The following is a 57,671-nucleotide window of genomic DNA, read 5'->3' on the forward strand; positions in this document are numbered from 1 at the left end:
TAAAGTATTTCATGTTTTTTTATTTTATTCTTCTTTTTTCATTACAACATAAACTGGATAGCTTCTTGAAGAATTAGCTTCTCTGTATTTATAAAAAATCGTATCATTACTTTGTCGGATCATTGTCATCTTAGCTTTGTCATTCGCGAAAACTGGAGGTATAGCGTTTAGATACTGAAACAACTTTAACCAACCTTTGACAATTGCTCCACCACCTCCCATATTAGACATATCCTTAGCCTCAATTATCTTATGTACTCCTTTTATATCATTTCCACTTGAAGCAAGTCCACCTCCTGATCCTAGTATAATATATCCTCCTAGTTTATTAATTTGTTTATATAGTTTCTTACCTTCTCTTTTAAAATGATTGTAACCTGACTTTTCTTTATTTTTTTCCCAATCAGAAGCTAATTTATCCAACGAAAAATCGTTATTTTCTCTTTCATTATTTTTCCCTTTCGGTTTATCTTGTTCCAAACCATCCAACCCCATATGCATCGCATGATTCAGCCCACTAACAATCAATCCTTGTCGCATGCCTTGCCAAAAATCACCACCGGCAATGGTAGAAGAAATACCTCCAGATAACCCACCGCCCGCAATCATGGCTGCTTGGGATGAAGTGCTAAGTTACCAATAAAGATAGCTTAGACTTGCATACAGAAGAGTTATTAAACGAAATTACTAGAAGAAAAAGAACTAGTTTCCAAATCCTACTACTGTTTTAAAATAGTAGTTTAACGAGAAAAGCAGTAGGGAATTCTCTCTACTGCTTTTTATATCATATTAATTTTTAATCGTAACTCATACTAATGATATTCCTCATATGATTAGGCACTTTTGTATATATGGCTTTTGTTTTATTTGTTACTTCTAATTCAACCATTTCATCTTCAATACGAACAACCAATTTCATTTGAGGTAACTCTTTTTTTAATTTTTCAATTCTTTCCTTGGTATTATACGCATCGAAATTTTGTAAAAACAAAAAGAGTTCACTCTTTTCATCCATCAATTCAGTAGTACATTCCACGGTAAAAATTTGCCCTTCATACATGTTGTGTATCGACAAAAATTTTTGAAAAGTTTTATATTCTTTATTTTTATAGGCCAACTGTATATCAATATCCAATTGCTCCTCTAAATTTATCTTTTGATTTCCTCTGACGATTGAGTCTAAAGGTTTCAGAGTAAAAACAACCGTATTAAAAATAGTATTTCCCTTTTCAAGGTATCTAAAATCAACCTCGTCTATATATTCCAATTTATTTGAATCTATAAAATCTAGAGCAATAGGATATACCTTAAAGTCTTCCTTACAACTGATCAAAGTAAATAATACTAGGATCAATATAATAGATTTATCAAAATGTATTAATACTTTCATATTCCCGTATGTTTAATTTACATTCTTTAGTAGTATTTTGCCATGATGGCAATGACCGTTGATATTGAATTGCTCTTAATTCGGTTTGGCCACCAGAAAATCCCTGTATATTTCTAAATCCGTTATTATGTAATGACTTATACTGAAGATTATCTAGATAATGCTTATATTCATGTCCTATAGAATTAATCATATTAAATTTGTTGTTCAATAAAGGACTAAATTTACCCGCAACTAAATAAAATCTTCCTATAGATTCTAATTGTCTTCCTAAGAAACCAGTGCTTTTCAATCTTACACTCATAAGTGCTTGCCCCAGATCAACACGTTCGGCGGCCGCATAACTAGAAAAATATCCGCCTTTTTATTCAAAACTTCCTCCCTCATAATATGATGATAGGGCATAATCTTTTGAGTAATACTGGACAATACTTTCTGCAGCAGACATATTATTGGTAAAATCATATTCTGAAAGATTAAAGATAGAACCGTTTGATTCAATGTAAATACCATCACTACTTTCGTCTATCAAAGTTGCTTTATTATTTTCAATTTTCCACAAATCATCAACCATATGCATCGCATGATTCAGCCCACTAACAATCAATCCTTGTCGCATGCCTTGCCAAAAATCACCACCAGCGATGGTGGAAGAAATACCTCCGGATAATCCTCCGCCAGCAATCATGGCTGCTTGGGATGAAATGCTAAGTTACCAATAAAGATAGCTTAGACTTGCATACAGAAGAGTTATTAAACGAAATTATTAGAAGAAAAAGAACTAGTCTCCAAATCCTACTGCTGTTTTAAAATAGCATTTTAATGAGAAAAGCAGTAGGGAATTCTCTCTACTGCTTTTGTTTTTATAGGTTAACCCTTTATTCTTTTTCAATTTCTAAAAAGGTTTTGCCATAATAGGGCTCTTCCATGAACTCTTTCATCTTCTCAGAAATTTTAAGCGGTACAATATTACTTTCTATCTTTTTTGTATACAATTGATATCCTTTATCTTCTAAATATTCTCGTGCATAGTATTTTTTATCTTCTCTTATTTGTTCCATTCTTTCATATGTTACTTGATAATTTAGTTGAAAATAATTGAACATATCTTCTGTCTTTTGATAATATAAAGTACAATCACCACAATACCTTTTTACAAAAACAATAGGAACTCGCATTCTTCTATAACTATTTGACTTCAAAACCAAAATATCAATATTCATAGTGTTTTTGTCATTAAGAAGGGCTTTATAACTAAAAAAAGTTTGATTTGTATCCATACAATCCGTAGTTTCTAGTGCGATTCGTATTCCCTTCTTTAAGTTTCTATCATACCAAACTTCATTAAGAGAAAAATGATTATTTAAATTGTAAAAACTATTAAATCCTAAATATCGATCTATTGAGGTATCTAAAGGTAGATAATAATCTGTATCACTATGGTTAAAAAACTCAACTGTAACCAAACTATTATTCTCAATAGAGTCTTTTAATATAGTGAGCGTAATATCTTCTCTCACTACATGTTGACTATAAGAAAAAACAGAGGTAAAGAACAACATCATAACATATAATATTCTTCTTTTAAAATTAGGATCTCGCATTGTTATATTCTGTTTAAAAGTGCCAATTATTATTTGTAATTTCATTTAAATGATTTAAATATACTGGATTAGATTTTATATAACTATTACCCCAACTCATTTCTAACTCGTATGCCTTGACTTCTGACATATGGAGAGAAGCTGCGGCTCCATATTTCTTATACCACATTGTTCTTAATCCTGATACAACATCAATGACGTGACTTAATTCATGTATCATGGTTAAAGTTAAACCTCTATAGCTGTTAAATACAGTGGAGCGAAGTCTTACTTTTCCATCTACAAGTGAATAGTTTCCTTCACTATCATAGCTTACCCTTACTTTACCAAGAGATTGTTGCCCCCCTTCACTTTCAATCGTATTATCCACAATAAAATCTGGTTTTTGAGCCGCATCGTAATATTCTGGAATTACATGTGCAGCAAAATCATTTATTTTACTGTGGTCTCTATATAAATCTTCTGCAGCATCATTTGGTTCATAGCCTTTAGCTCTCAATCGCTTATCTACTCTCGCCTTATCTATTTCATTTTCAACCATATGCATCGCATGATTCAGCCCACTAACAATCAACCCTTGTCGCATGCCTTGCCAAAAATCACCACCGGCAATGGTAGAAGAAATACCTCCAGATAATCCTCCACCTGCAATCATGGCTGCTTTGGTTTGGCTTGAATTTAGCAGATTCCAATTCCCTTTTTCTGGCCCTAATTTTCCTACGCCACTGCTAACGAGAGAACTTACAACTCCTGAAGAGAAACCAGAAATAAACTTACCGCCTTCGATCTCGCTCAACGCTCCACCTACTATTCCATGCGCACCTGCTTGTGCAATAAAAGTAGCTCCTTTTAGTGTATTACTCACCGCTAAAGCTGCCGTACCAATTCCAAAAGAAATGGCAGCAGATATACCTCCCATTACACCCGCTTTACCAGCTCCATAAAAGAAAGGAATATTTTTGGAAGAATTGGCAATACCATTGATAACAATCGATACAACCACAGCAGAAACTAAAGATACAATAATTTCTCCACTAGGATCGGTATAAAGCAACGGGTTATTTAGCACATAACCATAGCGATTGTAGTTTTGAGTGTTATAATTGTCTTGCACATAATTATCAGGAGACATAAATCGCCTTAATAAAGGATCGTAAATCCTTCCATTCATGTGAATCAATCCCACCGTATACAAATGCTCATGCCCTGTATATCCACGATCAATGAGAAGCCCTGGCGTCCATCCCATTGCGTTAATCGTTTGATTAACCCCCTTGATTTTAGCTGCACCCAAATTTCCCCAAGCATCAAAATAGCGCTGTTCTATCACATTGCCATCACTATCTGTAATAGCAACAATAGATTGTTGATTGTCTCGATGTAAATAATAATTTTTACTACTTTGTCTCACATTGCCTTTGTAGTCTTCGATCTTCATGTAGTTTGCACTATAGGGATCTCCTGTGACATACGTAATAATCTTCGTTTTATTATCTTCTACTACAATTTCCATTGTCTTATCCGAAGAATAATACTTCTTGATCGGCTGTTTATCTTTTGTTTCTGTACTGCCAAAATAGGCAACATATCTATTTTTAAGAATGGAAAAGTCATAACTCACTCTTCCTTTTCCTTCTAAAAAGATTTCATTAGGCGATTTAAAGGCATTGTAGTTTATCGTTGCAAAACCTCGCGTTGTCACTTTTTGTGCTCCGCTTGCATTCATATCAATATTTTGCAAACGATAATCGGTGTCGTTGTAATTGTATTTTCCTACTTGCGAATTGGAAGTTGTTCTTCCTCGTTTGTCATAGGTATATTCATTGACAATAACATTATTGAGTTTTTCAGTTAACAAGCGATCTAAATTATCATAACTAAAATACTCCGACTTAGCAAAACTCTTGTTGTTGCGCTGTAACAAAGTTCCTCTAAGTATGTCGTAGGTATAGTCAATATCAACGATAGCCACATTGTTCTTACTGTGTTTAATATTCTCTAAATAGTGACTGTGCTCATTAAAACTATGAATGGACTGATAGCCATTTCCGTAATTAATTTGTTTCGTCCCTCCGAAATTTGTCAGACTGTTAATTTGCCAAATTAGTTTGTTATTTTCATCTAATTGTTTGTGTAAAATACCATTTTGATACGCATTCTTAACGGTAGTTTCACTGCGTATACCCGAACTTTTTACCGTTGTTTTTGACGTTGTACTTTCAACGCGATCAAAAGCATCATATACAAAAGTGGTACCGTAAGTAAAAGCAGGTGTTTCTTCAATTCTCTCTTTGATACGGTATTGTGCATCATAAACGGTTGAATAGGTGAAATTTTGCCCATTGTAATTTCCTTTAATAGCCAACGGCAATTTACTGCGCTCATCATACGTATAGGCGATATCAATACGCGTATTTTCAGCTGTACTATTGGTTTTTTCCGTTAATACCTGTCCAAACTTATTGTAGGTATATGTCGTTTTACCTCCTTTGGGATTTGTGGTTTGAATTAATCTACCAATATTATCGTACTTGTATAGGTAAGTTCCTGCAGAAGGATCAACTAATTTTGTTTTATTTCCCCACCCATCGATGCTTATGGTTGTTTTGATTCCGTCGTAATCAGCCTCTTTTAAACTTCCATTGGCAAAATATTTATAGAGAATAGTACCACCTTGATCTTGTGATTTAACAACCAATCCTTGTTCATCGATCCATTTCGCCGTCTTTTTGTGTCCATCTTCTACTGTTACTTTATTTTTCTCATAACAAGTACGCGTAACTTTTCCATTAAAATCCACAAATTCAACAGGTCGATGTAACAAATCATACGTGGTATAATTCCATTTCGGCGTTCCTCCTTCTAAAAAAGGTTGACTCTGCTGGATGATATTTCCAAAGACATCATACACTTGACGGGTTACCACCCAATAACTCATACTACCAAGTATTAACCCCTTATCGGGTGTTGTTCCGATTTCTTTGGATGGGTATTTGACTACTGGACCCACTGGACCAACAGGATCGAATTTATCTATCAATTTATCAATAGCTTTTGTCTTGGTTTGAATGGCTCTATCTAATAAATCATAAGAAGTAATCGTTTGACTTCCATCATCTCCTGTTACGATTACATCATAGCGAGCTCCTTCAACTTTACTCTTTACTTTTTTGGTCTTAACACTTTTACCGAGGTGATTTTTGATCGTATGTGCATTGCCCCAACTATCATATTTAAACGTTGTCGTTTGCCCAAAAGTATTGGTCTGAGACAATACTTTTCCATAACCATCAACAGTTGCAGTAGAAATTAATCCATCAGGAGCGGTTGTTTTTACAATAAAACGATTGGATGCATCGTATGCATAGGTTGTAACTAACTCTTCTGTTTGCTCATCAGTGACTACTCCTCCTGGATTAAAAGGTCCAACCGGTTTTACTTCTCCTGGATTAAAAGGACCAACTGGCTTTTCTCCTCCTATACTAGTAGAAGGGTCTTTAACAAAGATGTCATTATAATCAAGACTACTTCCTGTATAGTACGTTAACTTTTCTTCTTTAATTCCACCAAAAGGAAAATACGCATAACTTGTCGTTATTGGTTTGGTGCTATTTCCATATTTTTTTTTCGTTTCAACAGCCCCATTCTTGTTGTAGGTATATTCTTCTCTAGTAGAAAACGTATGTCCTTCTCGTTTTGAAATGACTTGTGATTTTCCTATTTGACCATAAAAATAATGTCCATTATGTGTAAATGCAGGGAGATACGTGAATTTTTCTTCTTTCGTATTACTATTTCCAAAATAAACGTATGAAATGCGCTCTAAAAGCCAATCTGCATCATAACCGAAATTTTTTATTATCTCGTGTCCTGTTACTTTATCATAACTTTGTTCACTTGTTTGTAGTATTTGGTAACTCTTATTTGGTTTATCTTTTTTATCATACAAATACAGGGTATAACGAAGCGTTTTAGTTTCATCAAAACTACCAAATCTTTCCATTTCTATTACATTGTCCCTTTCAAAGTTATAGGTATACGTATTCCAAAGAATTTCTTTATTCCCATCTTTCGGAACATATTTGTTTACATATCCACTAACACCTTTTGAAGAAGTATCTCCTTCTCTTGAATAACCTCCAGAACTAGAAGAACTACCTCTACTATTGTTTCTAGATCTATTTACTATACTTTCGTAAACTTCACTCGTCTTCGTTTTTTGAAAACCTAAAAAACCTTTGCCTTCAAGATGTTGAATTGCATTATAGTATTTGTATTCTTTAGTAAGAATTTTATCATCAAATAAGGTATGCATCTTACGTACCAAATAATGAGTTCCATTTGTTTTGTGTACATAATATGGATAAGTTACATTGTAATTTGTGTAATTATAACTATTTCTATTTTCGGGTGTAAAAGAATCTCCTCTGTCATAAAAACTACGCGTTGTATAATCTTCTGACATCGGACTATATTCGATTTCTTGTACTACCCCTGAACCATTGTCTACACTCTTTAGCTGGCCTTCAACAAAGTCATCTAATTCTATAGTAAAAGTACGCTCCTGTTGAGTTAATGGATCGTGAATGACTACACTGCTTTTATACACATTAAACACATTGTAATCTGTCTTACTAAAAATAAAGGACAAAGGGGATATAACATGATTATCTAAATTCACCCTCGTATCAAGTGATTTCAAATTAAATCCTCCATTTGCTTCTGTTTTACTTATAAAAAAACTCAAATCTCCATTATTGTATAACGAAACTCCACCTCCTCTAGAGTTATAATACTTACGTTCATTATCAATAACCGCATCCATAAGATGCTCTGTATACTTTATTTCGGCAAATTTTTGAAATGACACTAGATCTGTTTTTCCATCACCATTAATATCCATCGCCATAATATTAGACGTACCATATTCAGTGTATTTATATCTATCTTTTTTTCCAGACCATGCTTTATCCCAATTATTGTATTTCTTAATAACGTGATGTTGAGAGGGGACAATGTAAGCTAATTTTTGAGCGGTAAAATCCTTTTGTTCAACTTTAAAATCTTTTCCTGTTGAAGTATATACCCACCACAACTGTCTCTCTGACTTCATTTTTCTTATTACGTCAGCTGTCCTTGAATCTTCTATAGAATACAAATTAACAGGTGTCATAAAATCTGTCAGTCCATCCCCATTAAAATCCCCAAAGATCAAAGGTGTCTTTTCTTTGTAATCCTTTAATTGACTGGTCTGAAAATCCAATTCATTTAATTTAAGTCCCTGAGAATCAAATTTCAAAATAGTTAATTTACCTGTTTTATCTACCGTCAGAAATTCTGGAATACCATCTCCATCAAATTCAATGGGATACACATGAACATCTTTTTGAAATAGATCCGATTTGTAATTCCCATTGACTTCGTTAAGGTTTATCTTCTGTCCATTGCTAAAAGCATGAATATTTTTACCTAATTCATAAAAAAAATATCTAGGTGGTACTCCAACTCCAGCGGGTTGAAGAACCAATAAATCGGCTAAGCCATCATTATTTACGTCAGCTATATAGACATACCTATCATTTACACCTTTATTATTCAGCATGTATTTAAATGAAGATTCTTTCCTAATAATTGAAGGTAAATCCACTTTAATGCTTTTAATCAACCTATCATTTGCCGATTGAGTTAAATCAAAAAAATCTATCGTTAAAAAATCTATCGTTTTGCTTGCTATAAAATCTGTCGCTACTGTTATTAAAATATCATTTGGAGACATCATTTCCCCTGTTTGTCCTCCTTGTTTCTTCATTAATATTTTCCCTGCAAATAAATCTCGACTTCTCTTATAGGATGTAAGATCAGTTAATTCTGGACTCCACAGTACGAAATTCTTTTCTGGATGATGTGCATATTTCTTATAAGTATCATCTTCGTCATCAGGTAATACTATTTCATAAATTGGTTGAGGATTTCCATTACCTTTAAAATCACCTATCACAACAGCTCCAAACTCTTCAACATTGCTATACATTTGAATATTTCTTTCTCTTTTCTCAATAATAGCTGATGATGCTTCCTTATCAGTATAACTAAATTTTAATGTAGGAAGCTTTTGCTGTTCCCCATTGTAAACTTCTACTTCTCTTAAACGTTCTAAGGTATTTTCCTGAATGTAATCATACCCCAACACATAGGTTCTGTATGCTTTTGTTGCATTGTCAGGTGCAGTAACTACAATTTGACTTAATACCTTTTTATGGTTCTTCATTTTACCATTGAAATATTGTACTTTATTCACTTTGCGATTCTTATACGTAAAGTTGACAAAATACTTCGGTCCACTTTGCAAGGTACCACCATAGCCAATGCTTTTGAGATAAGTAACTTCATCGATCAAATCGTAGGTATAGTGTACTTGATTATCAAAAGAATCAATCATTACACTAATTAAGTGAATATCTTTCTGTACCTCTTTATATTTGGCAATTTTCCCATTGGGATATTGAATGATGAAACTATATTCCCCTGCCGTTTGTTTTTCGATTTTTATTTTTGAGAATAGTAAAGTGGTAAAGTTTATACCATCTGTAGATAACAATCGCCCTCCATCTAAATAGTAAGGATCCGTTCCATCATGTTGCGAACCAATCGTTATTCCATCAATCTCTTTACTTTTTCCCCCAATAACAATGGACGATAATCCACTGATATTCCATCCATAACCCGCAATACCATTATCTCCTTGGCTGCTGTAGGACAAGGATAAATTGGGATGAAAACCATTTACTCCAGGAACTACATCAATGGGAATAGTATAATTCAAGCCTCCTAGAGCAGATACATTTGCTTCGCCTTTTATAGAAGGAAGGGTATCATTAGCTATATTGGGAGGGGCAACAATACCACCAGTAGATGTCTCTTTATAACCTGTGGTATCAAATACAAGTTGTATTTCTTGTTCTTGCGCATGTATTGATAAAGTCGTCAAGCACAAAAAACCACTGAGCAACAATGCTTTTACTTGTTTAATCATCGCTTATTTTTTTATGAGGTTGATATTAATAAAATCTGAAGTATACAGCGTAAATTTTAAAATATAAATTCCCACTGGATAACCGCTGATATTAAATGTTGTGCTGCTTTCTCCTGGTAAAAGGTCTTTACTTCGAATTAGACCACCATTAGGGTTGAACACTTCTACCTTGTAGATTTTCCCATGAATCTCTTCTTCAAATACCACATTAAATATTCCGTCAGTCGGATTTGGATACACCTTAATAAAATCTTTCATCTCTTCTAAGGTTAATTCTCTTGTTGGTTCTTCATCCGAATCTGCCTCAAACTGATCCATAGCAAAAGATCTACTACTTAAAGGAGCATCACAGTTTTTTAAACCGATATAATTTCCCGACAAATCATATGCTAAACACAATTTCCCGATACAGTAAGTAATACTGTTCTGATATATAGTTAATTAGATGCTTTAATAAGTACAAAATAAGTACATTACAAATGATCTGAAAAATTTATCTACTTTGTAAAATGCTTTAAATACTAGTGAAATTTAAAATTATCTACCTTCTCTATTATTATATTTAGAATGTACTAATTCAATAGGAGAGTTTTTATAGAAATTTTGTAAATCCTGCCATAAACGATCCATCTGTTTATTCTCTATAATTTTTGTCTTTAGATTTGGATTTAAAGGTTTAGCATTTTTCCTAATATCCTTAATGTAAGTATAAAGAACATCTGTTTGAATAACCTTTGAATTATCTATTAATGAAGGAAAATGGTCAATAGTTGCTAACGACAAATCATTTCCATTTAACTCTAGGGGTGTAAAGTTTTCAATTAATAGAGTGTCCCTATTTTTATTGATAGGAGTATAAACAGTGTATAACTTATTATTTAATAGTATTGTCAATACTGAATCATGGACGACAATACTTTGTACCTCTTTATATGTTGTAAACTGTATTCCTTTATTATCGTTTTCAAAATAATATATTTTTAGCGTCTCAACATGTGGGAGTAATATGTCATTTACAAAATTTCTCTCACTTGTACGATATAACATCTTAAACAGTGAAGGTCTAAAAAATCGTAAATCACCTTTTCTATTCTGAGTTTCCAAACGGTTTAATAAAAGGTGTGTAAAGTAGGTTTTAGAGTATTCTTTCTTGATCATATCATAATTACTTATCAATCACTTAAACAGATAGTTTTTCAATTCTTAATTGAAAATATTCATACGCCTTAAAAAATGCATTGATTTGTCTAACATATCTATTAAGATTTTTGTAATTATAAACCATTTGACCTTTTTCTTTGCTAAAGGTTGTTAAATCATTACTATGTGCAATTTGGTTTCTTAAAGTTGCAATCTTATTTATATCAACAATTCTTTTATCAATTACTTTTTTATCTGATGCGAATCGCATTAATTCTAATAAATAAAACGTTTGAAAAGGTTTAAACTCTTTTCTTTTATTAATTACTTTTTCCAGTTCAGTTTGATCATTTGGAGCAATAATATCTAAGCGTTTTTGCCAATGCTCTTTACTATTTTTGTCTTTATCTGTTTCACTTTTAAATCGAACCCAGTTAATAAAATCATCATTAGTGAAGTTATTTTCAACTAATAATGTTCTAAGATGTACCTCAAACTTAAATAAGGCTCTATAAAGTTCTACTTGAATAAATTCAGAATTATAATCGATAATATGAACAACTCCTTTAATTAGGTCGTTCTCTACTATAAAATGGATTTCATTGTGATCTAAAAAACTAAACTTAGTTAGTGTTTCCTCATCAAAAATTCTTTCATAGGGTTTAATACATAATTTAGGCGACAGATCTTGTAACTCAAATTTACTGCCTAGTAGTTTATAAACTTGTTTACGATTTCTTGAAGGTAAAAATGTAATTCCATTTTGTGTACAAAAATCGATTAATTTAGTCTCTTGAGCTTCTTCATAAAAGAGCAAATCATATATTCCAATATCGGCAATCGTTGCATATTTTAATTTATTAATCATAACCAATAATTTTTACTTTCTTATTCCTATTTATTACTGTATCTCCTTTTTAATTACAATTGTATCTATTTTCTTATCATTACATTTATTTATAAAATCTTCAAGATTAGCTCTTATTTGTCCTTTAGTTAAAAAACTATTTAGATTATAAGCATAAGCGTAGATATACTTTGATGTATTAGTGATACCATTGTATTCATCACAATTATTACTGTATATCTTTTCAAACGCTAAGTCCTCTTCAGTTTTTGTATTTTTAAACCAATTGTTCTTACCAACACAAAATATTATCTTAGATTCAGACTGTTCTACATCACCATATTGATCAATATCTAATTTATCTTTATTTGAAGTATCATAAAACCCAGTATCAGCTATAATAATTATTGAAAAACTAACATTAGTTTCTTGATTAACTCCAAAGTGGAACTCATAATTATACATTGGTAACCAGTCCCAAGCCCATTTATTTAATCGAGCTCGAGTCTTGTCAGTTGCAATATTACTAAACTGGGTATGTCCTTCACTATACTGATGCCCCTCTAAAATAGAGTCAATATATTTCATGATATCTTTTATTCTATCGATATATATAAAGAGGTTACGGAACGATTTTCTACTGTCTATTAAAAAGTTATTTAATTCTTTTTGGTTCATATACAAGGCTTTATATTAATGTAAAAGATGATAATGGGTAATCTTTTACTTTATAGTTTGGATAATTAATATCACTGAAATACTTTAAACGATATACTTTATGTATTTCAAAGTATTCTATAATATCATTTAAGATTCGAAGTGTAGCTTGATTATATTCATCAGTAATGTACTCTAATGTATACTTTTGATCTAAACATGTTTTTAGAAGTGTCTTCCATTGTAATTGCGTTATTGTAAATTTACGATCATAACCTTCAGGAAGTAAATCTTCTGTAAAACTACTTATCTCTATAGGTACTTTTTTATCTTCAGAAACTCCACCTAATGCTATAAAAATTACATCTTTCTTATTACCTACATTGCAATACTCATTCTGATGGGCGATTAACTCTCGTTTCCACTGATTTATATCCTGTCCTTTTCCATCAGCCTTCTTAGCTTCTATAATAATATTGTAATGGGGAGTTTCTATAAAAACATCTGGTTCTACAAAGTTTCTATTAGCAGTATATTTAGAATTCCATGAGGGCCAGAAGATAAAATCTTCAATAGGTTCATCTATAGAGATAAGATTGTATCCAACTGCTTGGTTTAAGATTGTCCATATTATAGTGTCTGGTAGATACAAGAGTGTGCCTACCACAGAAGACGTTAAGGAATCCTCAGAACCTTCAAATAAAGAACTCCACTGTATCTCTGTTCCTTTAAAATTACGTCCTGCTTTCTTATTCTTTATTGCTTGTAGCATATAATACTATTTACCAAGATTGTGCTTCAGCTATTTCTGAACGCTTTAATTCTACACACTGTACTAATTTCTCAAGTGATTCTGTTAATATAGCATGATTATTTTTAGAGTCATATTCAATTACTTTAAGACTCATAGTTTCAGCTAATACTATTTGAACTTGTTTGTGTATAGATTTTTGAGGCATTATAATATAATGCTTAGTACCAAAAGGATACTTAAAAGTATAATCTTCTAGTATTAGTCTGATATCTGGATCATTTACTCCACAACCAATAAAAATAAACGTATGTGTTAAGAATAAAGCTTCAAGCATACTATAAAAGTTTTTATACTTTGTTCTAGCTTTAGAGTAATCTTTCCTAGTAAAGATTAAATTATCTGGTGAATCAACTGAGCCATGAATTTTAATAATAACCCTCTCATTATCTCTTATTGAAGCAATTATATTTTCATCATAAAAGTTTTTTACAGATATTGTTCCATTTGAAGCAGTATTTGCATATGTGTCATAAATTTTATCAAAATTTGGTGTAATTACAATCTTTGAATCTAAATTAAAAATATATTTATGGATCTCTGCATTATTAAAAGAAGGTGTTAAGAATTCACTTTTAACTAAATCATTAAATTCCTCATCCCCCATATCTCTTTTAATTAATTCGCAAGCAGTTAGAAAATCATAGTTTTTTATCTGCTTTTTTATTTCTAAGCTATGTGGTAGTCCATTATTCGCTTTCTCTAAAAACTCTTTCCAGTCACATGGTCTAACTCCTTGATTGTTAGTTGAATTCTTTGATACTCCAGCTCCAATAACAATTACACATCTTCTTTTAGCTATTATATCTATTAGTTTATCAGGCCACTTAATCATAATAAGGTAATATTCTCTTCTAATTTAACTACAATACTTGATATTATATCTTCATACTCCCTAACTTTGTTGAAATGAGCTCCAACAACACCATGCTCAGATTTTAGTATAAAAATTGGAGTATTACTGCTTTGTGATAATGGTACTAAACTATTAAGGTTAGGTATCTCACCTAGTTTAATGTGTTCTATTTTTGAGTTATCTGCTACTAAATGCTTTTCAATAACTGTTGGGATTTTCTTAATGATTTTTTCATATGCATTTACAGGTCTTTTTACACCATCATTTGTCTTAGCAGTATACTGTTGTGCGATGTAACCAATAAATTCTAAATTCCATTTTACTTCATTATTATTCAAAATAAATAGTTCATCTTCTTTATCACAATAATCACTTAATCCTCTTTGTAGTTGTCCTTTCCAGTCGCTCATAGATTTAGAAATATTTTCAATTGCACGTAAACTAAATATATCTGAAGACATTGGTACAATAAATAAATCTGAAGCAACAAGTACAGCCCTATTTAAAGCTCCAAGAGATGGTCCAACATCAAAAAAGATATAATCATACTGATCTTCAAGTTTTAACAATAGATCTTTAAATACAAATGTCGTCTGTAATCCCCTAGCATCTCCAGACTTTCCATCTAACCAATCTTTACTAAGAAAATCCTCTGCTAAAGACAACTTTGTGTCTCCTGGAACAACATCTACACCAAAAGTATTACTCTTTTCTATTGGAAAATTGCCTTGTATATATCCTTTACCTTTTTGGACTGGTTGTATTACTTTTACGAGTGTATTTTCTCTTTTATAAATATCTTCAAGCTGCTCTAAAGTGAACATATAACTAGTAGCATTACACTGAGGGTCAGCATCAATAACTAGAACTTTTTTTCCTTTTTTTAATGCTAGATATGAAGCTATATTACATAGTAGTGTAGTTTTTCCAACTCCACCTTTATTATTAAAAATTACAATTGATTTCATAGAATTACTCAAATTTTACTTTAGGCAGACTATTTACGATATCTACAGTCTGCACAGATACATTAATAATACTTAACAAAAGATCCAATATATAACGAGGATTACTTACTTCATCAGCCCAGTCGTTAGGGTCATTAGTGATACCACTATCTTTATGTGTAGATATTTGATATCTATCCATAATCCACTCGATAGCAGATTTACCGTTTACTACATACTCATATGCTTGATCAGGAATATTACTAATGATAATATGACTATTATAAATGATACTTCCTTTTTCTCCTTTTTTAGGGAACTTCATCTTAGTTACTTTAAAGTTATCACTTTCTTCTCCCGTTATTATTACATTTTGGTATGGAGCTATACTCTCATAATTTAGATGTAGTTCTGCTAAGTCACGTCCAGCTTTACTAAAAGCCCAGAAGTCTTTTACACTTTCTACAAGAGGGAGCTTAGGTAACATCTTCTTTAAGTCATTGGCAAAAGTCTCTCTATATTCATTTGAATGTAAGAATCCATATACATAATAGAAGATATCTTCTCGTGTAACGGTCTTTCCATATTGTTTTTTAGCTCTCTCAAAGATAAAATCACTTATAGCATCTCTACGTACATAATTACTTTCTGTAGGATCATCAAATAGACCTTTTTGCGTTGTTTTAGGAACTTCATAATAATATAATGGAAATATTTGACCATTCATTATTGTTTGAATATCTATTCTCTTATCAGTTATTAATAGTGAAAAATCCTTACTTGATCCCATTCCAGTAAGCATGATTATCTTATTTTCTTTTTTACCTTTAATAATAAGATTATCAAATATCCCAGGACGCTCTATAAAATATTTATCTGTATATAAATTTGAAATACAATAAGGTCTATATAAAGCTTCTTCTTTTGCAGATTTATTATAATTTAATTTTATACCTTTTTTGAAATAATTTTTTAGATTAACTGTCCATTTTAATTCCTTCTCTGTTACTTTCGATTCTATATTATTAGAGTGTTTTAATTCTCTATTGTATATATCTATAGTAGATATCATGTTTTTTTCTAATATTGTTGAGTTAAAATTATATACCCAAGCATCTCTATTCGTAGCAATACCGACTCCATATTGTATGAAAAAGGAATGTGATTTAAGGTTTAGTTTCTTATCAGGTTCAATTGAAATAAAATTATCAAAACCATCATTACGATGATTGATCCAGTCTCCATGTTCATTAGGAGTAATCTCTACTAAATCATTGTTTGAATTTAGGAATGATTTTGCTTCACTTACTATATTTAGTTTCTGTTCACGAGTTAAATAATCTCCGATGTCACGATAGTATATTTTTGCTTTGTCATTAATATATTTAGGATTCTTTACTAATAGAGTAATAGAAATAGGAGTTCGGCTTCCTCCTCCAAATATTTTACCTCCTTCTTTTCTGCTTAATTCACCATTTGTTCTTTGGTTACCACGTAAATTAAAAACATATATTTTAGAAAATTCTTTTTCTAAAGATTTACGGAAACCATCTGTAGAGTTTCCTTCTAACCATGCTCCATTAGAAACAAAGGCAATAATACCTCCTTCATCTTGTTTTAGACGATCTGAACTCCAACGAAAAGCTTTGATATAAGCATCATATAATGATTTATTTAACCCAGCATTTGATAAAGTAGCATAGGTATTAGCTATCTTATTATCTAATGTTGGATACTTTTGATTTTGTGCGTTATCATTAGCAGATTTTTGTCCAATAGAATAAGGTGGATTACCTATAATAACTTTGATAGGAGCTTTTTTCTGCTCCTGTACACGTTTAGAATTTTGAGGAAAGATATCATCTAACATAGTCGTTTGTGCTCCTTCTTCTCCTAATTGAAAAGTATCTGTTAGACAGATTCCGTCAAAAGCCACATATTCTGTAGGTTTATTTAAAGTGTATTCTAATGTTTCTGCAGCAGCTATTAAAGTATTGTCTGTTAAATTATTATCACTTATAGAAACTACTTTAGTCTCTTTTTTCTCTTTTACTAAATCATGATAAACATTCTCTATATTAACAGAGGCAATATAGTAGGCTAATAATACTATTTCGTTAGCATGGATCTCTTTTTTATATTTGCGTTTTAAATCCTCAGGATTGATTAAACCACTCTGTAATAAACGAGTAATAAATGTACCTGTACCTGTAAAAGGATCTAAGATATGTACGTTATTATCTGATAATGTACGTCCAAATTCCGCTTGTAGCACATCATTTACAGAGTGAATAATAAAATCCACTACTTCTGTAGGTGTATATACTATCCCTAAACGCTCTACCATTTTAGGAAACGCAGTTTTAAAGAATTTGTCGTATAATTCGATAATTATTTTTTGTTTTCCTTCAGCATTATCAATACCAGATGCACGCATCTTTACAGAATCAAAGAACTTCTGCAGGGTCGCTTCATCTTCTGCTATATTTTCTCCTTCTAACAAATCCAGCATTTTCTGCATAGATTTACTCATTGGGTTATTCTCCACGAAAGAATACTCTTCGAATAAAGCTTCGAATACAGGTTTAGTAATCAAGTGTTGCGAAAGCATTTCTACAGCTTCTTCTTTTTGAATAGAAGGATTGATATTTTTTTGAAGCCCTTTTAAAAATTTATCAAATTCCTTTGCATGCTTCGCTGAGTTATCGATTAGCTGTTCTATTCTTTCCATTTGACGTACTGCAATATCAGCAATAGATTTAGCCCACTGTTCCCAGTATAATCGATCACCAACTTTTAATACCATACGTGCAAATACAGCACTTTGTAACTCTTCAAATTCTATGCGAAGTTGGTTATTTAAAACTTCTGCATTACTACTGTCATAGGCACCTCTTTCGATAGGATTCCCCTCACTATCAAATTCAAAAGGAGTACCCCCTACTAATACTTGAGAAGGTTTCTTCTTGTTCAAGTTTATCTTATTAATCTCAGCTTCGAAGCGGTCATCATGAGCACGTAAGGCATTTAAAACAGTCCATACCACTTTAAAACGTTCGTTGTCATCTAATGCTTTTTCTGCCGAAACAGTTGAAGGTACAACAACAGGTATGATGATATAACCGTATTGTTTACCAGGGGCTCTACGCATAACACGTCCTACAGACTGTACCACATCTACTTGGCTATTACGAGCAGATAAGAACATTACAGCATCTAATGAAGGTACATCTACTCCCTCACTTAAACAGCGTACATTAGTTAGTACACGACATTCGCCTTCTTCTGGTTCTGCTTTTAACCAACCTAATAATTCAGCACGTTGAGTAGCGTCCATTGTTCCGTCTATATGTTGACTCGTTAATGATACTGTTTTCTCTCTGTCCCCCATAGGCAATGCCTCAATATAAGTACCAGAAACTGCATTAAAAGTCTGTGTAATAGTTTCAGAATTAGCAATAGTAGAGCAGAAAGCAAGTGCTCTCTTCATAGGTAAAGGATCATGTTTAGCGATAATCCCTTCATCTCCTAAAACTTGTTTTGATAAAGCATTGATACAACCTATAAGTTTAGGCATATCATCTACTCTAATTTCGCTCTCTCCATTGGTAATCATATTTTGGATAACAGGAGGTACATCATTCTCACTTAACGTAAGAATAAGTACTTTATAATCTGTCAGTAATTCTCGTGATACAGCTTCGCCAAATCCTATTCGATACATTTCTTGTCCATAGATATTCTCGTCATCCATAGAACATAATAGTGCTTCAGCTTGAGCTGCTTTTGTCTTTGTCTCTGCATCATATAAACGAGGGGTCGCTGTCATATAAAGACGTTTCTTAGCCTTTATGAAATCATTATCATGAACTTTTGTGAAAGCAGATTCATCTTCACCTGATAATTGCACACCTGTAGTTCTATGAGCTTCATCACAAATGATTAAGTCAAATTCAGCAAATTCAGGGAAGCGTTTACCTACAGCAGTTTGTGCTTGTGAGATTACTTCGATTGACTGATAGGTTGAGAAAACAACAGTCATACCATTGTTTTTTCTGTGTTTAAGCTTCTCGAATTGACTTATTATATTAGCAACATTTGTAGAGGCAGGCATTGCTAAGTCAATAACTGAGGTTAAATCTGTATCGTTATCTTTTTTCTTACTTTTTGTAATTTCAGGATCAGAACAGATGCATATAGCATTTATTGGTTCTTGAGCATCTGCACTCCATTCATTTAATGTTTGACCCAATAGAGCAATAGAAGGGACTAAGAATAATACTAAACCTTTATTGTTTGTTTCTTTTTCTGCTATAAAAAGAGAAGTAAGTGTCTTACCTGTACCACAAGCCATGATAAGTTTTCCTCTATTATGTGTTTGGAAATGTTCATGAGTATTATTAATCGCATCTATCTGATGACCTCTTGGTTGCTTCTTTTCATTACGAGCTAATTCACCAGTTATGTTTTGTTCTAATTTTCCCCAGTCTACAGGTGCTTCATATAAATCAGCTATAGTAATACGAGAAACAGGAGGTTGCTGATTCTTTAGAGCTTCTGTTGCATTTCCTGTCCAATTGTTAGAAGTAGAAATCCATAGACACTGAGAGAAATTAGTTGTTTTTAAATCTTCTCCTTTAAAAGAGCGACTCGATGTCGCTAAGAATGTATCTACAGCCTTTTTATCTATTGTAGTTTTTTCATCATAAAACTTACATTGAATAGCCCAATAATCACCATCAAATGTTAATGCTACTAAATCAATACCAGTGTCCACACCTCCTAAATCATTCTTTCCAGGAAACTCATTCCACATCCATACCTTTTTGAATAGATTAGCATATTTAGGGTCAGTCATTAAATATGCTTGCATTAATCGTTCGAAACGATCTCCTTTGTCTCTTTCAGAGAAAGCTATATTACGGTACTTATTTAATATTATATCTAAGGTCATTGATGCACTCATGTCTACTTTTTTTAATAAGAGGTAAAAATACCAAAAGTTAAAATAAGAAACTAAAAGAAATTAGGTAACTACTGTATTTATTTAGGGAAAGATAATACAATACATTAAAAGCCTTTTTAATATCAAATACTAAAACTATCTACCTCTTTTATATTTTCCTAATCTTATTAATTACACCAACTTTTACCAAATAAAGCCAATACATCGTTTACTTTATCTAAACGGAGTGTTTTCTTTCTTGTTCTAAGTCACGTACAAAACGCAGTCCTACACAAGCATTTAGTGTTAAATCCTCTTGTGTAAGCTTTAGTTCTTTTCGCTTTCGCTTTACAAATAGTTGTATTGAATTCATATCTATACTTTATCGGGTATAATTATAATCCAATGAGTTGTTTTTATACCCGATAAGGATGAATTATCTTTAGAAAAGAAAAAAGGTCAAAGTCATTACTTGTACTTCTACATGGTAATGACTTTGACCTTTTAAATTCATATTTTCTTTTGGTTAAAAGAAAATATGAATTTCTGTATAGTCTAAACCGCCATCAATACCAAGATAACCGCATTTACACTGAACAAAATGATGCCTATGTGTAGAAGTTATTACTTCTTGACACTTAGGACACATACGTTTATTTTTAGCTAAACCTTTCTCCAGGTATATTCTCTCTACTTCCTTAAATTTAGCCTGTTCTTCATCACTAACTTTACAATCTTCTCTTAGAGACTGCATAAACTGAATAAGAGGATCCATCTCTATTTCATCCCTTAATATGTGTTTTTGAACACAGGCTTTTATTACATCATCTAAATCTTTATCAGGATACCTACTTATATCCATTTCTAAGTTCTTTAATATACATCCAAGCTCAGAAGTAAAGATACCCAACTTATTCCATTCCTTTACTATATCACCGTATTCCTCATATAGTTCCATTTCTACTTTCTCTAGATATTTATTACTGTAATTTAATGCTAAAAATGAAGATAACTCTATTCTACAAGCTTGAGGACTTAGTCCCTTTAGTATATCTTCTACCTCTAGGTAAATGTCTTCTATATTAGGTTCAAAGAAAGGGTTGTTCTCTAAGAACCAGTTTTTAATGTATATTTTAGATTCTTCCATAATGTATTTTTATTTTCTAAGTTATTTAATTCTTTTAGTTATTGATGGATAATATCTACATTTGCATTAGAAAATATTACAAACAAGCGTGAGCTGTCGTTTTGGTAACGGAAAACTAGGAATCTTCTTAATACACCAAAAAGCGACAGACTTACGCCCGTGCCTTATACTGGCGTGGGCTGAGTCGTCGTGGTGTAAGGTATCCTAGTGCCTCCGTTTCCGATTGATTTTAGTTTCACGCCTTTTTTAATTTATAAGGTTATGAGCATACATCCTCTGATTAAAGTTCTAAATAGTGTATTGTTTAATAAAGTAGATGTTAAGTTTAAAGACAACAAGACTCTACAGTTATCGTCTAGTTTTATTGATAGTATTAAATTACTTAAGAGCCATAAGGTCTCTGATTATTGGGTGGAACAAATTGAAAAAACAATTCATGGTTTAGATAAACTTGAAAGAACATCTATTCTTCAAAGTACTCTTAATGAAGATTTATTTAAAGTAGTATTAGTCAAGACTACCTTTGAGATTTATCCTAAATATATTGATGTTAATAGCTTTGATCTAGCGAAAGATGGTTATAAGTTCGTCTTTGATAATTTACCTTGCGAGGTAATTACCTACTTAGTTTATGAATTAATTTATAAGTGTACCTATGACCAGGTATCTCTAATTGAGGACTCTTTATCAAAAGAAAAATATACAACTCTCTGTAATCTTGTCTCTCAAACTTATAGTCTTTAATTGATCCTTTTAGACATGACGGAATTATAACTTTTCACCATGAATTCATATTCATCTCTACTAAGTACTTCATATAATCTTTCAAACATGTCTTCTTGTTCCATTCCATTTAACTTAAGAAGATATATTAAGTTTTTAATCAGAAAGTCATAGTGATACTCTAAAGGATGTGTTATAGTATCATCCTCTGGATCTACCTTGAAAATAATATCACGTCGAGTTCCTTCTACTTTCTTATCAAGGGTCTTTATAAAACCAATAATTGTATTAGTTCGCTCTTTCATCATATTTGTTAATTCCTTTTTTTGCTCATTTAGAGAGGTAGTTAAAAGTTCACGATAATTTATTGGTTTAGTTTTAGCTTCTAAATTAAAATCTTTGACAAATTCATTTTCCACGAACGTATTGACTATTGTACTTACAACATGTAAAATTGGCTTACCTGTCTCCTTTGAAATTCGTTCTAAATGTTTGTATGTTTCACTGTATATTTTTACAGTTTTTCTTGAATAGTTACTCATAATGTATTGATTTGTAGTTGATTGATTTGTTTTGACTACTATTTTCTTTTCTAAAGAATCAGTTTAAAAGGTTCCAAGTTATTGATTTTTAATTAATTACACCCCGAATGGGCAAGTCTGGGTCGAACTTTTGTACGACGCCGTCTTGCTCTATTTCATAGAAGTGTTTTTTAAAGGAAAACACTTTTTTCTGATGAAAAGAAAAAATATCAAGTAGCTGTTAGTTTAGTGTAAGAAATAAGAATTGGTTTTATCTTTTATTTCTTCTGGAGAGTCATTTATAATTGGACTTGTATATCAAAATTTTCGATTATTTTATTTGACTTTTTAATACCTATTTTGTTTAAAAAATAGATCAAACATATTTTTCTGTTTCGCTACAGTTTATCATCTGCTCTAAAACATGTTTTTTACTTACCTAACTACCTTTTGGTTATAAGTTGTTGTTTTATAATGTTTTATATGCAAGGGTAAGTTGTTTTTGATCTTACCATCTTACCTAAAAAGCAGTAAATAGGTAAGTAGAAAATTATCTTACCTACCTAAGTAAGTTATTGTAAATCATATTAATATAAGGTTTTAGGTAAGTAGGTAAGGTAATTTGAGGTATTGAGCAATTATTCCTTAAACCCCCATGGAGAGTCTGTAAATTTTGCTTTAGCCAAATATCCATATACTTGTCTTTTTGCATGTTTAATTCGATTAAATCCATGTTTTTTCAAAGAGGTTCCTATTCTTTGATTGTTTAATTTATGCCCCATAACAGAAAGCTCAGTCATAATCTCTGTTGCTGTTCTAAAATCTTCTAAATCTTTACTTGGTTCATAAAAACGAAGGACAAATTCACTTTCTACAGTCTGAACTGTAAAACGCTCATTTCTTTTTTCATTAGCAATTACTTCCTCAACTGTTAAATCAGATTTGAACGTAGGTTGATGTTTATAAATATGATAGGCTTGCGACCAAAAATTATCCATATTAAATTCTTGACTATAAGAAAAGTTTACTCTACCAAGTACATCGAAGACAATCCAACGTACGCTTCCTGTTTCATCATTTAAAAACTCAAGTTTGTTTGTACTACCTACAAAACTGCAAATACGATAAAGTAAAGAGGATTTTTCAGCATAAGGTAAACGTTCGTTTACTGTTGTCTGTGATATAATCGATTTAATAGAATTGATATCGTATCTGCCCAGGATATCCAATTCTTCAATGTTAATGATAAAAGCTTTACATAGCTTAATTCGATCATCTTTGCTGACACCTATATTTTCGTAGTAGTAACGTTTTAGTGGTCTAGGACAAAGATTTTCTAGATAGGTTGATTTACCCGCATTTTGTTCTCCATTCCCTAAAATCAAACAATGTTTGTTAATTTGTTCTGGGTGGATGACTGTTTTAACTGCTCGTATAGCCCATTTTAATAAATGATGAGCAAAAAGATTATTATCGTCTGTATTAACATAAGAAGCATATTGCTTTATGTAGTCTTTTCCATCCCAAGTAGGGAGTTCTTCGAAATATTCTATTATGGGGTTGTATCGCTCTATAAAATGACTCTTTAAATACGTTTTTAAAGCTTGTGAACTTACGTTTAATTTTTCTCTATGTAAGTGTATCAGTAAAGATGATTCGTTAAACTCAAGAGTCTTATGTGATTTTGAACTGAATATTTCAAACTCTAAAGAGATTTCATTGAATTTGATAGTGAAATACTTGCTTAGTTCTTCGTGAATTTTATCATACACAGAGTCCTTGCGTGATGATATATCATATACGCTTATTTCTTCCATTAAATAAATAGTTGATTAATAAGAGTATAATACATATATTTGCATCATACTCTTGCGAGTGAGACAATATTAATCTGAAGCGTTCAAATTGCAACTTTGAACGCTTTATTTTTTTCTATTCTTGAAAGAATAATCAAGAGCTTGTTGCTCTAACTGCGATATAGATTGGCTTTTGTTTTGTCGTAACCAAGTATTTATTTCTTCACGATCAAAGTATAATATCTTCCCATTAGGTTTGTAAAAAGGAATTATGTTATTGTAAACAAGTTTATATATACTGGATGTTGACATGCCAATATAATCAGAAAGTTCTTGTACATTAAGCATTTCTTTTTGTTGAATGAGATTAAGCCCAATAGCATCTTTGAGTTCTCTTTGCTGATGAATTATTTGTTTTTTAAACGTATCAAATTCTTCAATTGTTTGAAGTAATATTCGTTGTAATTGAATAATGTTTTCTTTTTTTACATTTTTGTTTTCAATAGCTTTCATATGCTTTCCTTTATTTAATTATGGTGCAAATGAAAGTCAAAACCACCATGACAATCAAAGGATAACCATGACTAGTCACGGTAATAGCTTAAAAAGTCACGGTTTTATGATACAAACATTTCTTCAAATAATTCTTTGTGAAGAGGAAAGGGTTGTGAGACACCATTTTTTACTGTACCATAAAGAAATGATTTACCATCTTTTCGTTTAAAGTAGGTTATGAACTTAATAAGTGTAATAGAAAGCGGACACTGTTTCATAAAGTGCTTTTCAAATACTTTATGAAAGTAATAAAGAGAAGGGCCGTGTAAGTTTATTTGTAAATCCTTCTTAAGAAGGTTTCTTTTAAAATTATCAAAGGATAAATCTTTTATAATACCTTCTTCACGGAAACTTGAATACATTTTTTTTAAATCATCTTCCTGAAGATATTGAAAAAAATTATCATTTGAGTTTTGATCTTTAGGTGTGTTTACATCATCTACTGTGTTTATTTTAGAATGTTTGTTTTTCTGTTCTTTGATAAAATCAATGGTAGCTTGAATTTTCTCCTGATATTCTTTTACTTTTTGTTCAAAGCGAAGCTCTTCTTGTTCTTGGGCGATTTGCTCTTCTATTTTTTTCTTTTCTTCAGAATTTTCTGTCAAAGAGGGAGTTTTGAATAATGTTCTATCTTGAGTGTAGATTACATAAAATAAGATATTGCTAGCTAATAGAATAGCGTATAATATAATATTCAATTCTTTGAAAAAAATTCCAGTTGTCCAAATACTTTGAAAAGAAAAATAAGCGAAGAATAGAGTAGTTATACCAATCAGAAGCTTTAATCGGTCTAATTTGTTATCCCAAAGAATTACTTCTCCTAGTAAAAAGGGATATATCTTTTTAAAATAATAGTACCCGAAGTTTAGTACTAACATGATAAATAATACTGTTGCAGTTGTAATTAAAAATACTGTCATAATCTTAAATATTTACTGATGGGAAAAAATTTGCGGCTGCTTTCATTCTCTCGTCTACTATCTTAGCGTATATAGCAGTTGTACGGATTTCACGATGTCCTAGACGTTTTGATACTGTATAAATATCTGCACCATTTTCAAGTAGAATCACAGCATGAGTATGTCTTGCACTATGGAAAGTAATATGCTTTGAAATACCAGCTTTATTACACCATAGTACAATAGCGTTGTTATAAACTGCTGAGTATTTTAAACCTATAAATACACGGTTCATATTACCTTTACGCTCTCCCAATAGATCTCGAGCTTGTTTAGAGATATAAAGATATTCAACTCCATCTGTTTTTTCTTGTCTAAAATTTATGCGATATGAATCGTCTTCATCTCGAACTTCAGACCATGTCATAGTATTGATATCTGACCAACGTAATCCTGTAAAACAAGAAAATAGAAAAGCACGTTTTAATACTTCATATTTACATTCAGTATTGGCTAGGTCTTGTACTTCATTAAAAGTGAGGTATTCTCTTTGACTCTCTGCCTGTTCAAATGATTTAGCTTTAGGGGCATAATTTATAGCTAAATAACCTTCATCAAAGGCAGCACGTAAACAAGCTTTAAACTTATTGAAGTAGGAATATTTTGAGTTTAACGATAAAGGTAGATCGCTCTTAGTTCGGGCTTCTTTGTCAAAATAAGTGCGTATGCGTTTTACAAACTTTTCATCAATATCATCAAAGATAATATTAGGGGAGATACAACGTTTTAAATGAACCATTGTTGCAGTCCAATTGCCATAGTTCTTTGGACTGTTAATTTTCTCTTCTGTTTTCTCATGAAAGTAGTCTAAAAAGCGTCTTTTTCCCTTTGTAGTATTTTTAAGATCAAACTTACCTTGATAGTATTCTGCTTCTCTAATAGCTAGAAGTTTTTTAGCTAATAAAAGAGTTTCTTTATTCTCTTTTTTTTCATTAGCATTCTTTGGCTCACCATATAAGTATAATTTTAAATTCTCGTATTCTCTAATATGTTTACGTTTACCTTCTGGCGTAATTTCCGATCCTTTGTAATATTCAATAGCTAAATTAACTGAACCATCTTTTAATTTACGTTCTATAAGTGATATTTTCATAATTGGTACATTTGTACAGATTGATATTAAAAATTAGTACTGAATTAGTACATCATCTGATACAAAAGTAAACAAAAAGAAAAGACTATCAAGTATAAAAACCTGATAGTCAAATAAAAGAAAGTATATCTTACTAAGGGAAAGGTAATTTATTTGCCTTTAGTAAAAAGTCCTCTAGGTAATTGTTCTACAATAGGTATATCAGAGGGACAACTCTGATTGAGTAAATGCTCAATAGATTCGGCCTGCCCTGTCGTTGATGGTGCTCTGGAAACTTGACCAAAACTTTGTTGATGACCTACTAGCAATAACAAGAAGAACATCATAAAAAAATTTAACTTTTTCATCTCTACATATAGTTAATTTTATACCAATATTTATGCAAATATTATATAATATTACATTCAAATAAAAGAAACAAAATACAATACAAAAAACACAACTAACAATTTATGTCAAAACAATACACATAACACAAAAAATAACACTCACAAAAGAAGGAAGAAAAATTTTAATAAAAAACAACAAACGAAAGACAAAAGACATCAACCATAACGAAACAATAATTAACAATTAATTAACAATGTTGTTTTTATGAACAGATACTCCTATTTTTTGCTTCAAAAGGCATTCGTTTTAGTTTACTGAAAACACGTTTAGAACGCTCCACAATCCTCTTTTGAAAATGAACTTCTCTTTGTAAAAATATATCCATTGCATGGTATAAATTTGGATTGTACCTTTGTGTAAATTTTTTAAAGATGCGTATAGATATTATTTCCGTAATTCCCGAATTAATCGAAAGTCCTTTCCAAGCTTCAATCTTAAAGCGAGCGATTAGCAAAGGATTAGTTGAAGTGCACTTTCACAATTTACGCGATTACAGTACCAACAAGCACAAAAATGTCGATGACTACCAATTTGGAGGTGGTGCTGGTATGGTCATGAGTATTGAACCTATCGATCGATGCATCAGCGCATTGAAGGAAGAACGCGAATACGATGAGATCATCTATATGTCACCCGATGGAGAAACGCTCAATCAGACGATGGCGAACTCTATGTCGCTCTTAAAAAATATCATTATTTTGTGTGGTCATTATAAAGGGGTGGATCAACGTGTACGCGATCACTTTATTACCAAAGAAATTTCTATTGGCGATTACGTATTGTCAGGGGGAGAATTGGGAGCTGCGATCTTATGTGATGCGCTTATTCGCCTGATTCCTGGTGTATTAAATGATGAGACTTCTGCCTTAACGGATAGTTTTCAAGATAATTTGCTTGCTCCTCCTATTTACACAAGACCTTCTGAATACAAAGGTTGGAAAGTTCCCGATGTCTTGTTGAGTGGTAACTTTGCCGCTATTGACAAATGGAGAGAAGATATGGCGTATGAACACACCAAGAACAGAAGACCCGATCTTTTAGAAGAGAAAAACAAATAAGGCTAAGTTTCTCGTTGTTAAGCTCTTCTATTTAAATAGACAAACAAGAATGCCTTTTACGGAATAGCATCGACTAAAGAACGTTCTTCCAATTATTTAGCTTAAAAAATTAGGTTTATTTTATTGAAAATACATATATTTGCACTCGCTTTAAACTAACCTCTGGCGAGGTCCGTGTATGTTGGTTTAAATTAATTAATTATTTTTTTCAGAAATGGCAGATTTAATGAAATTCGTTCAAGACGAATTAGTTGCAAAAAAAGACTTCCCAGCATTTAAAGCTGGAGACACTATTACAGTGTACTACGAAATTAAAGAGGGTGACAAAAAAAGAACTCAGTTCTTTAAAGGAGTAGTGATCCAAAGAAGAGGTACAGGTGCTACTGAGACTTTTACTATCCGTAAAATGTCTGGTAACGTTGGTGTAGAGCGTATCTTCCCAATCAACATGCCTGCTTTAGAAAAAATTGAATTAAATCAAAGAGGTAAAGTTCGTAGAGCTCGTATTTTCTACTTCAGAGAACTTACTGGTAAAAAAGCAAAAATCAAAGAAAGAAGAGGATAATCTTAATTCTGAGACGAATAAAAAAAGGAAAGCAAATATGCTTTCCTTTTTTTTATTACAAGCTATTCCACGTCTTATCTTATACAAAACAAAAAAGGATCCTTTCGGATCCTTTTCTTATATTGTTTTTCTATTGTCATACGAACGTGTGTCAATTAACTTGTTGTATGGATCAACACCTACTTCTGTTGGTTTTTCATCTACAATAATAGTAAACTCATTTTCAATAGCAGTAATCTTTACTTTTTGTAAGTACAATACTTTTTCTTTGCTCTTAGCATCTTTTGCCTTCGCAAAAACACCTACCTCAACGTAGTCCGCCAAAGGAAGGGATTCTATTTTTAGCTTTTTATCGCCTGTAAATACCAATGGAGTCTCTCCGTGATCCGCATAGCTCTTCTCTCCTTTATCTCCTGCTCTATACTTGCTAACATACGCTTTTATCTTCACCTCATACTTTCCATTTGGCAATTCTTTTATGGTTGCGTTGTCTACATAATTATCATAGAGCGTAATGGTTTCGAACATGTCTTTCACCATATACTTTAATGAATCTGGTGTTGCACGCTTGATATCTTGTACAAGTTCTGTTGATATCGTATAAGGGGCTTCTTGGAAGGCCACTTTCTTAACGTAATCCTTCAACACGCCATTTAAAACAGTATCCCCCAAGTAATCACTCATCGTATAAAATACTAAAGATCCTTTGTTATAATGAATGTACTGTTGATTTTCATTGTACATCAATGGTTTCTCTTTCTTACTCTCTCTTGATCGTCCACCTAAATAACCATCTAAAGCTTCTTTCAAGAAACGCTGCATCTGTCCTTTACCGTATTCTTTTTCCAATACTTTCAACGAACTGTACTCGGATAAACTTTCGGATAACATCGTCGCTCCTTGTACGTTTGCACCGATCACTTGATGTGCCCACCATTGATGTGCTACTTCATGTGCCGTTACGGAGAAAGGGTAATCTACAGCATGCTCATCGGTGTCATCTACTTTAGCCACAAATCCAATCGTTTCTGAAAACGGAATGGTATTGGCAAAAGATTGAGCAAAGGTCCCCATCGTTAATGGAAACTCAATGATGCGCACTTGTTTGTGTTGATACGGACTAAAAGCATTGGTGTAATAATCCAACGATTTTTTAACCCCTGTCACCATACGATCAATGTTGTATTCATGCCCTTTGTGGTAGTAAATCTCAATATTGATATCGTTCCACTTATCGCGTTTTACTTCATAACGCGCTGAATTAAACGCATAAAAATTCAACATTTTCTGATCCATTTTATAGTGGAAATAACGGCGATTACCTTCCGTCCACTCTTTTTGTAAATACCCCGGTGCAATAGCAATTTGATCTACTGATGTACTTACTGTGGTTTCAAAGTGAATCCAATCTGCATCACTGCTGATATACGTATTTTGTAAAGCACGTTGATCTGTTTGTTCTGCCATGCGTTCTTTTGCAGGTAGATCATATTTTTTTCGAATCTCGTCATCGTTAATTTCTCCTCGATCGGTATAGCCTAATCCCGGAAAGAAACTGTTGTTTAAGAACGTTCCGTTGTTTAACACTGGTGATTCTGAACGAATCCACGTATTGCGTTTGTTTTCTACGACAAACTCCAAGGTTCTTGTTTCGCCAGCTTGCATAGGCGTGTCAAAACGATAGAAACTAACTCCTTGGATAGAATCTGTAGATAAAAACGTTCCTCCCTCAAGGACAATTGTATTCTTTAAACTTGGATAATACGACACATATAAACTATCTAAGGCTTGATTAGTCTTATTTTCAAGCACATAAGTTCCCCTTGCTTGGAAGTTATTCTGTTCTGGGTATAAATCGACATCTACCTTTACATCAACAATGCGAGGTTGTGCCATACCTTCATATTTTTTGTATGTTTTTTCATACGCTACTTGCAACAGTTCCGAGTCTTTAGACGAATGAAACACATTCAATACTGTATTCTCGTAGTACAAATATCCTCCTAAACTTACAAATGCAGTAAAACAAAGAATGGTTGGTACGACTACAATCGCTTTAGATCGTTTCTTCGCATAGTAAAAACGCTCTTTGAATCCGCTAAATACACCTCTTCTCCAGAATAACAAAGTCAAACCACTAATTCCAGCCACAAACAACAACCAGTAGAGAGAGAAGATGATAAATTTACCGAATTGCGCATTCGATCCAAAACTGTTCATATCAGAATAAGATGGAGCTGGAATCGAATTGAAGAAGAAAATCGGTTGTTCGATTCCAATTTGACCAATTGCTGGCCATCCCATTTGAAGGACAAGCAAAGCAAAGAAACCGATGATATAGTTTTTAAAGAAGGTTTGTACAGCGAGTGCCATCAACGCCCAAATAATAAACTCAATCCATCCATACCCCAGTAAACTTTGTAGATACAATCCCAATTCAAACGCATAGTAACCGTTGTACATTTGGATCGCTATACTCGTTGCAATAATAACAAGGAATAACACCAATTGCAAGCTTAACAAAGCAAAGAACTTAGAGGTAAACAGTACCCAGTTTGGCACAGGTGTAGAATCTACAAGTAAATTCATTCGCGTATTTTCACCGCGATGCACCAAAAGTCCTGCTCCTAAGAACGTAATCATTAAGATAAAGAAGGAGAAAGTAGCTCCTGGAATCATCAACATTTGTCTGGTCAACGGATAGGTTGATGTTCCATACATTTGCATAGCGAAACTTGCTACTAAAATCATAAATAGAACCCCTACCCCCACTAAAATCCAAAACACTCGATTGCGTGCTAAGAATTTAAAATCGAGTTTTGTAAAAGCAAATACATTGCTCCAATTGGTTTTTAGGGAATAATTATACTGAACTTTAGGTAGTTCGATTTTAAAGATTCCTCCAAAGTTGTTTTTCACCAAGCGTTCACCATCTCTTTTTCTCTTCCATGAGAAAGTAGCAGGCTGTTGTGCAAATTTAAACACACAACCAAGGATTACTAAAAATAAAGTAGAAATTCCCAACCACAACAAGCGATTGATGATGTAAAATTTTTCTAGAGGGAGATTGTTTACATTCATTTCTTCAATACTCCAGTACTGCATATAGTAGTGCAAGGCTTGTCCTCCAGAAGGATCTAATAACGCACCTATTTCTCTATAGTTCACATTAGCCGCTACACTATTAATCATTCCCTGTAAGATCATAATAATGATAATGGTAATGAACCCTGCGTAAATACTACGTGTAAGTGTTACAACAGTAAAAATGATTGCTCCCATAAACAACATATTGGGGATCAAATTAAATAAATACACTTGAACATAGTTCCACCATAGGTTTGGACCTAGTAATTCAGGATTTGCCCAAGGCACTAAGGTGGCCAAATAAGCGCCAATTCCCATCATAATACTGATTAGCAGAGTCACAAAGAAGGAACTCGTAAATTTACCCAGTAGATATTGCCATTTTGAAAAGGGATAGGAATATAAAATATGGTGTACATTATACTGATAGTCTCTGTAAATTGCCATTCCTATAATAGAAGGAAACAGAAAATACAACAGGGTATTGAACGCATCTAATAGCGAATTGATTACCGCAGCTGAGTTCATCTGCAACAAGGACGCAGACGTATTCTTAACAGCGTCAAATACCCCAATGGTAGACATCATGGAAAGAAAACTGATCGCGAAAAAAATAGCTAAGTACAAGTAAAACACCCAGCTCTTAAACCAGCGTTTAAGTTCAAAAGAAAAAATTGTTTTAAACATGACTTAGTTATTTTTTAGTGCCACAAAATAAACATCTTCTAAGGTTGGTTTCACCAATTCAAAACCTTCGCCTGCTAGAGAGTCTTCTGCATATACGCGAAGTTTCAAACGGTTTTCTTGGTTGTACTTTCCAGAAAGTATATTCAATTGGCTGTATTGTTCAACCTCTTCTCTATTGATTTCTTTCATCCAAACACGTCCCGTCAGTTTTTGTTCTGCTTCTTTTGGCGTACTGCGTTCTAACAAATGACCTCCGTTTAGAATAGCCATTTCATGGCATAATTCGTTAACATCATCCACGATATGCGTAGAAAAAATCACAATATTATTAGTTCCTATTTCGCGTAGTACATTTAAGAATCGATGGCGTTCAGCGGGATCTAATCCTGCTGTTGGTTCATCAACAATAATTAACTTCGGATCGTTTAACAACAATTGCGCAATACCAAAGCGCTGTTTCATTCCTCCTGAATATCCACTTACGCTTTTTTGCCTTACCTCATATAAATTAGTCACTTCCAAAACGCGATTTACAATTTCGCGTCGTTCAGTTGCTTTAGAAATCCCTTTTAAACGAGCAAAATAATCTAATAAATCTACAGCAGACATATTCGGATACACTCCAAAATCTTGCGGTAAATACCCCAAAATTTTTCTAAACTCATTTTGTTGCTCTAAAATATTGATATCACCAAAATGGATACGACCAGCATCTGGCTTTTGCAACGTAGCTATTGTTCGCATCAAAGTAGATTTACCTGCCCCATTCGGTCCCAATAAACCAAACATCCCTGGTCCAATTTCTATCGATAAATCATCCAATGCCTTTACCCCATTTTTATAGGTCTTACTCAAATTTTCAATAACTAGTTTCATACTTCTATTTTTTTGGTTTAACCTATAAGTATATCCTTTCTTAATTTTGTTACACAAACACCTATAATTATTAGCCTTACTATTAAAATATTCAGCTTTTTATGGGCACTTCTTCACTTTTTATAGTTAATCTTCTTTCTGATTTCGCGCTTACATCATTTAAAACTTTATTTTTGCAGCGAATTGAATATCATTATGTCACAGTCTTATTTTTCGTTTAAAATGCCGAAGGAAGTCAACCTAAAAAATGAAATCCTCGCCGGATTAACCGTTGCAATGACCATGATCCCCGAGTCATTATCCTTTGCTATCCTAGCTGGGCTCACTCCTTTAACAGGTTTATATGCAGCTTTTTTAATGGGAATTATCACGGCTATTTTTGGAGGTAGACCTGGTATGGTATCTGGTGGAGCTGGAGCAACCGTTGTTGTTCTGATTGCATTAGCTGCGCTACACGGTGTCGAATACTTATTTGCGGCTGTTGTATTAGCAGGAATCATTCAATTTATTGTAGGAATCTGTAAGTTAGGTCGTTTTGTGCGACTCATTCCTCAACCTGTGATGTATGGTTTTTTAAACGGATTAGCGGTCATTATCTTTATGGCACAAGTTGCGCAATTCAAAACCTCAACCGCAGCTTCTGCTCCTTGGTTAACAGGCAAGCCCTTGTATCTCATGTTGGGATTAACTGCCCTTACTATTGCCATTGTTTGGCTTTTTCCAAAACTGACCAAAAAAGTTCCTGCCTCTTTAGTAGCAATTATCGCGATTACGCTACTCGTATTCTCACTTCAAATGGATACCAAGAAAGTACTTGACATTGCGGAAGTAAGTGGAACTTTTCCTCGTTTTCACCTTCCTCTTGTACCCTTTACTTGGGAAACCCTCCAAATTATTTTTCCCTTTTCTATCGTTATGGCAGGTGTCGGATTAATTGAATCTCTACTCACACTGAATATTGTAGATGAAATTACGGATACCAAAGGCAATAGCAACAGAGAAGCTATGGCGCAAGGAGGTGCTAATATTGTTAATGGTTTCTTTGGTGGTATGGGTGGATGTGCGATGATTGCTCAAACCTTAGTTAATCTAAATGCTGGGGCAAGAACGAGAATTGCAGCAAGTATTGGAGCCTTGACCATTCTTTTGATTATTCTTGTTGGCGGTCCCGTTATCGAACAAATCCCCATGGCTGCCCTTGTAGGAGTAATGATGGTTGTAGCCCTAACTACTTTTGAATGGGTATCTTTCCGACTGATTACCAAAATGCCTAAAACAGATATTTTTACTTTGTTTCTCGTTACGGCTATTATTATTTTTAGCCACAACTTAGCTTTAGCCGTTTTAGTTGGGGTAATTGTATCTGCCCTAATCTTTGCATGGGACAACGCTAAGAGAATCCGAGCGAGAAAATCTTGGGATGAACAGGGCAATAAAGTATATGAAATTTATGGTCCCCTATTCTTTGGAAGTACAACTTCCTTTGCAGAAAAATTTTTTCCATTAGAAGATCCTGACAAAATAATTATCGATTTCAAAGAATCACACCTTGCAGATATGTCTGCACTTGAAATACTTCGAAAGGTAATCACGAAGTACCAAGAACAAAATAAAACGGTGACATTGCGCAACCTTCGAGCAGACAGTATTCGCTTAATTCACAATAGCACGTTTTTTCAAGACATTGAAATAGAACAAACTACAAACGATCCAGTTGCTTAACATTCACTTGTAATGACTTCTATTCCGAATAGGTGTGAATTTTAATACATGTGAAACGAATAATTCCCTACATAAGGAATAAAACAAAGAATAACACACTTATTTAACGATCATACTAAATAAAGATTCGTTTATTTAGATTTTTTACATACATTTGTTCATCTCTTATCATAAAAGACAAAAAAATAATACGTAATATTCTTTCATTGAAAGATAAAAAGAAAGAGTCCAAACCCAGTTTAGACGATTACTTCTTCTTTCTGATAACCCCTTAATCTGAAAGCGAAAAAGGCTGTTTAATTAAACAGCCTTTTTTATTTTACATTTATTGAATGTAATTAATTTCATTTTTAGGTTCACTGTCATCGAGAAAACCTTGCTGATGCATCCAGTCATCACTGTAAATTTTACTCATATAACGCGATCCGTGATCTGGGAATAACATAACCACTACGCTATTTTCATCAAACACACCTTGCTCTGCGTATAATCGCGTTGCCTGTAAGACAGCTCCTGAAGTATAGCCCAAGAATAGTCCTTCTGTGCGAGCTAATTCTCTTGCAACTAAAGCGGCATCTTTATCCGTTACTTTGACGAATTGATCAATAACAGAGAAGTCAGTTGCGGAAGGGATTAAGTTTTTCCCTAATCCTTCTATTTTATATGGCGCAATTTCTTTGGGATCTAGTTCTCCTGTTTCGTGGTATTTTTTCAATACAGATCCGTAAGCATCGACACCTAAGATTTGAATATTCGGATTCTTTTCTTTTAAGTAACGAGCCGTACCGGAGATGGTTCCACCTGTACCTGAACAACAAACAAAATGTGTAATTTGTCCTTTTGTTTGTTCCCAAATTTCGGGTCCTGTTGACAAATAATGTGCTTCTGTGTTGAGCTCATTAAAATATTGATTGATATAGATTGACCCTGGTGTTTCTTCATGTACGCGTTTTGCCACCTCGTAATAAGATCTTGGATCGTCAGCAGCTACGTTAGCAGGACAAACATATACTTTTGCTCCCATCGCTCTCAACATATCAATTTTATCGGGCGATGATTTGTCGCTAACAGAAAGAATACATTTGTATCCTTTGATTGCGCTAATCATTGCAATACTGAATCCTGTATTTCCAGATGTTGTTTCTACAATTGTCCCTCCTGGTTTTAGGATTCCCTTTTTCTCCGCTGTTTCAATAATGTGTAAGGCAATTCTATCTTTAGCGGAATGACCTGCATTAAATGCTTCAACTTTTCCGTAAAAATGCCCTGCCAATGAAGCAGTAACTTTGTCTAATTTCACTAAAGGTGTCTGACCTACTAAAGAAATTACATTGTCAAACGCTTGGATTTCTTCTTTCATTTTTCAATTTATTTTTACTGTGTTTAGTACAGCAATCATGCTAAACAAAGGTATTAATTTATTTATTTTTTACTGGTGGATTCCTTGTAAATCCAACATAAAAGCAAACTCTTTTGCTACTTCTTTCAGCGATTCAAATCTCCCTGAAGCACCTCCATGTCCGGTATCCATATTGATATCGAAATACAACTGGTTGTCGTTGGTTTTCATCTCTCTTAGTTTGGCTACCCATTTTGCAGGCTCCCAATATTGTACTTGTGAGTCGTGTAATCCTGTTGAGATATACATATTAGGGTACTCTTGCGCGCTCACATTATCATAAGGGGAATACGATAACATATAGTCGTAATATTCCTTTTCATTTGGATTTCCCCATTCGTCGTATTCTCCAGTTGTTAGTGGGATACTGTCATCTAGCATGGTTGTCACTACATCGACAAAAGGCACTTGTGCAATCACACCTTGATATAAATCTGGACGCTCATTAGCAATAACGCCCATAAGCATTCCGCCCGCAGATCCACCTTCTGCAAAAAGATGTTCTTTAGAGGTATATCCTTGTTCAATTACGTATTCTGAACAAGCGATAAAATCATTGAATGTATTTTTCTTCACTAATAGCTTTCCATCTTCATACCAATCACGTCCCATATCTTCACCTCCACGAACATGTGCAATGGCATATACAAAACCGCGATCTAACAAACTCAAACGCGTTGTTGAAAAGTAAGGTTCCATCGTTATACCGTATGATCCATAGGCATACAACAAAAATGGATTTTTACCATTGCGTTCCATCCCTTTTCTATAAATCATAGAAATAGGCACTTTTACACCGTCTTTTGCAGTAGCCCAAATGCGCTCCTCTACATAGTTATTCTTGTCAAAATCACCCAATACTTCTTGTTCTTTTAAGATCTCTTTTTCTTGGGTACGCATATTGAAGTCAATTACAGAAGAAGGTGTATTCAACGATTGATAGACAAATCTAAACTTCTCTGTTTCGAAATCGGCGTTAATCTGTGCTTGAGCATTATACGTTTCGCTTTCAAATGGCAAATAATACGCTTCTTCTCCTGCTTTCCAAGGTTGAATTTTGATATGAGGTAATCCATTTGATCGCTCTGAGATCACTAAGTAATCTTTAAAAATATCCACCCCTTCTAACAGCACATCTTCTCGATGCGGAATCAATTCTTTCCAATTTTCACTTGCTGTTTGAACTTCAGAACAAGACATCAATTTAAAATTGTCTGCCTCATCTTTATTTGTCAAAATATAAAAGCGATCATCGTAATGCGAAATGCCATATTCAACGCCTCGTTCTCTTTTTTGAAAAATTCTAAATACTCCTGTTGGATTATTTGCTTCTAGAATACGGTATTCACTAGTTAACGTACTCTCACTTCCAATAACCAAATATTTTCTCGATTTTTCTTTATAAATAAACGTATCAAACGTATCATCTTTTTCGTGGTAAACCAATACATCTTCAGCTACAGATGTTCCAATAACGTGTTTGTAAATTTTATCCGAACGCAAGGTAACCGCGTCTTTACGGGAATAAAATAACGTTTTGTTGTCGCTTGCCCAAGTCGAAGCACCCGTTGTATTGCTAATGGCTAAATCTAACACTTCTCCTGTTTGAAGGTTCTTTACATAAAGGGTGTATTCTCTTCGTGAAACAGTATCAATTCCATATGCTACCCATTGATTATCTTCCGAAACAGTTATACCTCTCAAGTGAAAATAAGCGTAAGGAGCGGCCAATTCATTACAATCAAACATAATTTCTTCCGTTGCTTCTAAACTGCCTTTTTTACGCGAGTGGATAGGATAGTCTTTTCCTTGTTCAAATCGCGTGATATAGTAATAGCCATTGTAAAAATAAGGGACAGAAGAGTCATCCTCTTTGATTCTGTTTTTCATTTCTGCAAATAAGTTATCCTGTAATTCGCGAGTATGTTGAGTTGAGGTTTGGTAATAGTTTTTTTCTGCTTCTAAATAGGCCAAAACCTCTTTATCTTCTCTGTCATTTAACCAAAAATAGTTATCAATACGAGTGTGGTTGTGCGCAGTTAATTCATGCGCTATTTTTTTTGCTCTTGGAGCCTGAATAGATTCGTTCATCTTTTTAATTTAAAATACAAAAATACAAGTTTTTAACGGGCTTACCCAAGTTTTAGGCGATCGTTCCCATAGTAGCACTGCTTTATTTTACGAGTTTTGCTCGTAAGTTTTCCTTTGCTGATTGTAGCCATTCTTCTCTCAACAAACCGAAAACTGCACTATCTCTTCTTGTACCATCTGTTCTAATTTTATTTTTTCGCAACACTCCTTCCAACGTACATCCTAAACTTTTGATTGCGGCCAAACTTCTTTTATTCTCACTGTCTGCTTCAAACTCCACACGTTCAAATTGGGCTTTTTCGAATAGAAACTCAAATAGCAAATACTTGCAGTTTTTATTGACACCAGTGCCCTGAGCCATTTTCCCATACCACGTATAACCAATGGCACAAACTTTATTTCTCAGATCCATTCGATAAAAACGGGTTGAACCAACAATTTTTCTCTCTAACTTATCCCATACCACAAATGCATATCCATGCTTCTCTTTTCTCATCGTTAAAGCCGCCTTGACATACAACATCATATTGGCATTATCTGTTGGTTTATCCGAAGAGAAATGCCAAATATCGGATTCATTCAATGCATAGTACAACAGATCTGGAAGGTACTTTTCACTTAAAGGAATTAATTGTACGCGATCATTTTCTAGGGTATACGCTTGTGAAAAATCGAAAAAAGGAGTGGAGTTAACTTGGTTCATCTGTGTGTTGGTTTAGTTGTTACCCAAATATATTCATACTTTTTGAGCCGTGAATATGTTTTTAACAGCTTACTAACAAAAAAGAGCACTGTAGTCCTGTGCTCTTTTTGTGTTATGCTATATTTTTCTAACTTCTTGTTTAAATCGTTCAACCGTATGCTCAAACGTTTCTCGTAAATCTTCGGGGATAATTCCCTTTGTTGCATCGAAATTTTCATGAAATTTAGGAAGCGTAAAGGTCTCTATGATATTTCCTCCAAAGGCTGGAAATATCGTTTTAGCAATATTCAACGAATTTTGCGCTCCATATCCACCAGGAGAGGTAGATAAAAGCAACATAGGTTTCTCTTGAAATACTTTTAACTCTAAACGCGAACACCAATCAAATAGGTTTTTAAAACCAACCGTCCAATTTCGATTGTGTTCTGCCATTGAACAAACGAGAACATCTGCTTCTTTTAATTTGGTTAAAAAGGCTTTTGCTTCCACTGGGCAATTTTCTCTTTCACAGTCAACAGAAAAAAGAGGAACTGTAAAATCATTCAAATCCAATAATTCTACCTCATCCTCAGGAAAAAAACCCAACGCATAAGACGTGAAGGTTTTATTGATTGAGGTGGTAGATATGCTTGCACCAAATCCAATTACTTTCATATTCTTTTAGTATTACAATTTATCATATGACGGAAAACTAGCATCAACGATTCTCTTCCATTCTGGGTGTTTCTTAATAAAAGCAAAAACTAGAGGACAATAAGGTAGCACCGTTTTGTGATGTGCTTCGATAAACTCCAATGTTTTTTCAATCAATGCAGTTGCCGCACCACGCCCTGCCAATGCTTCAGGACTTTCCGTGTGAATCAAATGAATGCGCTCCCCTACTTCTTTGTAATCAATAAAGGCAAGGTGTCCCTCTACATTTAATTCAAACCTTTTTGTTGTAGTATTCTGCTGTACGGCTAAGGGTAAAAACTCTTCTTTCATATTTTTGTGTATTAACGGATCTTCTTCTATCAAAAATACGGATTATAAATACGTTACTCCTTAATGTAAATTAATTTCCGTCAAAATATAGTGTAAAATTAGTTCAGGTCTTCCTCTACTTTACACACAAAACTTGAAAAGATTATGCTATTTTTGTAGCTGAAAATTTTTAATGTATATATTATGTTTGGCGATTTAATGGGAATGATGGGTAAACTACAAGAGACCCAAGCTAAAATTGAAGAAACTAAAAAGCGATTAGACACCATTCTAATTGATGAAAAAAGTAATGATGGATTACTAAACGTGACTTTAACGGCCAACAGAACTATTCGTTCGCTATCTATTGCTGATGAGTTAATGGATGATAAAGAGCAATTAGAAGATTATCTTGTTATGGTGCTAAATAGAGCTATTGAAAAAGCAACTGCTATTAACGAAGCGGAATTAGCTGCAGCGGCAAAAGATGGTATGCCTAATATTCCTGGTTTAGACTTATTTAAATAGTATATGATAAAAAAATATATGGGTGTTGCTTTCCTTCTTGGAGCTTCACTATTTGCTTCTTGTAGCAAAGATTCAAAGGGAACTGAAAACTTAACTATTTCAGGAAAAGTAGACGGATTAAAACAGGGAAAAGTATATCTTTTTCACGTACAAGACACTACTTTCGTTGTACTTGATTCTTTGGTTGTAGATGGTAAATCTTCGGATTTTACCTTTAAACATCACCTTGAATCACCAGAAATGTTGTTTCTATCTTTGGACCGCGGTCACAGTAATTCAATTGACAATCAATTGTCTTTCTTCGCAGAACCTGGTACAATGACGATCGAAACAACGCTAAAGAACTTTTATAAAGACGCTAAAATAAAAGGATCACAAAGCAATGATTTATACAAAGAGTACCTAAAATCAAGAACGATGATCACAGATCGCCAAAACGATTTGTACGTTGCTTTATTTGAAGCTCAAAAAACGAATAACACAGCTCAACTAGATAGCTTACAAGAAGTAAATAAAAAACTTACAGGACGTCTATTCTTGAATGCCATTAATTTCGCTTTGAATAACAAAAACTCTGATGTAGCTCCTTATATTGCTTTGACAGAGCTTTACGATCGAAATATCAAATATCTAGATACAATCTACAATTCATTAACTCCGGAAGTATCCAAACACAAGTACGGAAAAAGTTTAAATGAATTCATCCAAGAAAGAAAAAAAGAAGAAGCGAAAGCTAGCGAATAATTGTAAATTGTCCTTTTAATCAAAAGGACAATTTTTTTATGTCATTACACCAATCACTTCAAGCGATTCTTCATTTATCTGATGTAGAAGTACAAAAAATAGCCCCTTATTTTGTTGCTCAATCACATGAGAAAAACACCTGTTTACTAGAAGTAGGAAAAAAAGCAGACCAACTATTTTTCCTCGCTGAAGGTTTTATTCGGATACACGCTGATTTTGATGGCAAAGAGATTACACAATGGATTAGTTTTCCAGGCTATTTTCTAACTGATCTTTCCTCTTGGTTTTTCGATCAGCCTGCAAAATGGTCTTTGACTACGTTATCTCCTGTTGTAGTGTGGAGCCTTTCTAAATCAAATTACAATATAGTACAACGTGAAGTTTCCCATTGGCATACCAAAGAAAAGCTTTTTATCGGACATTGTTTTGACTTGATGGAAAATCGGATTTTTCAGTTGTTATCGCAAAGTAGTGAAGAACGATACTTGGCCTTTTGTAACCAATTTGAATTTTTATTCAATTGCGTTCCCCATCAATACATCGCGTCTCTTTTGGGAATGACACCAGAAACACTAAGTCGATTAAGACGTAAAAATGCCAAATAATTTTCTTGATTTAAATCAAGAGAGTTCCTGTTTAAAGCCTTGATATTTGTGTAAAAATATATCAGATGAAACTCGTTACACAAATAGAAATTAAAGCTAATGCTGAAACCATTTGGAATGCTTTACTAGATTTTGACCAATACTATAAATGGAATCCTTTTATTTCCAAAATTGAAGGAGACGCTAAACCGGGACAGCGATTGAAAGTGAAAATTCAGGACATGAAATTTTCTCCAATTGTACAGATTTGTACGCCTCATCAAAAATTAACCTGGCAAGGAACATTGGGAGTAAAAGGACTCTTTGACGGCTATCACTATTTTGAAATTCTTCCTATTGCTGAAAATAAATGTTTATTTATTCACGGTGAAAACTTTAGTGGTTTTCTTGTTCCTTTTCTAAAAAAGAAATTGAAAAAAGAGACCTTACCTGGGTTTATTCTCATGAATTGCTCTTTAAAAGATTATGTGGAATAGTTTACAGTAGACGGTTTACGATAAACCGTAAACCGTCTACTGTAAACAATCCTCTACATCCAAGGTCTATTTTGGCTTTCGATTGTAAACAACCATTGATCTCTTAACTCTTTTAGCTGTGTATAATTTGATGTACTAAACTGTACAATTCCTCCCGCTGTATATAGCATCATGCTTCCTACATTGGCTGATTTTTGCCAAACCAACTGGGAAAGTACTATTTTTTGAATTTTATGTGGTTCGAGTATTGTATGGTTAATATCCCATATACCCGATTTTACAACAATAAAATTAGGTGTTATGATTAATCTACCGATGCGATAATAACGCCAAATTAGCAAAGTTACTACAACAAAATACGTTGCTCCACTACTAAATCTCCAGGTTTCTTCTATAGCGTCTTGGGTAAATCCAATAAATAAACTTACTGGTAGGAGAACTAAAAAGAAAAAGCGAAACCCAAAAAAGCGGTAGTTGTGTTTTAATTCACGACCTTCTAATTCCAACGGCTTTTTGAATATCATATCAAAAAAATCTTTTGTTTCTCCTGTGGAACAACCTGGAATTTCTAATGCTGTCTTTTTATTAAAAGATTCATTGCCAAAAACTTGATGAATCTTAAAGCTGGATATGCCCCATAACTTTTGAAAGTAATTACGCACAATTTTAATTAATTGCACACGAGTAGGTTTAATAATAGTGCTTTTGGTGTGTAATAAACCATAAGACATAAACAAACTATCATGTTGAACAACAACCTTATAGTTATAAAATTTAATTACGGTACGGATAATATTGAACACAAAAATAGCCGCTAAAAAAAAGAGCACAATCACTACACCCACATAAAGCGTTATTTTTTCTTCTAAAAAGGTATCTATTGCCTCATCATCAATGGAATCGTTAAACAATCGGGATCCTTCGTATATGATTGAATTAGCAAACAACAACACGATTCCCATCGTATAGAGATAATTCGTCGTCGCTCCAACTTTTAATAACGTACCAACTCCTATATGTCGGGTATCTTGATGGTTCGTTGTTTCTTCAATTCTTTGTTCTTTAGTTATCGCGGGATCTTCCACTTTTGTCAAGTGTTCACGGTAAGCCAATAGCGTTTCTTTCAGCGCTTGTGCTACTTCATGAGAAACAGATTTAATCACTCCCTCTTTAGCAGTACTTCCAGCAGAATCAACTTCAATAGAATAAATCCCCAACAACTTATTGATAAACGATTGATTGATATTAACCTGTTGTATTTTACTCAACTGGATGGTTGTTTTCGTTTTATTGAAGATTCCTTTCTGTACAACAAACGCTTCGGTTTCCTTTTCGATATGAAACGTAAAATTGCGATAGCTCAGATATGCCCCAACCAATACAAGGACAAGGAACAAACCGATGCTTAAAAAAATCCATTGTACCCCTGTTTGCCATTCTCCTTTATTTATTCGAACGAGAATCAAGATTAAAACAGGAAAAAAAGCGCGAACAAACTTTTGCAATCCATATACAAAGTTCACTATAATGCCAATGGGCGCTTGTCTATTGGGAATATAGAAATTCATTATTCTGCTGTATTAGGATTAATCTCAGGATCATTTACTTGGGCTTCACTTATTACAGGTGAAATTTGTTCTATAACAAAAGCCTTAATTCGATCTGCCTCTTTCAATGGCAGTCCTGGGATTTTTAAATCACCGAAATTTCCTCCTGCTGTAAAGAACTCAATCTGGCATAAACCAAAAAGTCGCAACAAAAAACCTTCGTAAATTTCTACATGTTGCACACGATTAAATGGAATTGTTATTTGTTTTTGATTGATTAATCCTGTTTTATAACTTATGTCGTGCGCTCTAACGGCATATCCTTTTTTAGCAACACCCGCAATGCGCAAAATAGCCGTTGCTATTGCCCAAACTATACTAATGCCTAACACGGTGGTTTTGTACTCGACAAGTAAAGCTTCTTTTTCTAAAGGCAAATAAAAACCACATGCTCCTATAGCTCCAATTACCAAAACCATAACAACGGTGGTAATTAAAACGACATTTTTATACTTAGAATGTAAGGGCTCATATACTACTTCTTCAAGTTGTGGTAGTGTTTTGGAATTTATTTGTTGATTAGAAAAAGTTGTTTCCATAAAAGTAATCGTTTAGAAAACAAATATATTCTTTTCATTTGATCTTCTTCATTCTGCCTCAAATAAAAATAGCCACCATATGGCATGGTGGCTATCTTCAAACATTGATATAGAATATAGAATTAAAACTGTCTTACAACACCTAAATAATAGGGGGTTTGAGCATTACTGGAACCGGTCAAGATAAAAGAATAATGGTTTCCTTTCTCTAGGACAATCTGTTCTCGTTTCGTAATACTTTTACTGTCTTTATCTTCGATGGTTACAGTATAGGTATTGCTCGACTGAATTATAAACCTTTGATTTTCTTTGGCTGATGTTGCTGTTTCGGAATTTCGATTTTCGAAGATCAATTGATCGTTTAATTTAACTTGAACGGGTAAATCTTCTCCGGTTAAATTAAAAAATCGAATTCCCACTTGTCCATTTCCTTGCGTTTCAGCCAATTTTAACGGTAGATCTTCTGTCACAAAATGAATTACATTAACTTTAGATCCGCCACCAACAAAAGACGTGTAATACTGATTATCTTTTACTTGAAACTTCACTCGTGCATCGAGCGATTCTTGCTTATTTGTCAAAACTTCAAGAGTTCTATTTCCCGTATATAAACGAACAAAATCGTAGCGTTGATATCCTAATCCCTGATAAGGAGGTTGAATCAATCGTCCATCTGCGGCATACCAAACTGCGTTAGCACCAGAAAAACCATTTACCATAGTTAATCCTCCCACTTGATAGCTCCCATCACTGCTATTGTCATCTAAACTACATCCTTGTACAAAAAGAACACTTAGCAGCACACCAAATAATAGGATTAATCTTTTCATTTGTCTTTTGTTTCATAAATAAACAGCAAAATTCATACCATAGCAAGGGATTTGATGTTATTATTTCGTTTTTGTCTGACTTGTGATTGCTATTTTTAGCTATACATCACTTGAAAAAATAAAATCCCCTTAAAAAAATTGCATTTAATTTTGAAATATTCTATGTTTGTCTCTACATGAAAACAAGCACATTACATAACATTCAACAAAAAACGTACAAAATACTAGCTTTATTTTGTGCGGTATGGCTTATTTTCTCTACCTGTTCTATGCAAACGAGTTTAGCACATTTACTTCAAAATGACAGCGTTGCCATTGAACAAACCTCAAAAACCAATAAGACAAAGAAACAAACAACAGTTACAGAACGCAGCTGTCATCAAAATGTTATACAAGATGACACAACTGTACTACAACAAGCTGGTTGGGATCTTTCCAATCCTTTTGTTGCGTTACTCGTGTCGACATTTTTACTTTTCGCTTTTGGTTTTCGTTTATCTACTGATTCAACAGGACATCCTTTGTATCAGAATACCTCCCAACTACAGGGAAAACTCCCTCTATTTATCGAGCTTCAGAATCTGAGAATTTGATTTTTATCGATTGTACAACTTTATCTATTGTAGGAAGTATTCCACTTACCTAGGCAATAGCTATTATTTATCGTGAAAATAATTCAACAACTCGAGGTCTATTTATCTTAGATCTCCCCAAATTCTCTTTCTCATGAAAACGATTTTTCGTTCGGCTACTTTATTGTGGTTGACCTGTGGAAGCTTATCCTTATATGCACAAGAACACTCCTCATTATCACTGGGTGGTTTATGGCAAAAAGTAGAACAAAACTACCCTGGCTTACAAGCACAGGAAGATTTAATTTCCTCCAAATCAAGCCAGAGACAAGCGGTAAAAAGTCAAGCTTTACCTCAACTAAAATTTCAAGCTCAAAACTCTTACGGCACATTCGAAGGGAGTAATGGGGCATTTTTTCCACAATCTGGATTTTTTAACGTCAGTGGAACCCCAAATACACTGGATGGAAGTGATCAAACCTTCAACACTTTTGGCTCTGTTGTCATGGAGTGGGAAATTTTTGCTTTTGGAAAACAAACACAAGAAAACAAAGCTGCTACAGCCCAGTTTAATCAATCTGTTGCACAAAAAGACGCTTATCTCATTCAACTAAAACGAGAACTTGCACTTCGTTATATCCAAAACTTATATGCAACTGCAAATTTTGATTGGATGCAAAAAAATGCAGCTCGTTTACAAAATATAGAACGCCTTACTAAGGGATTAGCCTTATCGGGTTTAAAACCTGAGGCAGATAATCTACTCGCTCATTCCTCTTATTTACAAGCGGCAGGGCAACAAAATTATTGGACTGGAGTCAAACAAGCCTCTCACATTACCTTAGTGGAGTTAGTTGGCGAATCATTGAATGCGACAAACTCCTCACAAATAGACCATTTTTTAACTCATGCTTTAAGTCAATCACTAACCTTCGAGTCAACATCATCATCTGATCATCCTGTATTGCAACAATATAAGCAAGAAGCCTCTTTCTTTGAACACCGTAGTAAATCTATAACTAGAGCTTCGTTACCAAGCGTTAAACTCCTTGGAGGTTATGCCCTTAGAGGAAGCGGTATTCAAACACAAACGGTATCAAACCAATGGAAAGATGGTTTCTCAAATTCGGTTGATAACTATTTAGTGGGTCTTGGAATTACTTGGAATTTTTCTTCTCTATTTACGAATCAACACAAAAAACAAGTCTTAAACAAGCAAGCAGAGAGTGCGGATAAAAAGTATTCTGCCTATGAGCAGGCACTTCAGGCCAATATAGAAGCAAATCAAATTCAACTTCAAGAGCAAACAGCTCAACTCAAACAAACCCAACAAGCCGTTGAAGAAGCCACTCAAGCCTATACCATGTATCTGGCGCGTTATCAAAGTGGTCTTATTACGTTGACTGAACTTTTACAAATTCAACAATTACTAGAACAAGCCGAAAAAACACATATCGAAGCTGCTCAACACTATTGGTTACAGCTCGTATCAACTGCCACATTAAAGGCCAATTTCGACTATTTATTTACTAACTTATAATATAGACTCCCTATGAATCTTATCAGATTTGCCTTAAGAAAGCCTATTGTCATTTTAATTATTGTCATGGCATTGGGTTTCTTATCGATTAACTCTATTAAGAAAATCAATGTCGATATCTTCCCAGAAATAGAGCTTCCTTCAATTTATATAGCTATGCCTTATGGTGGTTTATCCCCTGCTTATATGGATGGGTTCATGGCCAATGAATTTCAGAAAGTACTCCTCTTTGTTGGCGGTGTACAAAACATTGATTTTAAAAGTGTTCAAGGATTAACCTTGATGAAACTTTCTTTTTATCCCGGCACCGATATGGCACAGGCTGCAGGGGAAGTATCCACTCAAGTATCTCGAGCCATGGGTTTTTTACCCACCGGAGCTGTACCACCGATGGTAGTCCGTTTTGATGGAAGTTCGCTTCCCGTAGGTCAATTGGTTTTTGAAAGTCCACAGCGCTCAATTACAGAGCTACAAACGATGGTTCAAACGAGAATCAGACCTATGTTTGTTGAGATCCCTGGTGTAACAGCACCTGCTCCTTTTGGAGGAAATGTGCGTTCTATTATTGTCAATATCGATCCACACGCCATGCAAGCCAATGGGTTAAGTCCGGAAGAAATCACAATAGCTATTACCAAAAATAGCCATCCTTCTCCTGCTGGAAATATCCGTATTGGAGAACAAAACTTCATGGCTCCTATTAATTCAATTGCTGCTAATCCGGAGGTTTTCCTCCATACACCAATACGCACTACACCTGATCGAACAATTTACGTTAAAGATGTTGCTCAAGTAATTGATGCCGCCGACCAAACCACCGGTTATGCCTTGATTAATGGAACGCGTTCGGTGTACTTACCAATCATCAAAAAAGCAGATGCTTCTACCATTGACGTGGTGAAAAATTTAAAAGCTTCTCTTCCTCTTTTAGAGAACACGTTACCAGAAGATGTTTCTATCCGCTATGAATTTGACCAATCTAAATACATTGAGCGTTCCTTGACAAACTTAATTCACGAAGGAATCTTAGGTGCGCTATTCACCGGATTAATGATTTTTCTTTTCTTAGGGGATACACGAGGAGCTATTATTGTCATTCTCACGATTCCCGTGGCTATTTTATCCGCCGTGGCTGCCTTGTATTTCATGGGTCAGACTATCAATATTATGACACTAAGTGGACTTGCTCTTTCAATAGGGATTCTGGTCGACGAAGCCACGGTAACTATCGAAAATATCCATCAGCATTTTGAAATGGGTAAATCCAAAGCACAGGCTATTTTAGATGCCTTGCTCGAAATTTCTATTCCCAAGTTGTTAATTTTACTGTGTATTCTCGCTGTATTAACACCTGCTTTTATTATGACAGGAATACCTCGAGATATGTTTATGCCTTTGTCATTAGCGGTAGCTTTTGCTATGATCTTTTCCTTTTTAGCCTCTCAAACTTTTGTACCAATCTTAGCTAATTGGTTAATGAAAAATAAACACTTGGCTATCTACGATAAAAAAACCAAGAGACAACGTAAATTTTTTGAAAAATTCCGCTTGCGTTACTCTCAAGTAGTTCGCAACTGGCACAAACGATCACGTGCTCTTTTTGTGGGCTATATTGTTATTGCTGTAGGTTGTATTGTTATATTCCTTCAGTTTATTGGAACAGATATTATGCCGACTTCAAATAGCGGTGATTTTCAAATTCGAATTGAAGCACCACAGGGAAGTCGAATTGAAAAAACAGAAGAGGTAGTCAAAGATATTATCAGTGATATTGCCTCAATAGTACCTGAAAATGCCATTTCTATCACTTCCTCTTTTGTGGGAATGCACCCATCAGGAACTCCGATTAATCCAATCTTTTTATTTACGAATGCTTCACATGAAGCCGTCTTGCAAGTAGCAATTGATCAAAGTATTTACAAGGGGTCTATTGCAATGCTAAAAGAACAGATTCGCGAGAAGGTAGCAACGGACAGACCTGAAGTTTTGATCAATTTTGAACCTATGGAACTAGTTGAGAAAATCATGGGACAAGGAGCAATGACTCCGATTGAAGTAAAAGTAGGAGCTCGACAAATTAAAATGGCAGAAAATCACGCCAAAAAAATAGAACAAGAATTAAAAGAAATTCCCTATTTACGTGACATACGCATTGCCGAGCCACTTGATTATCCAACTCTTCAAATTGAGGTTAACAGAGATCTTTTAGGTCAATTTGGCTTAACGATGAGCGACGTAACCCGAAGCTTAGCAACAGCCACCTCATCCACTCGTTATACTGACAAAAACTTATGGGTTGATCCTAATTCTGGTTTGGTCTTTCAAGTGCAAGTGCAAATTCCTGAAGGAACAATAGACAGCGCTGAAAAACTAAAGGCAATTCCATTAAAAAAAGGTCATTTACGTCCCTTATTAGAAGATGTAGCAACGGTAAATAGAGTTAATGAAGCAGCACAAGTCAACCGCAAAGGGCCAAATCGCTATGTAACTGTTATTGCCAACATCCATGATAAGGACTTAGGTTCTGCTTCCAAGGCGGTGAAAAAAGCCATTGCTAATGCAGGAGAGCCCCCTAGAGGAACCATCGTTTGGACAGAAGGAACACTAAATCTTCTAGACGAAACACTGGGTAACTTATTAATTGGATTAGGCGTAGCCGTTATTACCATCTATTTGATGCTATCCGCTTACTATCAATCCTTCCGATTACCTTTGGTTATTTTATCGGTTTTACCTGCGGTAATTGCAGGAAGTTTGGTACTCTTATTTCTCAGTGGAAGTACCTTGAACTTACAATCTTATATGGGCATCATCATGTCTATTGGTGTATCTGTTTCCAACGCAGTATTGTTGATTAATCAGGCAGAGCACTATCGAAAGGAAATGCGATTGCGTACAGTGAATGCTGCACGTTTAGCGGCCTCTTCTCGATTGCGTCCTGTATTAATGACTGCTGCAGCCATGATCGCGGGGATGTTACCCATGTCATTAGGTCTGGGAGACGGCGGTGAACAAGTTGCTCCTTTAGGGCAAGCCGTTATTGGAGGATTAATTGCTTCAACAATAACTATCCTATTGTTGCTTCCGCACTTCTTTACCTCTACGATGAACAAGGCTACCTTAGTGGATCCATCTTTAGATCCAGATGATCCAAAAAGCAAATTTCACTCACTTGAAAACCTTTAATTTTGATTTTTAATACCTTCATTATGAAACGATATTTTATTTTATCTATCACTATATTCGGAACTGCTCTTTTTGCAACAGCATGTAAAGATCAAGTTGCTGCAGAACCAATCGATTCTAAATCTAACATCACTATTGATTTAAGTACCTCATCATTACAAGAGTTAAATCCAGTCTACACATTAACTGTACCTGGAGAAATAAAACCGTATGAACAGGTAGCTTTATATGCTAAAGTGAGTGGGTTTATTAAACATTTGTATGTGGAACGTGGAGATTATGTCAAAAAAGGTCAATTACTCGCTATCTTAGAAGCACCTGAAATGAATCAACGCGCATTGTCGGATCAATCCATTCAAGATAAAGCATACAGCGATTACCTTTTAGCGAAGCAAATATACGACCGATTAGTAGAAGCCGCTAAAACAACAGGTGCGGTAGCTCAAGTAGAGCTAGATCGCGCACAAAGTAGCATGCAAAGTACAAAATCAGCATTTGAATCCGCTAAAGCAAGTACGGCGCAATCACATCAACTACAAGATTATTTGCGTATTGTAGCTCCTTTTGACGGAATTATCACTCGACGCAATTTATCAGCAGGTTCACTTGTAGGAAATACATCTAATACTCCTATTTTTGAAATGGCACAAAATGATAAATTACGCTTGACATTATCCATTCCAGAAAAACATGCAGGTGCAATTCCTAAAGCAACTACGGCAACCTTTAGCATTAGTGCTTATCCGGGTGAATCTTTTACGGCTCAGCTCTCTAGAACATCAGGAGTTTTAAATCAACAAGATCGCTCTTTAACGTTAGAATTTGACATTGATAACCAAAGCAAAAAATTGCAAGGAGGAGACTACGCACAAGTACAGCTAGACCTTCAACGCAAACAACCCACGCTTTGGGTAGCGACAAAAAGTATCCTCAATACACAATCTGGTACTTTTGTCATTACCAAAAAAGCAGATGACACCCTTATGCGTATCCCTGTAGAACTTGGAGTACAACAGGATACACTCACTGAAATATTTGGAGCCCTTCAGCCCTCTGACTTAGTGATCAACAAACCTTCTGAAGAAATGAAAAACACAAAAAAATAATTTCAAACTATGCAACTACATCAAAAAATCAAACAAAGCCTTCTAGGCATAACCTTAGCTATCACTTTGGGAATTGGCAGTTCAACCGCTGTATCCGCCCAACAAAAACAAGCACCTACTGTTAATACGACAACAACAGATGCCGTATTTCTCGATGCAAATGGCACTAAAGTTTCTTTAAGTTCTTTACAAGGAAAGGTGGTATTTGTCAACTTTTGGGCTACTTGGTGCCCGCCTTGTATCAAAGAAATGCCATCTATTCAGACGTTAAAGAACAAAATGAAAGGAAAAGATGTTGTTTTTCTCCTTGTCGATATTGATGGAAAATACGATAAAGCAAAAGCTTTTATGGATAAACGCAATTTAGATCTTCCCGTTTATACCCCTGCTCAATCTATCTCGAGTACTTATTTGGGATCTTCAATACCGACAACTGTTATTTTTGACAAAAAAGGCAATATGATTCAACGCATTGTTGGTAGTGTTGACTTCGCTTCAGAAGAGGTTGAAAAATTCATGAATCAGGTTTTAAAATTGTAAATTCATTGTTTTCAAACAGTTATATAAAAGCTCACTTCCAATGAAGTGAGCTTTTTTTATGAGGTCAAAATGATTTTTTTCTCTATAGCTAAAAATATTTTTAATACTAAACACTTCATTTTATTGAAATACCAACAATAAAACCAACACTAAACTTAAAGTAAAAAGAGATAAATCCTCATATTCCTTAAATTATTAAAAAACAAATAATTCTCACTTTTCGAATTCAAATATTAAGTTTAAGTTAATTTTTTGTTTATTTTAGCAAATACCAAACAACACAAAAACTAAGACACATGACTATTCTATATTTATTCCCTGTCCTATTGGGTATAATAGGCTTGCTAAATTTACTTTTTCATACTAAACAAGTACATATTATCGGATATAGAAGTCACAATGCAATCAAAGACGATAAGCATTGGCGTGTAGCACAAAGAACGAGTAGTTCTTCGTTGTTGGCTGCAAGCTCATTCCTAATCTGTTTAAATTATACCCTAACTCAGTTTGAGTATGCAATCCAAACACAGCAAGCGATCATGATCACAGCGAATATCTTTTGTGTACTTTATACAATTGTACACACAGAGTCTGTATTGGAGAAAGTAAATCAGAGAATCAATCAAAACTATATTCAAAAATAATTTCAATTATTATTATTTCTTCCTCTTTCTTGTGCTAACGATTACAACAGCCAGAAAAACATTTACTTTGCTTTAAATCACTACTACTATATTAGGCAAGAAAGAGGTTTTTTATAAATAATATTATTTTACTTATGTAAAAAAGGTATGGATTACTTGTAATTCATACCTTTTTTTTATGAGAGGGGGGTATTTGTTGTTTGTTGTTTGGGGGTTGTTGTTTGTTGTTTGTTGTTTGTTGAAAACTCCCCTTAAAAAAATAGTTTGTGCTTTGTGAGGTTTGCTCATCTCACCATCTCAACACCTATCTCACCTAGTTTATATTTGTTTTGGTGTTCGATGAATATATCTCACTGAGTTTATATTGGTTTTTGTGTTCGATGAATATATCTCACTGAGTTTATATTTGTTTCGGTGTTCGATGAATATATCTCACTGAGTTTCGATTTTCACTGCGTTTCGATTTCACCATCTCAACACCTTACCACCTCAACACCTTACCACCTTACCACCTCAACACCTCAACATCTCAACACCTATCTCACCTATCTCACCTATCTCACCTAGTTTATATTTGTTTTGGTGTTCGATGAATATATCTCACTGAGTTTATATTGTTTTTTGTGTTCGATGAATCTACACTGCGTTTCGATTTTCACTGCGTTTCGATTTCACCACCTCACCGTCTTCTTTCTTCTTTCTTCTTTCCAATAAAAAATATTGATTTTAAAATAAATTTTATTAAATTTGACTTAAACAAAATTAAACAGTTTGAAAACAAAACATAAATTACCCACTCATTGTCCGAGTTGTACGAACAAATTACACGTTACACAGCTTGCATGTGAAAATTGTGAGACGACGGTAGGAGGACAATTTAATTTGCCTTTACTTTCTCAATTAACACAGGAGGAACAAGATTTCATCTTGCAGTTTTTTCTGTACAGTGGAAGTTTAAAACAAATGGCTCAACAGATGAATATCAGTTATCCGACCGTTCGAAACAAATTAGACGATATGATTGAACACATTAAAAAGTTACAAAATCTATAACCCAATACTCTCACACCTAACAACACAACAACAACTTTTATGAAAAATGTTTTTATCCGACCATTCGAAACTATTCAAGAAAAACGACTCTTTGGCCTTGGTATCTTAATTCTTTTAGTGGCCTCTATTGGGGCTTATTTTACCAACGCTCGATTTGATGGTGTATTGGATGTGCACTTCACCAATGCCATCAAGTGGTATCAGCCTTTTATCGACAATGGCATCAATACGCTTTGCTTAGCAATATTACTATTTCTACTTTCGCGTTTTTTACCGACTAAAGCGCGTTTTATCGATATTCTAAATGTGGCGCTTATTTGTAGAATTCCGCTCTACTTTGCTCCATTAACGAACATTGGAAACATCAATCAAGAAACATCAGAATTTCTAATCGATAATATAAACAATCCAGCAGCGCTAAGTGAGCTACCTGTATTCAATATTGTTGTACTTGCACTAGGCGGATTAGTTGCTTTAATTGCATTGGTTTTCATGGGATTCTTACTTTATGGAGGCTACAAAAATGCAACCAATTCCAAACAAGCCTCTCACCATGTTTTACTTATTGTAGTGGTTATATTAGCTGAAATGGCATCTAAACTGCTTGTATACTTATACTAACTGTTTGAAAATGAAAAAACTCATACTACAACCTTTTGTATATGCACAAGAAAAACGGCTACTACTTATTGGGCTAAGTATGGCTTTTCTTGGTTGTTTACTACAACTGACAAGAAATCTTCGTCTATTTTCTTCCTTACAAGTAAAGAGTGTAACTGTACCTCCAACTTTGTTGCAATCTATTGCCGATTTTGGAATTAGCACTTTTGCTTTGACTTTGTCTCTCTTTATACTGGGCTATTACATCAATGCGAAAACGCGATTAATTGATATTTTCAATACCGTACTCATTGCAAAAATAGCGTTATCTCCTTTATTGATCATTCCGCTTGATTATGCCATGGATCTTCTAGCCAACCTAGAAGAACAAGTTAAGGAGGATCAAAAGATGTGGGTTGATTTTCTATCGATGTTTTTGCATATTACTTTGGCGGCATTGGTTGTTGTACTGTGCATCCTCTTCGGTCGTTATTTATATCAAGGATTTAAAACGGCTACTCATCTAAAGAAAAAAACACATCTCATCGTGTTTGTTCTTTTAGTTTTTCTTGTTGAATTATGTATTCCTTCTTTAACCAACCTATATTAATATGAAAGCATTATTACACTTCTTTATCTATATATTAACCTTATTATGCGCTGTACTAGGTTTTGCTCAATCTTCTCAAACAAAAGAGATTGCAATTGATTCACAATTACTTGGAGATTTATACACCTCCTCCACTCAAAGCGACAACCTTGTTATTATTGTTCCTGGTTCTGGTCCGACGAATCGAAATGGAAACAGTTTTGCAGGATTAAAAGGCGATTCATATAAATTGCTAGCACATGCTTTGGTTGTACAAGGCCTTGACGTTTTTACTTATGACAAGCGATTTATTACCCAATTAAAATTGAATATTCCCATAAAAGAAGAAGAGGGACGATTTGAAGACGGTGTGAATGATTTAGCTTTAATTGTCGATCACTTTTCTACCACCTATCCTAAGATCACGTTAGTCGGTCATAGTGAAGGGGCATTAGTTGCCAATATCTTAGCTAATAAATCAAACAAAGTAGCCCAATACATTGCTTTACAAGGTCCTGGATTAGCAGCAGATCAAATTATATATGAACAAATAGTCAAGCAACTACCTGCTTTGGGTGATAAGGTAACACAAATCAATGCTTCTTTAAAAAAAGGACAACTAGTAGATGATGTTTTACCGATGTTGATGTCGTTGTATCGTCCAAGTGTTCAACCTTACTTAATTTCTTGGATGCAGTATGACCCTTGTGTGGAAATTCAAAAAACAAAACAACCGGTCTTAATTATTGATGGAGATAAAGATTTACAAGTTTCGCTACAACAAGGAGATTTGTTGAGTAAAGCGAATCCAAACGCCAAACGCATTACCCTAAAAAACATGAATCACGTGTTGAAGCAACTAGAGAAAGACGAAGATAACATGAAGAGCTATGGAGATCCTTTCTTCCCTTTACACCCTCAACTTGCATCAACAATTGCAACTTTTATACGAACCACTAACTAATTCTTTATGTCAGATAACACCTTTTTCTATTACTTACTTTTACCTGCTATTTACATAATTATAGGTTTACTGATGCCACATTGTAAAAATATTGGTCCAGTAGGTTACCGTACACCACGAAGTATGAAAAATCAAGAAAATTGGGATTTCTCTCAAAAACTAAGTGGTCGATTGATGCTCAGTTTAGGTATTCTTACACTTGTTAGTAATTTGTTATTCTACTTTGCTATCTTCCCTCGTACGTATTATAAACCAACAGAAATGATTTTTGTTGCTGGAGGTTCCATTTTAGTGATCATTTATACAGAAATTCGCTTATATCAATTCGAAAAGAAATAATTTTAAAAACTATAATTTACTTACACCACAAGTAAAGCCATTTCTCGCAATTGCTGTACTGGCTTTGAGTACCAAAACAATTCAAAGTCAGTAGGGCAAGTCGCTTCAAAACTCGTTTTCATCTCTTGATACGTTTTAGTTTGCGTTGTACTTCCTTTTAACTCTTCAATAAAAGTGGTAAACCAATCTCCTTCTTCTCGATCCAAGCTTATTGTAATGGTATCATTCTTGGTATAAAAAATCAAGTTAACCATTTTAAAAACATTTCCTTTTTTCTTTTTCTCAAAATATTCTTTGTATGGGTATGTACCCAACCAGATAATCTTTTGATTGCCCCTATACGTTGGCAACAATTCACTTTCTAAACAAGACGCTATATAATCTGGGCGAATAGAGGTACGCGGAACTTTAAAATCGAACCATTCATTCAGTGGCCAATCCAAACACATTCCATGCATGAAATTGAACAAAGATTTTTTTAATCCGAAAGAAAATTTATCGTGAATAGCGCCATTCATTTCAACATGTGGTACATCGTTATTAGCAAAAGCACTTGTTTCTTGTTTCTGTGCAATAACTTTATACTCCTCTGGATTCATTCCCACAGGAGAGTGGGCTGTCATAGCAAATTGATGCCAAAAACC

General features: G+C 33.9%; 50 protein-coding genes and 1 pseudogene (1 of these 51 running past the window's edge). 19 read left to right on the forward strand and 32 right to left on the reverse strand.

What is annotated here, in order from left to right; all coding sequences use genetic code 11:
- Window positions 1-24: 24 nt before the first annotated feature.
- From H4K33_RS07240 to H4K33_RS07310, 15 genes and pseudogenes are all read right to left on the reverse strand, one after another.
- Entirely contained in the window at window positions 25-609 is a 585-nt protein-coding gene (locus H4K33_RS07240) for a hypothetical protein (RefSeq protein WP_182647793.1), read from the reverse strand.
- 187 nt (window positions 610-796) lie between these two features.
- Window positions 797-1,390 (reverse strand): hypothetical protein, encoded by a 594-nt coding sequence (locus tag H4K33_RS07245; RefSeq protein ID WP_182647794.1) that lies wholly within the window; start codon window positions 1,388-1,390, stop codon window positions 797-799.
- Window positions 1,391-1,754: 364 nt separating this feature from the next.
- Window positions 1,755-2,078, reverse strand: a complete 324-nt coding sequence (locus H4K33_RS07250; RefSeq protein ID WP_182647795.1) for a hypothetical protein — start codon at window positions 2,076-2,078, stop codon at window positions 1,755-1,757.
- 190 nt (window positions 2,079-2,268) lie between these two features.
- Window positions 2,269-3,039, reverse strand: coding sequence for a hypothetical protein (locus H4K33_RS07255; RefSeq protein ID WP_255493600.1), 771 nt, complete (start codon window positions 3,037-3,039; stop codon window positions 2,269-2,271).
- Window positions 3,008-10,027 carry an RHS repeat domain-containing protein gene (locus H4K33_RS07260; RefSeq protein ID WP_182647796.1) on the reverse strand — a complete coding sequence of 2,340 codons (7,020 nt, stop codon included), beginning with the start codon at window positions 10,025-10,027 and terminating at the stop codon, window positions 3,008-3,010. The genes H4K33_RS07255 and H4K33_RS07260 overlap by 32 nt, the downstream gene beginning before the upstream one ends.
- Before the next feature lie 3 nt (window positions 10,028-10,030).
- The gene (locus H4K33_RS07265; protein ID WP_220485300.1) at window positions 10,031-10,345 is read right to left on the reverse strand and encodes a T9SS type A sorting domain-containing protein; all 315 of its coding nucleotides are present in this window, start codon (window positions 10,343-10,345) and stop codon (window positions 10,031-10,033) included.
- A 219-nt stretch (window positions 10,346-10,564) separates the two neighbouring features.
- Window positions 10,565-11,185 (reverse strand): hypothetical protein, encoded by a 621-nt coding sequence (locus tag H4K33_RS07270; protein WP_182647798.1) that lies wholly within the window; start codon window positions 11,183-11,185, stop codon window positions 10,565-10,567.
- A gap of 22 nt (window positions 11,186-11,207) precedes the next feature.
- The gene (locus H4K33_RS07275) at window positions 11,208-12,035 is read right to left on the reverse strand and encodes a hypothetical protein (protein ID WP_182647799.1); all 828 of its coding nucleotides are present in this window, start codon (window positions 12,033-12,035) and stop codon (window positions 11,208-11,210) included.
- 33 nt (window positions 12,036-12,068) lie between these two features.
- Entirely contained in the window at window positions 12,069-12,692 is a 624-nt protein-coding gene (locus H4K33_RS07280; RefSeq protein ID WP_182647800.1) for a hypothetical protein, read from the reverse strand.
- A 10-nt stretch (window positions 12,693-12,702) separates the two neighbouring features.
- Window positions 12,703-13,443 (reverse strand): hypothetical protein, encoded by a 741-nt coding sequence (locus H4K33_RS07285; protein WP_182647801.1) that lies wholly within the window; start codon window positions 13,441-13,443, stop codon window positions 12,703-12,705.
- A gap of 10 nt (window positions 13,444-13,453) precedes the next feature.
- Window positions 13,454-14,317 (reverse strand): SIR2 family protein, encoded by an 864-nt coding sequence (locus tag H4K33_RS07290; protein WP_182647802.1) that lies wholly within the window; start codon window positions 14,315-14,317, stop codon window positions 13,454-13,456.
- The gene (locus tag H4K33_RS07295; RefSeq protein WP_182647803.1) at window positions 14,314-15,306 is read right to left on the reverse strand and encodes a ParA family protein; all 993 of its coding nucleotides are present in this window, start codon (window positions 15,304-15,306) and stop codon (window positions 14,314-14,316) included. Before H4K33_RS07295 ends, H4K33_RS07290 begins: the two co-directional genes overlap by 4 nt.
- A gap of 4 nt (window positions 15,307-15,310) precedes the next feature.
- Window positions 15,311-20,251 carry a type ISP restriction/modification enzyme gene (locus H4K33_RS07300; RefSeq protein ID WP_220485301.1) on the reverse strand — a complete coding sequence of 1,647 codons (4,941 nt, stop codon included), beginning with the start codon at window positions 20,249-20,251 and terminating at the stop codon, window positions 15,311-15,313.
- 148 nt (window positions 20,252-20,399) lie between these two features.
- A pseudogene (locus tag H4K33_RS07305) lies at window positions 20,400-20,603 on the reverse strand (transcriptional regulator).
- A gap of 153 nt (window positions 20,604-20,756) precedes the next feature.
- Window positions 20,757-21,377: a hypothetical protein gene (locus tag H4K33_RS07310; protein ID WP_182647804.1), complete on the reverse strand. Its 621-nt coding sequence runs from the start codon at window positions 21,375-21,377 to the stop codon at window positions 20,757-20,759.
- 261 nt (window positions 21,378-21,638) lie between these two features.
- On the opposite strand from H4K33_RS07310, the gene H4K33_RS07315 reads away from it, so the two are divergent.
- Window positions 21,639-22,121, forward strand: a complete 483-nt coding sequence (locus tag H4K33_RS07315; protein ID WP_182647805.1) for a hypothetical protein — start codon at window positions 21,639-21,641, stop codon at window positions 22,119-22,121.
- Here H4K33_RS07315 and H4K33_RS07320 read toward each other — a convergent pair.
- From H4K33_RS07320 to H4K33_RS07345, 6 genes are all read right to left on the reverse strand, one after another.
- Window positions 22,118-22,642 (reverse strand): hypothetical protein, encoded by a 525-nt coding sequence (locus H4K33_RS07320; protein WP_182647806.1) that lies wholly within the window; start codon window positions 22,640-22,642, stop codon window positions 22,118-22,120. The genes H4K33_RS07315 and H4K33_RS07320 overlap by 4 nt on opposite strands.
- Window positions 22,643-23,259: 617 nt before the next feature.
- Window positions 23,260-24,438, reverse strand: a complete 1,179-nt coding sequence (locus H4K33_RS07325; RefSeq protein ID WP_182647807.1) for a VapE domain-containing protein — start codon at window positions 24,436-24,438, stop codon at window positions 23,260-23,262.
- A 105-nt stretch (window positions 24,439-24,543) separates the two neighbouring features.
- Window positions 24,544-24,930, reverse strand: coding sequence for an AlpA family transcriptional regulator (locus H4K33_RS07330; RefSeq protein WP_182647808.1), 387 nt, complete (start codon window positions 24,928-24,930; stop codon window positions 24,544-24,546).
- A 104-nt stretch (window positions 24,931-25,034) separates the two neighbouring features.
- On the reverse strand, window positions 25,035-25,892 hold the full coding sequence (locus tag H4K33_RS07335; RefSeq protein WP_182647809.1) for a hypothetical protein: 858 nt from the start codon (window positions 25,890-25,892) through the stop codon (window positions 25,035-25,037).
- A 4-nt stretch (window positions 25,893-25,896) separates the two neighbouring features.
- Window positions 25,897-27,024, reverse strand: a complete 1,128-nt coding sequence (locus tag H4K33_RS07340; protein ID WP_182647810.1) for a site-specific integrase — start codon at window positions 27,022-27,024, stop codon at window positions 25,897-25,899.
- Between the two features lie 149 nt (window positions 27,025-27,173).
- Window positions 27,174-27,371 (reverse strand): hypothetical protein, encoded by a 198-nt coding sequence (locus H4K33_RS07345; RefSeq protein ID WP_182647811.1) that lies wholly within the window; start codon window positions 27,369-27,371, stop codon window positions 27,174-27,176.
- Between the two features lie 414 nt (window positions 27,372-27,785).
- Here H4K33_RS07345 and trmD point away from each other — a divergent pair, with 414 nt between their 5' ends.
- Complete coding sequence (trmD, locus tag H4K33_RS07350) at window positions 27,786-28,472, forward strand: tRNA (guanosine(37)-N1)-methyltransferase TrmD (protein WP_182647812.1); 687 nt, start codon at window positions 27,786-27,788, stop codon at window positions 28,470-28,472.
- A 214-nt stretch (window positions 28,473-28,686) separates the two neighbouring features.
- Window positions 28,687-29,037 (forward strand): 50S ribosomal protein L19, encoded by a 351-nt coding sequence (gene rplS / locus H4K33_RS07355; RefSeq protein ID WP_182627285.1) that lies wholly within the window; start codon window positions 28,687-28,689, stop codon window positions 29,035-29,037.
- Between the two features lie 117 nt (window positions 29,038-29,154).
- On the opposite strand, the gene H4K33_RS07360 is transcribed toward rplS, so the two are convergent.
- Together H4K33_RS07360 and H4K33_RS07365 are read right to left on the reverse strand one after the other, a co-directional pair.
- Window positions 29,155-32,811, reverse strand: a complete 3,657-nt coding sequence (locus H4K33_RS07360; protein ID WP_182647813.1) for a M1 family aminopeptidase — start codon at window positions 32,809-32,811, stop codon at window positions 29,155-29,157.
- A gap of 3 nt (window positions 32,812-32,814) precedes the next feature.
- On the reverse strand, window positions 32,815-33,687 hold the full coding sequence (locus tag H4K33_RS07365; RefSeq protein WP_182647814.1) for an ABC transporter ATP-binding protein: 873 nt from the start codon (window positions 33,685-33,687) through the stop codon (window positions 32,815-32,817).
- A 195-nt stretch (window positions 33,688-33,882) separates the two neighbouring features.
- Here H4K33_RS07365 and H4K33_RS07370 point away from each other — a divergent pair, with 195 nt between their 5' ends.
- Window positions 33,883-35,409, forward strand: coding sequence for a SulP family inorganic anion transporter (locus H4K33_RS07370; protein ID WP_182647815.1), 1,527 nt, complete (start codon window positions 33,883-33,885; stop codon window positions 35,407-35,409).
- 325 nt (window positions 35,410-35,734) lie between these two features.
- Here H4K33_RS07370 and H4K33_RS07375 read toward each other — a convergent pair whose 3' ends face one another.
- From H4K33_RS07375 to H4K33_RS07395, 5 genes are all read right to left on the reverse strand, one after another.
- A complete protein-coding gene (locus tag H4K33_RS07375; RefSeq protein WP_182647816.1) occupies window positions 35,735-36,769 on the reverse strand; it encodes a PLP-dependent cysteine synthase family protein in 1,035 nt (344 codons plus the stop codon).
- A 69-nt stretch (window positions 36,770-36,838) separates the two neighbouring features.
- The gene (locus H4K33_RS07380) at window positions 36,839-38,899 is read right to left on the reverse strand and encodes a S9 family peptidase (RefSeq protein WP_182647817.1); all 2,061 of its coding nucleotides are present in this window, start codon (window positions 38,897-38,899) and stop codon (window positions 36,839-36,841) included.
- Between the two features lie 82 nt (window positions 38,900-38,981).
- Window positions 38,982-39,602, reverse strand: coding sequence for a GNAT family N-acetyltransferase (locus H4K33_RS07385; RefSeq protein WP_182647818.1), 621 nt, complete (start codon window positions 39,600-39,602; stop codon window positions 38,982-38,984).
- Between the two features lie 117 nt (window positions 39,603-39,719).
- Window positions 39,720-40,256: an NADPH-dependent FMN reductase gene (locus H4K33_RS07390; RefSeq protein ID WP_182647819.1), complete on the reverse strand. Its 537-nt coding sequence runs from the start codon at window positions 40,254-40,256 to the stop codon at window positions 39,720-39,722.
- 12 nt (window positions 40,257-40,268) lie between these two features.
- Complete coding sequence (locus H4K33_RS07395; protein WP_182647820.1) at window positions 40,269-40,586, reverse strand: GNAT family N-acetyltransferase; 318 nt, start codon at window positions 40,584-40,586, stop codon at window positions 40,269-40,271.
- Window positions 40,587-40,769: 183 nt separating this feature from the next.
- Between H4K33_RS07395 and H4K33_RS07400 the strand changes: the two genes are divergently transcribed.
- The 4 genes from H4K33_RS07400 to H4K33_RS07415 all read left to right on the forward strand — a co-directional run bounded on the left by H4K33_RS07400 (window position 40,770) and on the right by H4K33_RS07415 (window position 42,918).
- On the forward strand, window positions 40,770-41,093 hold the full coding sequence (locus tag H4K33_RS07400) for a YbaB/EbfC family nucleoid-associated protein (protein ID WP_182647821.1): 324 nt from the start codon (window positions 40,770-40,772) through the stop codon (window positions 41,091-41,093).
- A gap of 3 nt (window positions 41,094-41,096) precedes the next feature.
- On the forward strand, window positions 41,097-41,837 hold the full coding sequence (locus H4K33_RS07405) for a DUF4369 domain-containing protein (RefSeq protein WP_182647822.1): 741 nt from the start codon (window positions 41,097-41,099) through the stop codon (window positions 41,835-41,837).
- A 38-nt stretch (window positions 41,838-41,875) separates the two neighbouring features.
- Window positions 41,876-42,442, forward strand: coding sequence for a Crp/Fnr family transcriptional regulator (locus tag H4K33_RS07410; RefSeq protein ID WP_182647823.1), 567 nt, complete (start codon window positions 41,876-41,878; stop codon window positions 42,440-42,442).
- A 65-nt stretch (window positions 42,443-42,507) separates the two neighbouring features.
- Window positions 42,508-42,918: an SRPBCC domain-containing protein gene (locus H4K33_RS07415; RefSeq protein ID WP_182647824.1), complete on the forward strand. Its 411-nt coding sequence runs from the start codon at window positions 42,508-42,510 to the stop codon at window positions 42,916-42,918.
- A 53-nt stretch (window positions 42,919-42,971) separates the two neighbouring features.
- On the opposite strand, the gene H4K33_RS07420 is transcribed toward H4K33_RS07415, so the two are convergent.
- The 3 genes from H4K33_RS07420 to H4K33_RS07430 form a co-directional block, all read right to left on the reverse strand.
- The gene (locus H4K33_RS07420; protein ID WP_182647825.1) at window positions 42,972-44,486 is read right to left on the reverse strand and encodes a PH domain-containing protein; all 1,515 of its coding nucleotides are present in this window, start codon (window positions 44,484-44,486) and stop codon (window positions 42,972-42,974) included.
- Window positions 44,486-45,064 (reverse strand): PH domain-containing protein, encoded by a 579-nt coding sequence (locus H4K33_RS07425; protein WP_182647826.1) that lies wholly within the window; start codon window positions 45,062-45,064, stop codon window positions 44,486-44,488. The genes H4K33_RS07420 and H4K33_RS07425 overlap by 1 nt, the downstream gene beginning before the upstream one ends.
- Before the next feature lie 122 nt (window positions 45,065-45,186).
- Complete coding sequence (locus H4K33_RS07430; RefSeq protein ID WP_182647827.1) at window positions 45,187-45,894, reverse strand: DUF4397 domain-containing protein; 708 nt, start codon at window positions 45,892-45,894, stop codon at window positions 45,187-45,189.
- 176 nt (window positions 45,895-46,070) lie between these two features.
- Between H4K33_RS07430 and H4K33_RS07435 the strand changes: the two genes are divergently transcribed.
- From H4K33_RS07435 to H4K33_RS07485, 11 genes are all read left to right on the forward strand, one after another.
- Entirely contained in the window at window positions 46,071-46,487 is a 417-nt protein-coding gene (locus tag H4K33_RS07435) for a hypothetical protein (RefSeq protein ID WP_182647828.1), read from the forward strand.
- Between the two features lie 133 nt (window positions 46,488-46,620).
- Window positions 46,621-48,006: a TolC family protein gene (locus H4K33_RS07440; protein ID WP_182647829.1), complete on the forward strand. Its 1,386-nt coding sequence runs from the start codon at window positions 46,621-46,623 to the stop codon at window positions 48,004-48,006.
- 12 nt (window positions 48,007-48,018) lie between these two features.
- Complete coding sequence (locus H4K33_RS07445) at window positions 48,019-51,192, forward strand: efflux RND transporter permease subunit (protein WP_182647830.1); 3,174 nt, start codon at window positions 48,019-48,021, stop codon at window positions 51,190-51,192.
- A 23-nt stretch (window positions 51,193-51,215) separates the two neighbouring features.
- Window positions 51,216-52,298 carry an efflux RND transporter periplasmic adaptor subunit gene (locus H4K33_RS07450; protein WP_182647831.1) on the forward strand — a complete coding sequence of 361 codons (1,083 nt, stop codon included), beginning with the start codon at window positions 51,216-51,218 and terminating at the stop codon, window positions 52,296-52,298.
- 9 nt (window positions 52,299-52,307) lie between these two features.
- Entirely contained in the window at window positions 52,308-52,838 is a 531-nt protein-coding gene (locus H4K33_RS07455; protein ID WP_182647832.1) for a TlpA disulfide reductase family protein, read from the forward strand.
- A 296-nt stretch (window positions 52,839-53,134) separates the two neighbouring features.
- Complete coding sequence (locus tag H4K33_RS07460; protein ID WP_182647833.1) at window positions 53,135-53,482, forward strand: SdpI family protein; 348 nt, start codon at window positions 53,135-53,137, stop codon at window positions 53,480-53,482.
- A gap of 771 nt (window positions 53,483-54,253) precedes the next feature.
- Entirely contained in the window at window positions 54,254-54,535 is a 282-nt protein-coding gene (locus tag H4K33_RS07465) for a DUF2089 family protein (RefSeq protein ID WP_182647834.1), read from the forward strand.
- 39 nt (window positions 54,536-54,574) lie between these two features.
- Window positions 54,575-55,156, forward strand: a complete 582-nt coding sequence (locus tag H4K33_RS07470; RefSeq protein WP_182647835.1) for a hypothetical protein — start codon at window positions 54,575-54,577, stop codon at window positions 55,154-55,156.
- A gap of 10 nt (window positions 55,157-55,166) precedes the next feature.
- Entirely contained in the window at window positions 55,167-55,745 is a 579-nt protein-coding gene (locus H4K33_RS07475; protein ID WP_182647836.1) for a hypothetical protein, read from the forward strand.
- A 1-nt stretch (window position 55,746) separates the two neighbouring features.
- On the forward strand, window positions 55,747-56,688 hold the full coding sequence (locus H4K33_RS07480; protein WP_182647837.1) for an alpha/beta hydrolase: 942 nt from the start codon (window positions 55,747-55,749) through the stop codon (window positions 56,686-56,688).
- A 6-nt stretch (window positions 56,689-56,694) separates the two neighbouring features.
- A complete protein-coding gene (locus tag H4K33_RS07485) occupies window positions 56,695-57,027 on the forward strand; it encodes an SdpI family protein (protein ID WP_182647838.1) in 333 nt (110 codons plus the stop codon).
- A gap of 20 nt (window positions 57,028-57,047) precedes the next feature.
- On the opposite strand, the gene H4K33_RS07490 is transcribed toward H4K33_RS07485, so the two are convergent.
- Window positions 57,048-57,671: the final stretch of a radical SAM protein gene (locus H4K33_RS07490; protein WP_182647839.1), read on the reverse strand. The gene runs 1,575 nt beyond the window's last position; 624 of the gene's 2,199 nt are visible here — the last part of the coding sequence; its start codon lies beyond the right edge, outside the window; the stop codon is at window positions 57,048-57,050.

The organism is Myroides sp. WP-1 (genome assembly GCF_014145635.1).
GTDB lineage: Bacteria > Bacteroidota > Bacteroidia > Flavobacteriales > Flavobacteriaceae > Flavobacterium.

What these genes read in the sequence shown, in the direction of transcription:
- H4K33_RS07300 (WP_220485301.1), bottom strand. Translation starts at nt 20,251, where the DNA reads ATGAGTGCATCAATGACCTTAGATATAATATTAAATAAGTACCGTAAT.
- H4K33_RS07365 (WP_182647814.1), bottom strand. Translation starts at nt 33,687, where the DNA reads ATGAAACTAGTTATTGAAAATTTGAGTAAGACCTATAAAAATGGGGTA.
- H4K33_RS07285 (WP_182647801.1), bottom strand. Translation starts at nt 13,443, where the DNA reads ATGCTACAAGCAATAAAGAATAAGAAAGCAGGACGTAATTTTAAAGGA.
- H4K33_RS07425 (WP_182647826.1), bottom strand. Translation starts at nt 45,064, where the DNA reads ATGGAAACAACTTTTTCTAATCAACAAATAAATTCCAAAACACTACCA.
- H4K33_RS07405 (WP_182647822.1), top strand. Translation starts at nt 41,097, where the DNA reads ATGATAAAAAAATATATGGGTGTTGCTTTCCTTCTTGGAGCTTCACTA.
- H4K33_RS07280 (WP_182647800.1), bottom strand. Translation starts at nt 12,692, where the DNA reads ATGAACCAAAAAGAATTAAATAACTTTTTAATAGACAGTAGAAAATCG.
- H4K33_RS07415 (WP_182647824.1), top strand. Translation starts at nt 42,508, where the DNA reads ATGAAACTCGTTACACAAATAGAAATTAAAGCTAATGCTGAAACCATT.
- H4K33_RS07260 (WP_182647796.1), bottom strand. Translation starts at nt 10,027, where the DNA reads ATGATTAAACAAGTAAAAGCATTGTTGCTCAGTGGTTTTTTGTGCTTG.
- H4K33_RS07480 (WP_182647837.1), top strand. Translation starts at nt 55,747, where the DNA reads ATGAAAGCATTATTACACTTCTTTATCTATATATTAACCTTATTATGC.
- H4K33_RS07340 (WP_182647810.1), bottom strand. Translation starts at nt 27,024, where the DNA reads ATGAAAATATCACTTATAGAACGTAAATTAAAAGATGGTTCAGTTAAT.
- H4K33_RS07375 (WP_182647816.1), bottom strand. Translation starts at nt 36,769, where the DNA reads ATGAAAGAAGAAATCCAAGCGTTTGACAATGTAATTTCTTTAGTAGGT.
- H4K33_RS07370 (WP_182647815.1), top strand. Translation starts at nt 33,883, where the DNA reads ATGTCACAGTCTTATTTTTCGTTTAAAATGCCGAAGGAAGTCAACCTA.
- H4K33_RS07385 (WP_182647818.1), bottom strand. Translation starts at nt 39,602, where the DNA reads ATGAACCAAGTTAACTCCACTCCTTTTTTCGATTTTTCACAAGCGTAT.
- H4K33_RS07445 (WP_182647830.1), top strand. Translation starts at nt 48,019, where the DNA reads ATGAATCTTATCAGATTTGCCTTAAGAAAGCCTATTGTCATTTTAATT.
- H4K33_RS07360 (WP_182647813.1), bottom strand. Translation starts at nt 32,811, where the DNA reads ATGTTTAAAACAATTTTTTCTTTTGAACTTAAACGCTGGTTTAAGAGC.
- H4K33_RS07325 (WP_182647807.1), bottom strand. Translation starts at nt 24,438, where the DNA reads ATGGAAGAAATAAGCGTATATGATATATCATCACGCAAGGACTCTGTG.
- H4K33_RS07310 (WP_182647804.1), bottom strand. Translation starts at nt 21,377, where the DNA reads ATGGAAGAATCTAAAATATACATTAAAAACTGGTTCTTAGAGAACAAC.
- H4K33_RS07380 (WP_182647817.1), bottom strand. Translation starts at nt 38,899, where the DNA reads ATGAACGAATCTATTCAGGCTCCAAGAGCAAAAAAAATAGCGCATGAA.
- trmD (WP_182647812.1), top strand. Translation starts at nt 27,786, where the DNA reads ATGCGTATAGATATTATTTCCGTAATTCCCGAATTAATCGAAAGTCCT.
- H4K33_RS07410 (WP_182647823.1), top strand. Translation starts at nt 41,876, where the DNA reads ATGTCATTACACCAATCACTTCAAGCGATTCTTCATTTATCTGATGTA.
- H4K33_RS07475 (WP_182647836.1), top strand. Translation starts at nt 55,167, where the DNA reads ATGAAAAAACTCATACTACAACCTTTTGTATATGCACAAGAAAAACGG.
- H4K33_RS07315 (WP_182647805.1), top strand. Translation starts at nt 21,639, where the DNA reads ATGAGCATACATCCTCTGATTAAAGTTCTAAATAGTGTATTGTTTAAT.
- H4K33_RS07270 (WP_182647798.1), bottom strand. Translation starts at nt 11,185, where the DNA reads ATGATCAAGAAAGAATACTCTAAAACCTACTTTACACACCTTTTATTA.
- H4K33_RS07450 (WP_182647831.1), top strand. Translation starts at nt 51,216, where the DNA reads ATGAAACGATATTTTATTTTATCTATCACTATATTCGGAACTGCTCTT.
- H4K33_RS07295 (WP_182647803.1), bottom strand. Translation starts at nt 15,306, where the DNA reads ATGAAATCAATTGTAATTTTTAATAATAAAGGTGGAGTTGGAAAAACT.
- H4K33_RS07440 (WP_182647829.1), top strand. Translation starts at nt 46,621, where the DNA reads ATGAAAACGATTTTTCGTTCGGCTACTTTATTGTGGTTGACCTGTGGA.
- H4K33_RS07400 (WP_182647821.1), top strand. Translation starts at nt 40,770, where the DNA reads ATGTTTGGCGATTTAATGGGAATGATGGGTAAACTACAAGAGACCCAA.
- H4K33_RS07395 (WP_182647820.1), bottom strand. Translation starts at nt 40,586, where the DNA reads ATGAAAGAAGAGTTTTTACCCTTAGCCGTACAGCAGAATACTACAACA.
- rplS (WP_182627285.1), top strand. Translation starts at nt 28,687, where the DNA reads ATGGCAGATTTAATGAAATTCGTTCAAGACGAATTAGTTGCAAAAAAA.
- H4K33_RS07430 (WP_182647827.1), bottom strand. Translation starts at nt 45,894, where the DNA reads ATGAAAAGATTAATCCTATTATTTGGTGTGCTGCTAAGTGTTCTTTTT.
- H4K33_RS07470 (WP_182647835.1), top strand. Translation starts at nt 54,575, where the DNA reads ATGAAAAATGTTTTTATCCGACCATTCGAAACTATTCAAGAAAAACGA.
- H4K33_RS07335 (WP_182647809.1), bottom strand. Translation starts at nt 25,892, where the DNA reads ATGACAGTATTTTTAATTACAACTGCAACAGTATTATTTATCATGTTA.
- H4K33_RS07250 (WP_182647795.1), bottom strand. Translation starts at nt 2,078, where the DNA reads ATGATTGCTGGCGGAGGATTATCCGGAGGTATTTCTTCCACCATCGCT.
- H4K33_RS07455 (WP_182647832.1), top strand. Translation starts at nt 52,308, where the DNA reads ATGCAACTACATCAAAAAATCAAACAAAGCCTTCTAGGCATAACCTTA.
- H4K33_RS07390 (WP_182647819.1), bottom strand. Translation starts at nt 40,256, where the DNA reads ATGAAAGTAATTGGATTTGGTGCAAGCATATCTACCACCTCAATCAAT.
- H4K33_RS07265 (WP_220485300.1), bottom strand. Translation starts at nt 10,345, where the DNA reads ATGGATCAGTTTGAGGCAGATTCGGATGAAGAACCAACAAGAGAATTA.
- H4K33_RS07255 (WP_255493600.1), bottom strand. Translation starts at nt 3,039, where the DNA reads ATGAAATTACAAATAATAATTGGCACTTTTAAACAGAATATAACAATG.
- H4K33_RS07345 (WP_182647811.1), bottom strand. Translation starts at nt 27,371, where the DNA reads ATGAAAAAGTTAAATTTTTTTATGATGTTCTTCTTGTTATTGCTAGTA.
- H4K33_RS07435 (WP_182647828.1), top strand. Translation starts at nt 46,071, where the DNA reads ATGAAAACAAGCACATTACATAACATTCAACAAAAAACGTACAAAATA.
- H4K33_RS07460 (WP_182647833.1), top strand. Translation starts at nt 53,135, where the DNA reads ATGACTATTCTATATTTATTCCCTGTCCTATTGGGTATAATAGGCTTG.
- H4K33_RS07245 (WP_182647794.1), bottom strand. Translation starts at nt 1,390, where the DNA reads ATGAAAGTATTAATACATTTTGATAAATCTATTATATTGATCCTAGTA.
- H4K33_RS07330 (WP_182647808.1), bottom strand. Translation starts at nt 24,930, where the DNA reads ATGAAAGCTATTGAAAACAAAAATGTAAAAAAAGAAAACATTATTCAA.
- H4K33_RS07420 (WP_182647825.1), bottom strand. Translation starts at nt 44,486, where the DNA reads ATGAATTTCTATATTCCCAATAGACAAGCGCCCATTGGCATTATAGTG.
- H4K33_RS07320 (WP_182647806.1), bottom strand. Translation starts at nt 22,642, where the DNA reads ATGAGTAACTATTCAAGAAAAACTGTAAAAATATACAGTGAAACATAC.
- H4K33_RS07240 (WP_182647793.1), bottom strand. Translation starts at nt 609, where the DNA reads ATGATTGCGGGCGGTGGGTTATCTGGAGGTATTTCTTCTACCATTGCC.
- H4K33_RS07275 (WP_182647799.1), bottom strand. Translation starts at nt 12,035, where the DNA reads ATGATTAATAAATTAAAATATGCAACGATTGCCGATATTGGAATATAT.
- H4K33_RS07290 (WP_182647802.1), bottom strand. Translation starts at nt 14,317, where the DNA reads ATGATTAAGTGGCCTGATAAACTAATAGATATAATAGCTAAAAGAAGA.
- H4K33_RS07485 (WP_182647838.1), top strand. Translation starts at nt 56,695, where the DNA reads ATGTCAGATAACACCTTTTTCTATTACTTACTTTTACCTGCTATTTAC.